The following is a 48,219-nucleotide window of genomic DNA, read 5'->3' on the forward strand; positions in this document are numbered from 1 at the left end:
TCCCGGCAAACGGGACAAAACGAGTCCGAAACCACCCCCCGCATGATGTCGCAACTGATCGGCTTCATCTCTACAGCTGAAATCAGGCGGCTTCTCTCCAGGCTTCTGTTCGCGACACAACACCACGCAGGGGACGTCTGGGCATGGTTTCGGTGGCGGCAGTCACATCAAGCGGTTGCGGCCATTTCGCATCGGGCGAAAGATATAATATGCAACTGTAGTACTAAGCCGAGATGATTGCGCCGGGCCAGGTTCGTCGGGCCCGGCGCATGTTGCTGAGCGTCAGCCCGCCCGATGCGTGTCGCGCAGGGCCTTGCGGTTCAGCTTGCCGACCGCGGTTTTGGGGATCGCATCCACCACGATCACCCGGCGCGGCTTCTTATAGCCGGCGAGGCGTTCGCCCGCGAAGCTGCGGAGTTCCTCGGTGAAGGCCTCGGGCTCGGCCGCGGCGCGGGCGCGGTGGTCGGGGCGGAGCGCCACCACCGCGGTCACCGCCTCGACCCATTGCGGATCGCTGAGGCCGATCACCGCGCATTCGGCGACGGCCGGATGGGCGGCCAGCACGTCTTCCACCTCGCGCGGATAGACGTTGTAGCCGCCGGTGACGATCATGTCCGAGGTGCGGTCCAGAAGGTGCAGATAACCGCGGTCGCAGATCCGGCCGATATCGCGGGTGCGCATCCAGCCCTCGGGCAGCAGGGTTTCGGCGTTGAGCGCCGGCGCGTCCAGATAGCCCTTCATCCGCTGGGGCGCGCGGACCGCGATCTCACCGGGTTCACCCGCCGGCACGTCCTGGCCGGCGGCATCGACGATGCGGAGTTCGACATCCAGCGCCGGCCGGCCGGCGGCGCCCAGCAGCTCCGGCACATGGTCTTCGGGGCGCAGCACCGAGATGGTCAGCGGGCATTCGGTCTGGCCGTAATACTGCCAGAAGCGGTGCTGCCCCCACATCGCCATCGCCCGCTCGATCACCGGCCGCGGCATGGGCGAGGCGCCGTAGATGATCGTCTTCAGCCGGCTGTCCGCCACGGCGGCCGCCCCCGGCCGGTCGAGCAGCATGCCCAGCATGGTCGGCACCATGTTGATCGCGGTGATGCCGTCCTCGACGATCCGGGCCAGATAGGCGTCGGGTTCGAAGCCGCGCATGATCACCGTGCGGCCGCCGCGCAGCCAGAAGGGCAGAACGAACACGCCGCTCGCATGGATCAGCGAGGCGGCATGGAGCATGGCGTCGTCGGGCCCGGCCGGCAGCAGGTTCAGCAGCACGTTGCGGCAGATCGCGGCATAGGAGGCCTGGGTGTGCTGGGCGGCCTTGAGCGTGCCGGTGGTGCCCGAGGTGAAGAGGGTCAGCACCACGTCGTCGGCTTCAACCCGGATCGCGGGCGGGGTGGTGGGCTGGTCGGCCGCGGCCGCCACGATGTCGCTGCCACCGCCCTCGGTCGTGCCAAGGCCGAGCAGGGTGAGATCAGGCAGTTCGGCGGCAAGCTCTGCTGCCCGTCCCGCGAGTTCCGGCCCGTAGACCAGGGCGCCGACCGGGGTTTCGCGCAGCATATGGGCGTGTTCGCGCAGCGACAGCCTGGAATTCAGCGGCACGCGGTCGATGCCGGCGCGCACGCAGGCGAAATCGACCGGCACGCTCATCAGCCCGTTGTCGAGCAGCAGGGCCACGCGGGTGCGGTGCCCGAGCCCTGCGGCATGGAAGGCATTGGCGAGCCGGGCGGAGAGCTGGTCGACCTCGGTGAAGGTCAGGCTCCGGCCTTCGAACTCGATGGCGGTGCGCGGGCCGTGCCAGCGCGCACCCTGGTCGATCAGGTCGCGGTAGAGAGGTCCACAGGTGGTGGCCGACATCGGACGTCTGGTCTCCCTGTCACGGGGCCGCGGGCTTGGGCGCGGCCGGCATGGTTGCATGGTTCTGCCCCGGTGAGGTCCGGGGTTCTTCCGTCAGTCCTCGAAACTGCCATGGCGCCCGGCCCCGGCGGCGAAACGGCCGGCCCCGGCGATGGCTTCCTCGAACACGATCGGATAGCCGCCGGCGCCTTCGCGCGCCAACGCCTCGGCCATCGGCAGATCCCATTGGCCGATCGCCGATCGCCGGTCGGCGCGCATGCAGGCCTGCGGGAAGGCGGCAATCTGGCGGGCGAGCGCCTCTGCCGCTGCGCGGGCCTCTCCCTTCGGCACCACACGGTTGGCGAGGCCGATCGCCAGCGCCTCTGCCGCATCGACCGGGCGGCCGGTCAGGATCATGTCCATGGCCCGGCCATGGCCCACGATCCGCGGCAGGCGTACCGTGCCGCCATCGATCAGAGGCACGCCCCAGCGGCGGCAGAACACGCCGAACACGGCATCTTCTTCGGCAACCCGCAGGTCGCACATCAGGGCCAGTTCCAGCCCGCCGGCCACGGCATGGCCTGCAACCGCGGCGATGACCGGCTTGTCGATCACCATCCGGCTGGGCCCCATCGGCCCGGGCCCGGTGCCGGTCGGCTCCACCTCGTTGCGCAGATCCGGGTCGCCCAGGGCGCGCAGATCGGCCCCGGCGCAGAAGGTACCACCCGCCCCCCAGAGCACGATCACCCGCACATCGGGATCAGCATCGGCGGCGGCGAAGGCGGCGCGCAGCGCCTGGGCCGTGGGCCGGTCCACCGCATTGCGCCGTTCGGGGCGATCCAGGATGATGGTTGAAATCCCGGCGGCGGTTTCGACCCTGACGGGCTGGCGTTCGGACGTGGTATCATCTGGGTTCATCGGGCGCCTCCGTCGCATCAAACCGTTTGCTTCAGTCTATGGTATTTAATGACGATCGACGAAACATCGCAAGCCGACGCTTCAGTTTCCACCGAAACGGTCACGAATCCAACCCCGCCCAACGCGCGGGAGATGGTTCTGGATCTTCTGACGACACATGACGCCCATGAACTGCCGCTGAAGGCGCTGGTCCGGGCCGGCAATCTGTTCGGCTATACCGATCAGACGGTGCGGGTGGCGCTCAGCCGGCTGAAGGCGGACGGGGTGATCGCCTCGCCGGCGCGGGGCGTTCATGCACTGGCCGCGGCCGGCGCGCTGGTGCGCGAGGTGGAAGGCTGGCGGCGGCGGGAAGGGCGTCTGGTCGCCTGGTCCGGTGCCTGGATCGGCGTCGCCGATGCGGCGATCGACCGGACGGACCGGCCGCAGCTTCGCCGCCACGACCGCGCGCTCAGGCTGCGCGGCTTCCGGCAGCTGACCCAGGGGGTGTGGATCCGGCCCGACAATCTGGCCGGCGGCACGACGGCGCTGCGGGATGATCTGGCGCAGCTGGGTCTGGCGCCCCTCGCGACCGTGTTTCGCCTGGATGATCTGGCCCCGGAGGATGAACGTCGCGCCCGCGCCCTCTGGGATGCCGCCTCCATGGACCGGACGGAGGCCGATCTCGACCGGCTGCTGGTGCTCGGCAATGCGGCGCAGGATGCGGTGGAGCGCGGGGAAGCGGCGCCCGAGCCGGTGGCGGCGGACTCGCTCGCCATCGGCCGCACGGTGATCCGCAATCTGGTGCGCGATCCGCTGCTGCCCGACGAACTGCGCCCGGGCGAGACGCGGCGCCGGCTGACCGAGGGCATGATCGCCTATCAGCTCCGCGCCAAGGCGCTCTGGATCCGGCTGCTCGACCAGTGGGCGGCGGGCGGCTGAACATGACCGGGGGAGAATGGGCAACGGGGGAGAATGGCCATGCCATCCTCCCCCGCACCTCGTTCCGATCGCGTCAGATGTCAGCTGCCGCGAACCTCGGCCAGCATGGCCTTCGCACCGGCCATCAGCACGCCGATATCGACCCCGGCGGCCACGAAGCGATAGCCCCAGTCGACATAGCGCCGGGCATCGGCGGCGTTGGTCGCCAGGATGCCGGGGGCCTTGCCGGTGGCGGCGATACGGGCGGCGGCGTCCTTCAGTGCGGCCTGCACCTCGGGATGGCCGGGCCGGCCCAGATGACCCATCGAGGCCGCGAGGTCCGAGGGGCCGATGAACACGCCGTCGACCCCGTCGACCGCCGCGATTTCTTCCAGCCGGCCCAGCGCCTCGCCGGTTTCCACCTGAACGAGGACGCAGATCTCCCGGTTGGCGACCGCGAAGTAATCCTCGGTCTGGCCATAGCGGCTGGCGCGGGTGGCACCGGCGACGCCGCGCACGCCATGGGGCGGGTAGCGCGAGGCCAGCACGGCGGCAGCGGCTTCTTCCGCCGACTGGACGAAGGGCACCAGCAGGGTCTGGGCGCCGATGTCGAGCAGGCGCTTGATCAGCACCTTGTCGTTCCAGGCCGGGCGCACCACCGCCGAGGCGGTGCCGGTGGCGGCCGCCTGAAGCAGCGGCTGCACGCCGGCCACATCCACCGGCGAATGCTCGCCGTCGAAAAGCAGCCAGTCGAAGCCGGCCAGCGACAGGGCTTCCGAGGCGACGGGGCTTGCCAGCGACAGCCAGAAGCCGTTCAGAACCTCACCGGCGGTAAGCCGGCGCTTGAAGTCGTTGCGGGGGGCCTTCATCGCGCACCTCAGACGAACTGCACGGCGACGGCGCCGAGCGGGCCGAAATCGGCATGCAGCGTGTCGCCCTTCTTCGCCCAGACCGGCCGGGTGAAGCTGCCCGAGAGCAGCATATGGCCGGGTTCCAGCGTCACGTCGAAGGGGGCGAGCTTGTTGGCGAGCCAGGCCACCGCCATGGCCGGATGGCCGAGCACACCGGCGGCGAGGCCGGTCTCCTCGATCTCGGAATTGCGGTAGAAGATGGCGCCCACCCAGCGCAGATCGACATCGGTCGGCCGCACCGGCCGGCCGCCCAGCACCAGGCCGGCGGCAGCACCGTTATCGGCGACGGTGTCGAAGATCCGGCGCGGCTCGGTCACCCGGGCATCGATGATCTCGATTGAGGGCACGACCCATTCGGTGGCGCGCAGCACGTCGACCAGGCCGACATTCGGGCCCTTCAGCGGTTCCTTCAGGATGAAGGTCAGCTCGGGCTCGACGCGGGGGACGCAGAAATCCTCGAACCGCACCTTGGCGCCGTCGGCGAGCACCAGATCGTCGAACATATAGCCGTAATCCGGCTCGTCGATCTTCGATGCCGCCTGCATGGCCTTGGAGGTGAGGCCGATCTTGTGGCCGATGATCTTCGCCCCGGCCTTCACCTTGGCGGCAGCCACGGCCGAGGAAATCGCATAGCTGTCGGCGATCTCGATCTCGGGGAACATCTCGGACGGGCGCTGGCCCTGCACCTTGGTGCGGTGGCTTTCAAGCAGGCTTTCGACGCAGCGTGCGCGCTGTTCTTCGGTCAGCATGGGAAACCCGATCCCTCTCTCAGAGCTTGATGCAGACGTTGCGGAGTTCGGTATAGAACTCCATCGAATGGATGCCGCCCTCGCGGCCGATGCCCGACGCCTTGGAGCCGCCGAAGGGCGTGCGCAGATCGCGCAGGAACCAGCAGTTCACCCAGGCGATGCCGACCTCGATCGCCTTGGCGGTGCGATGGGCGCGGCCGAGACTGGTGGTCCAGATCGAGGTGGCGAGGCCGTAGGGGGTGTCGTTGGCGAGCGCCAGCGCCTCCTCCTCGGTGTCGAAGGGCGTGACATGGGTGCAGGGGCCGAAGATCTCGTCGCGGACCACGGCCGCATCCTCGGGCAGGCCGGTCCAGACGGTGGGCTCCACCCAGTAGCCGCCGGCATAGCCCGCCACATCCGGCGTGCCGCCGCCGGCGATCAGCGTGGCGCCGGCCGCACGCGCCTTGTCGTAATAGGACAGCACCTTGGCGCGATGCTCGGCGCTGATCACCGGGCCCATGGTGGTGGCGGGGTCGAAGGGGTCGCCGAAGCGGTAGCTGCGCGCCTTGGCCGCCAGCCCCTCGACGAAGCGGTCGAAGATGCCGCGCTGGACATAGAGCCGTTCGGTCCCGAGACACACCTGGCCGGTATTGGCGAAGCAGGCGCGGCCCAGGCCTTCCAGCGTCGCCTCCAGATCGGCATCGTCGAACACGATGCCGGCATTCTTGCCGCCGAGTTCCAGCGACACCGGACGGATGCCGCCGGCGGCCGCGCGCATGATCGCCTCGCCGGTCCGGGTCTCGCCGGTGAAGGTGATGCCGTCGACATCCGGATGGGTGGTCAGGAATTCACCCGCCGCCCCCGGCCCCATGCCGTGGACGACGTTGTAGACGCCGCGCGGGATGCCGACCGCATTCATCACCTCGCCCAGCAGGGTGGCGGTGGCGGGGGTTTCTTCCGAGGGCTTCACGACCACGGTGTTGCCGCAGGCGAGTGCCGGGGCAACTTTCCAGGTCATCAGCAGCAGCGGCAGGTTCCAGGGGCAGACCACCGCGATCACGCCGCGCGGCAGGCGGAGCGCATAGTTGAGCGCGCCGGCCCCGTCCGGGGTCGCCATCTCGAAGGTTTCGGTCGAGGCGGTCAGGATCTGATCTGCGAAGACGTTGAAATTGGCCGCCCCGCGCGGAATGTCGATATGCGAGGCGATCGAGCGCGGCTTGCCGGTGTCGCGGATCTCGGCCGCCAGGAACTCGTCGAAGCGGGCGTTGATGCCGTCGGCCAGCTTGCGCAGCAGGGCGACCCGTTCGGGGATCGACATCCGGCCCCAGGGGCCCTTCAGCGCCGCCTTTGCAGCACCGACCGCCGCATCCACTTCCGCCCGGCCGGCCGCGGAGACCTCGCCGATGACTTCACCCGTGGTCGGAAAATGATTGGCGAAAGCCTCGCCGCTGCCGGCGACGAATTCGCCGTCGATGAAGTTCAGGAAACGGGTCAAGTCGGTCATTCCTTTCGGTCGGCCGGCGGCGTGGCGATGTCGCGCTCGGGATCGCCGTCGGTCAGGTAGTCCCACATGCGTTCGAAGATCAGGCCGGCACGGGTGGCGCGGGCGGCGGCGGCCTCGGGGCCGATCACCGGGGCGGTATCGCCGAGACCGGTGGAAAGGGCGGCAAGCTCGATCCGGCAGACGTCTTCCAGATACCAGGCAAGGCCCACGGCCTCTTCCAGGCTGGCGCCGGCGACGACCGCGCCATTGCCGCGCATCAGCACGCCGGCGCTCTCGCCCATCGCCTCGATCACGCCCGCCGCCTTCTCGTCGTCGCGGACCAGCTGGATGTCGTCCCAGAGCCCGACGCCCGGGGCGAAATAGGTGCCGAAGCCATGGCGCATGCGCGGCACCCGGCCCAGCGCCGCCAGCGCCATCATGCTGGGCGACATGAAGCGCACCACGCCCTGCGCCTCGGGGCGCTTTGCATAAATCCGCTGGTGCAGCCGCACCTCGCCCAGCACGCCCGCCGGCAGGGGGCCATCGACCGGCACCACGGTGCAGGCCTCGCCCGGGCGCACCAGCCCCATCGGCCGCGACGGGCAGACCAGGAAGCGGTCGGCATCGATCCGCGCCGAGCAGTGGCCATAGGCATGCACCAGCCCGGCCCGTCCGAGTGCGCGGGCAGCGACCCGGACGGTTGCAGCAAGACGGTCGGTCATGATCTCAGTCCTTGAAGGCGGCGATGTTCGGTGCCGAACCCCACTGGCAGAAGCCCTTGGGAGCGAAATGGAACTGGCGGTCCCGCCACAGCGGCTCGTCGTGGATCTCGCAGACCCCGGTCGAGTATTCGAAGGTCATGCCGTCGGGGCCGGCGAAATACAGGAACTGCGCCGAAGACGTCGGGTGCCGGCCGGGGCCGAAGGTCACCGTCACCTGGTTGCGGCGCAGATGCGCCAGCGAGCGCTGGATGTCGTCGGTGCTCGCCACCTGGTGGTTGACGTGCTGGATGCCCGGCTGGTGGAAGGGGAACAGCGCCACCGAGTGATGGATGGTGCCGAAGCGCATCAGCGGCGCATCGCCGATCCGGTCCGACACCCGCGCCTTGCAGACATCGGTCCAGAACAGCTCGTCGCGCGCCGGGTCGGTGGAGCAGAGCCCGACATGGGAAAAGCCGGTGATGCCGGCATCGCGGCTGCCGTGATAGCGCTGCGCCGTGGTTTCCGGCCGGACCACGAATTCGATGTGGTTGCCGCTCGGGTCGTCGAAGCGGATGAATTCGCGGACATGGCGGGCATCGCATTCGGCCGGGGTGCCGTAATGGACGGCATGGCCCAGATTCTCCAGCACCGCACCCGCGTTCTGGAGGTCGGCGGAGGTCGCGATCTCGAAGGCCGTCGCCTCCTGCTCGCGGCCGCCCTCGACATAGCACAGCGTGTGGGCGCGGGCGTCGGACTTGAAGTAGATCGCGCCCTTGCGGCGCTCGGCCACCTCAAGCCCCAGGATGTTGACCGCGAACCATTCGGCACCGGCCAGATCGCGGGTGCCGAGACGGCAATAGACGACGTCCTTGAGACCGATCACCTCTCATCCCTCCCCAGAAATTCGGGCGTCGTGCAGGGTGACCCCCAGGCGCAATGCGACAGGGCGGCATCGGCGAACTGGCGGGGCCCACGGCCGGTTACCGCCTCACCCCGCTCCATGCCATGGGCGTAGGAATGCAGCAGGCCGCCGGGGCCGCGGGCGGTGACGAACATGGCGCCCGAGGTCGGCTGGCGGCCGGGGCCGTGGACCACCGGTACCTGGCGGGCCTGGAACAGATACCAGCCCTGCATCACCGCATTGATCCCGTCCACCTCCCACACCGCGCCCAGCAGGCCGTCGCGATCCGAGGGGTAGAGGGCGATGCGGTGATGGGCATCGTCGATGCGCAGGAAGACGGCATCACCCGCCCAGTCCGAGACCTCGGCGCCGATGCCGCGGGTCCAGAAATCCTCGTTCGCCGCCATGTCGGTGCAGGCAAGCTGGACCGATTGCAGACCGGTGATGCCGGCATCGCGCGTCCCGTGATAGCGCCAGCCCGAGGTGAGCGGTCGCCAGACGATCTCGACCGCCACGCCATTGGGGGCGATGACCGACAGCCCGGCCTTGATCTGCCGGGCGGCGCAGGCCGCCGCATCCAGGCGCTGCCGGGGCAGGCCGGGACAGGCGGCTTCAAGCCGCGCCTCGGCCTCGTCCAGCTCGCGGGCATGGGCGACGGTGAGCGCCACCGCGGCGGGGCCGGCCTCGGCCGTGTAGCAGATCGCATAATTGCGCGCATCCGAACGGAAGCGGCGATTGGCATCGTCGTGATCGCCCGGCTGCAGGCCGAAAATGCCGGTGGCGAAGGCCTCGGCGCCGTCCAGATCCTCGACGGGCACCCGCAGATAGCGCAGATCCCGGTAGATATCGGTCATCTCGATCGTCCTCCTGGCCGGCCGTCCCCGGGGGGCGGGGGACGGCGGCCGTGGCAGTGGGAAAGAAGGCGGATCAGAGGCCCGCGGCTTCCTTCTCCAGTTCCTTCAGCAGCGGGGTCTTCTCGCGCCAGGACTGGTACCAGAGGTCGACGGCGCTGCCGAAGAAGGCGCGATCGGCGTTCACCACCGGCACGCTGGTGGTCTTCAGCTTGTCGAGATAGGTGGCGTCGATCTCGGCATAGGCGCCGACGATGCCGTCCAGCTCCTCGGCCATGATCTTTTCGATCACCGCCTGATCTTCCTTGGGCACGGTCTGCCACTTGCGGCCCGAACCCACCGCGATCATCGGGAACATCATGTGGTTCGACGCCACGATGGTGCCGGCATGCTCGTAATACTTCGAGTTCCAGGTGCCCTCGAAATCGATCTGCATGCCGTCGACCTGGCCGTTGGCGAAGGCGTCATAGAGCGCCGGCAGCGGCATGGGGGTGGGGGCCGCACCCAGCCGGGTCCAGAAATCCAGCTCCTGGGCGAAGGGCACGGTGCGCACCTTCTTGCCCGACAGATCCTCGACCGAGGCCACGGGGCCGCGCATCACGATCTGCCGCATGCCGGCCATACCCCAGCCGAAGCCCTTGAGCGCGAATTTGGACACGCCGCCCAGCAGCTTCTGCGCCACGCCGCCCTTCAGGATCTGCCGCGCGCCGGCGGCATCCTTGACGATATAGGGGGCGAGGAAGACGCCGTAATCGGCATCGCGGTTGGCGAATTCACCCAGCGTCAGGAAGGCGAAGTCGAGCGCGCCGGTCTGCAGCTGCTGTAGCATCTGCGCCTCGTTGCCAAGCTGGCCCGAGGGGAAGACCAGAATCTCGACCCGGCCGTTGGTGGCTTCTTTGATGCGCTCTGCGACCGTCACCGCGCTCTTCGACCACTGATGCGGCGGCGGGGTGATCAGGCCCAGCCGATACTGTTCTGCCTGGGCCTCGGCGCCGATCAGGCCGACCATCAATGCGGCGGCGGCGGTCAGGATGCGTGCTGCTTTCATCCCTGGTTTCCTCTCGGGGTCTCGTTATGGGGGGTGGCTTCCTTCTTGGAGAGGAAGACCATGAGGTTGGTCAGGCCGGCATCGCGGCTGGCGGCGATCTCGGCCACCGGCCGCGGATCCGCCTCGGCCATGCCGGAGACGAGGCGGGCGCGGGTGGCGGCGTCCAGGCGCGGTGCGCCCAGCGTCGCCCACCAGCGTTCGAATTCGGGGCCGAGGGCGTCGACGAAACGCCCGATGCCGCCCTCGGCACCCGCCAGATGGAAGACGGTGGAGGGGCCGACGATGCACCAGCGCGGCGCCAGACCCTGGATCACCGCCTGTTCGATATCGGCGAGGCTGGCGATGCCCTCGCTCGCCAGATGCACCGCCTCGCGCCAGAGCGCGGCCTGCAGGCGGTTGACCAGATGGCCGGGCACCGGCCGGGTCAGCGTCAGCACCGTCTTGCCCATCGCCCGGAAGAGGTCGGCGGCGCGCGCCACCATTTCGGGCGCGGTCAGCGTGCCGCCCGACAGCTCCACCACCGGCATCAGATAGGGCGGGTTGCAGGGATGGGCGATCAGCAGGCGCTCCGGCCGGGCCAGCCCGTCGGCCATGTCGTCGGGCGACAGGCCCGACGAGGACGAGGCGATGATGCTGTCCGGGGCCAGATGCGGTTCCAGCGCCGCCAGCGCCCGGCGCTTCAGATCGAGCTTTTCGGGCAGGTTCTCCTGCACCAGCACCGGCGGCGGGCCGGCCTCGGCCGCGGTCGCGACATGGGCCGGCGCGGTCGCCCGCGGGCTGAGCGTGCCCAGGCCCTGCAGCACCGGCAATGCCTGCGCCTGGACGGTGGCGATGCGATCGGCCACCGCCGGATCGGGGTCGATCACGGTCACGTCATGGCCGGCGCCGGCGAAGGCGGCGGCCCAGCCGCAACCGATCAGTCCGCCACCCAGAATCCAGATGCGTGCCATCAGAGCAGATCCTTAAGGCCGGTGGAGAGAACGGGGAAGACGACCAGCAGCAACAGGACCGACAGCACCGCGAAGAAGAACGGCATCAGCAGCACCGCCAGACGTTCGGCCTTCACCTTGCCCATCAGCGAGGCGACGAACAGCCCTGTGCCGACCGGTGGTGTCAGCAGACCCAGTGTCAGGTTCAGGCAGAGCACGACGCCGAAATGGAAGGGATCGATGCCGTAGACGCCTGTGGCGACCGGCAGGAAGACCGGCACGATCAGGATGATGGCGGGGATCGGGTCGCTGATCATGCCCAGCACCAGCAGCAGCACGTTCAGCATCAGCAGGAAGACGATCGGCGAAGCGGTCATCGCCTGCATGGTCTCCGCCACCAGGGCCGGCAGGTTTTCGAAGGTGATGACCCAGCTGAACACCTGGGCGGCGGCGATCAGGAACAGCACGGTCGCCGAGCCGCGCGCGGCATTCAGGAAGGCGGGGAGGATGTCGGCCAGCGTCATCTCGCGATAGACGAACAGGCCGATCAGCACCGCGGCGAGGCTGGCGATCGCGGCCGATTCGGTGGGGGTGGCAAGGCCGCCCAGGATCGAGCCGACGATGATCACCGGAATGGCGGCCGCCGGCAGGGCATCGAGCACGGCGCGGAAGCGGGCGCGGATCGGCATCGCCTCGGTCTTGGGAAAGCCGTGGCGGCGGCCCAGCCACATGATCACGCCGATGAAGGCGAGGAAGATCAGCAGGCCCGGCACGATGCCCGAGATGAACAGGTCGCCGATCGGGATCTGTGCGATCACGCCGAAGATGATGAACAGCATCGAGGGCGGGATGATCGGCGCCAGCAGGCCGCCGGCGGCGGTGATCGCCACCGACACGTCGCGCGGATAGCCGGCCTTTTCCATCTCGGGCACCGCCAGCCGCGACATGATGGTGATCTGCGCCACCGTCGAGCCCAGGATCGCCGCCATCATCATATTGGCGACCAGGTTGACATAGGCGAGCCCGCCGCGGATCGAGCCCAGCATGGCCAGCGCCAGCGCCATCAGCCGTCGGCCGATGCCGCCGGCATTCATGAACTCACCCAGCAGGATGAACAGCGGCAGGGCGAGCAGGCCGTAATTCTCCAGCCCCCCGAACATCTGCTGGCCATAGGACTGGAGCAGGATCAGGTTGCCGGTGGCGAAGATGTAGATCAGGCCGAGGGCGGCGAGCGCGAAGGCGATCGGCATGCCGACCGCCAGCATGGCGAGGAATGAGACGCCCGCGATCATGCCGCCATTTCCTCCCCGCCGGTCAGGCGGCCGGCGAGCGAGGCCAGCACATGGATGGTGGCGGTGACGCAGAAGACCGGCATCACCAGCCAGAACCAGACCTTGTGCATGCCCAGCGTCACGGTCGGCTCCTGATAGATGAAGTTGAAGGTCGAGGCGGTGAAATCCTCGATCGAGGCGGCCTGCAGCACGCCCACCGGATCGAACCAGCGCCAGATCTGCACCGAAAGCACGGCCAGGAAGACCAGCAGCGCCACATCCACCAGGATCGCGAGCCGGCGCCGCGCGGCGGGCCTGAGCGCATCCGGCAGCAGGGTGATCGCAATGTGCTGGCGCCGCGCGAGACCGAGCGAGGCGCCGATGAAGGCCGCCCAGGCCATCAGGAACACGGCCAGTTCGTCGGTCCAGATCAGCGGATTGCCCAGGCTGCGCGAGACGACGTTGCCGAGCAGCAGGCAGAAGATGCCGAACACCGTCAGCCCCGCCGCCCAGGCTTCGACCCCGGCGATGCGGTTGCTGAGTGTCTGCAGGCAGGCGACCGGACCAGGGACGCCGCGGGTGCCGGTGTGCAGCGGGGACTGCGACGCGCCGGCCTCTTCGAGGATTTTTGTCATCGATATTCCTCCCTGCGGGCATAAAATATCGATATTTTGAGCGTGTCAATTTGGAAATTGATATTTTCGGGCAGCCGAACTAGCCTGCCTCTGATTTCAATCTCGCCGGGAAACCGACACCGCATGGACAAGCGATCGCCCGTCCGCCCGGATAGCCCCGCCCGACCGGATATTGAAGACAAGACCCAGGCCGAACGCGCCTACCGCCTGATGCGCGAGGACATCGTCACCGGGGCGCTGCCGCCCGATCTGAAGCTCAAGATCGAGATGCTGCGCGACCGCTATCAGATCGGGGCGGGGCCGCTGCGCGAGGCGCTGGCCCGGCTGTCGGGGGAATATCTGGTGCAGATGCAGGGCCAGCGCGGCTTCGTGGTGGCGCCGATGTCGGCGACCGATGCCCGCGAGATCGGCCATCTGCGCAAGATCTTCGAAGCCGATGCCCTGGCCCAGTCCATCCCGGCCGGCGATGTCGCCTGGGAAGAGCGGGTCATCACCACCTATCACCGCCTGGAGCGGCTGGAACTGGCCGACCGCCAGGGCGTCGAGCAGATGTCGGAATGGGAACGGCTGAACCACGATTTCCACGAGGCGCTGGTCTCGGCCTGCGCCTCGACCTGGCTTCTGCGCATGCGGGCGATGATGTTCCGCCATCATGAACGCTATCGCCGCCTGTCGCGCGCCAAGACCGTGATGACCCGCGACATCCATCTGGAACATCGCGCCCTGCTGGATGCCGCACTCGACCGCAATGTCGACCGCGCGGCCGAGGTGATCCGCCGCCATATCGAACACACCACCGGCGCCGTGGTGGCGGCGCTGGCCCGGGATCCGGCCGTGGACGCGCCTGCGCAGGCGACCGGCACCGACTGACATCGACCGCCCGTCGGGCGCAGAAAGGGCCGGGATGTCGCCATCCCGGCCCTTTCGGTGTGTCTGCTGCCGACGGTGCCCCGTCAGAAGGTCGTGTTGTGGGCGGTGAACTTGGTGATCAGATAGGGCTCCATCGCCTCGATGCCGCCTTCCGAGCCGTAGCCGGAATCCTTGATGCCGCCGAAGGGCACCTCGGGCAGGGCCAGCATGCCCTGGTTGATCGAGATCATGCCGCTTTCGATATCGGCCGAAAGTGCGGCCGCGGTCTTCGACGACGAGGTGTAGGCATAGGCCGCCAGGCCATAGGGCAGGCGGTTGGCTTCGGCAATCAGCGCGTCATAGCCGCTGAAGGTCGAAACCGGCACCACCGGGCCGAAGGGCTCTTCATTCATGATCCGGGCCGCGAGCGGCACGCCGGTCATCACCGTCGGCTGGAAGAAATAGCCCTTGTTGCCGATGCGCTCGCCACCGGTGCGGATGGTGGCGCCATTGGCGACGGCGTCGGCGACCAGGGCTTCCATCGCGTCCACGCGGCGCGAATTGGCCAGCGGCCCCATGCGGGTCTCGGGATCGAGGCCGTCACCGACCTTGATCGAGGCCACCGCCTCGGTGAATTCGCCGACGAAGCGGTCGGCGACGCTCTCTTCCACCAGGAAGCGGGTCGGCGAGACGCAGACCTGGCCGGCATTGCGGAACTTCTGTGCCGCCAGCGCCTTGGCCGCCTTCGAGACGTCGACATCGCCGAACACGATCGCCGGCGCATGGCCGCCGAGCTCCATGGTCGCGCGCTTCATGTGCTGGCCGGCCATCGCCGCCAGATGCTTGCCGACCGCGGTGGAGCCGGTGAACGAGATCTTGGCGATCACCGGATGCGGGATCAGATAGGACGAGACCTCGGCCGGAATGCCGTAGACCAGGTTGATCACGCCGGCCGGCACGCCGGCATCGGCATAGGCGCGGATCAGCTCGGCGCAGCTTGCCGGGGTCTCTTCCGGGCCCTTCACGATGATGGTGCAGCCGGTCGCGATCGCGGCCGAGACCTTGCGGACCACCTGGTTGATCGGGAAGTTCCAGGGCGTGAAGGCGGCGACGACGCCCACCGGCTCGCGCGTCACGGTCTGGAGATGACCCACGGCGCGGGACGGGATCACCCGGCCATAGGTGCGGCGACCTTCCTCGGCGAACCAGTCGATGAGGTCGGCGGCGGCCAGCGTCTCGACCTTGGCTTCGGCCAGTGGCTTGCCCTGTTCCATGGTCATGATGCGGGCGATGGTGTCGGCCCGCTCGCGCAGCAGATCGGCCGCCTTGCGCATCACCTTGGACCGGTCATAGGGCGAGACCTTGCGCCAGGTCTTGAACGCCCGGGCGGCAGCCTCGAGTGCGCGGTCCAGATCGCCGGTCGACGCATGGGCGACGCGGCCGATCTCCTCGGCGGTGGCCGGGTTCAGGACGGCCTCGTCCTTGCCCGTCGAGCCCGGAGCCCAGGTGCCGTCGATGAAGAGGCTGGTATTCGGATACATCTCTCGCTCCTCGGGAGGGGACATGTGGCCCCGTGGGGCCGGGCGGGGGTGAGGGTGAAGGTGAAGGGGTGGGGATGAGTGCGGATCGGTCAGCGGCCGCCGGCGACCACCACGCGGTTGCGGCCCGCGCGCTTGGCCTGATACATGGCGCTGTCGGCGGCCTCGACCAGATGGTTGTAATCGGGATGGCCGTCGAACACCGCGACACCGACCGAGGCGCCGAGCCGGATGCGGGTATCGCCCGACAGCACGATTTCGGTTTTGCCGATGGCTTCGCGCAGCCGTTCGGCCAGCGCACGCGCGGCCGCTTCGCCGGCCTCGACCGCGACGACCAGAAACTCTTCGCCGCCATAGCGGAAGACCAGATCGCTGCTGCGGCAGGTGCCGAGGATGGTTTCCGCCGCCTGGCGCAGCGCCGCATCGCCCGCACTGTGGCCGTGGCTGTCGTTGATCGCCTTGAAATGGTCCAGATCGACCATGATCACCGCGAAGGGATGGTCGCGGCGCATCGCCAGCGTGATCTCGCGCTTCAGAATCGCGGGAAGGAAGCGGCGGTTGAGCGTCCGGGTCAGTGCATCGCGGCCGGCCTCGGCGCCGATCAGGGCCTGGAAGGCATCGTTCAGGATGAAGCGGATCTCGTTCACGGCATTCTGGATCGGGCCCAGTGTCGGGCCGAAACCGTTGCCGGCCGCACGTGCCGCATCGGTCTCGGGCAGGATGCCCTCGTCCAGCTGCTGCATCAGCTCGTTCACCCGGTCCAGCACCGGCGTGCCGTCGAACATGATGCCGCCGCGATGATGGAACCAGAGGCCGAAATCGGACCGGCCGATCCGGGGCAGGGGCTCGGTCGAACCGCTGCCGCCGGCCAGCGCCAGCAGCACCGCCTGGTTCCATTCCAGCAGCGAGGCGCGCTGGCTTTCGCGTTCCAGCGACAGGTCCTGGCTCAGGAAGAACAGCCGATAGGCTTCCTCGTCGCGGCTTTGATGGGCCAGGCCCGAAACGAAGACCGTGCCCATCAGCTCGATGGCGATGTCGATCACGGTTTCGACATGCAGCAGCAGCCGGACCAGATCGTCGCGGCTGACCCGGCTGCCGGCGATCCGCCCGGCGATGCCGGCCTTGATCAGCCGCGCGCCGCGGCTGACCAGATGCAGGGGCACCCGGACCCGGGCATGAACCTCGCCCACGCGGGTCTGCACGGTGGCCATGCTGTCGAAATCGGGTGCGGGGCCGGCCGGAAACAGGCTGCGGATCCAGCCGGCCAGCGAGCCGCGCAGCCGGGTCTGGACGATCTCGTTCGACAGCAGCGGCGCCGCCTCGGCATCGGCCATCAGCACGTCGTAGAAATCCCGCGCCAGCTCGTCGGAGGAGGCACTGACCAGCCCGGCCAGCCAGTCCCGCATCTCGGGCGCCAGCGCGGCCTGAAGCCGGTGCCAGTCACGCCGGGCGGCCATGAGTGACGGATTGGGGTCGGCGGCGATGTCGTGACGGGCGGCCGTCTTGCCGGCGGTGGTGGGCATCTGTGGGCGGGGGCCTGACTTTCCTGCGGTTCGGCCCCCGCCGGCCGGCGGAGACGCCCGCGCATGATGCGGCGGGAAACCGGCCGCCGCAAGTGTCGCGCGCGTCCTCAAGGGCGGCGGTCGAGGATCCGGTCGATCAGCCCCCAGTCCAGCGCCTCTTCCGCGGTCATGAACCGGTCGCGGTCGAGCGTGCGTTCAACCTCTTCAGGGGTGCGACGGCAGTGTTCGGCATAGAGCCGGATCATGCGCTGCTTCACCCGCAGCGTTTCCTCGGCATGGATCAGGATGTCCGAGGCCTGGCCCTGGAACCCGCCTGAGGGCTGGTGGACCAGAATGCTGGCATTGGGCAGGGCCGCCCGCTCTCCGGCAGTGCCGGCCATCAGCAGGAACGAGCCCATGGAGCGGGCGGTGCCCATGCACAGCGTGTGCACCGGCGAGCGGATATAGCGCATGGTGTCGTACATCGCGAAGCCGCTGGTGACCACGCCGCCGGGCGAGTTAATGTAAAGATTGATCGGCCGGCCGGGGTCTTCCGCCTCCAGGAACAGCAGCTGGGCGCAGACAACGGCCGCGACATCGTCGTCGACCTGGCCGTTCAGGAAGATGATCCGTTCCTTCAACAGCCGGGAATAGATGTCGAAGGCCCGTTCGCCCCTGGTCGACTGTTCCACGACCATGGGGACGAGCTGCATCGTGCCGCGCATCGGCGACCTCCGCTCTGATTGGATTTTGTGAAAAGCTGTGCCGCGTCTAGGCGGCGCGCATCATCGCGCCGCTGCGGTCATTGGCGGCGGCCATGCGGCGATGGACGACCCGAAGCCGGGTGCCACCGGTGGTGTTGGGTGCGATGGTGAAGGTCACCAGGCTTTCGGTGAAGGGCGGTGCCTGTTCCCGCATGCGATAGCTGAGTTCGCGCCCGGGCGTGACCGAGGCCGGTTCGGCCGCCGCCAGATCCGCGGCCGGCAGCCAGTGCGCCCGAAGTTCCGGAATGCTGATCGCCCGCCAGACCTTCTGCGGCGGGGCGTCGAGATCGTAATCCTGCACGATGCGATCGGCGCCGGGCGTGGAGGCGGGGGTGGTCATTGGTCCATCTCCTTCAGCAGCGCCTTCAGGGCATCGATCCGCGCCGGCCAGTATGCGCGATACTTCGCCAGCCAGTCCGCCACCACGGCCAGACCGTCGGGATCGACCTCGTAATCGACGAACCGGCCCTGGCGTTCTTCCCGCACCAGCCCGGCGGCACGCAGCACGGCCAGATGCTGCGATATCGCCGGCTGGCTGATCGCCATGCCGTCCCTGAGCGCGCTGGCATTCATCCGCCCCGCGGCCAACTTCTCGAAGATGGCGCGGCGGGTAGGATCGGCGAGGGCTTTGAACACATCGGTCTCGGTCATGCCAATAGATAAGCAGATACTTATATGACGTGCAAGCCCTCTCTGCGCGCGCCGTCACCTGCCCATGGTCAGCACCAGCCGGCCGGTCACCTCGCCGCGGCGCAGCCGGGCCAGGGCCTCGTCGATCCGGGCGAAGGGCAGGGGGGTGACCTCTGCCCGAACATGGCCGCGGAGCGCGAAATCCACCGCTTCCTGCAGGTCGCGGCGCGTGCCGACATTGGATCCGCGGATGGAGCGTTCCCAGTTGGAGATCCGGGCGATCGACACCCGGATGGCATCGCGTTCGCCCCCCGGCAGGCCGATGAACACCGTGGTGCCGCCGGGGCGGGTCATGGCGATGGCCTGTTCGAAGGCCGCGGGTGCGGTGGCGGTGACGATTGCGGCATGGGCGCCGCCGCCGGTCGCCGCCTGCACGCCGGCCACGGGGTCACCGGCCGCGGCATCGACCACGGCTTCGGCGCCGAGCGTCAGGGCATGGTCCAGCCGGGCGGGCGAAACGTCGACCGCGACCGGACGCAGCCCCATCGCCCGGGCATACTGGATCGCGACATGGCCGAGCCCCCCCGCGCCCACGATCGCCACATGCTCCCCCGCCCGCGCTTCCGACCGCTTGAGGCCGCGCCAGGTGGTGACGCCGGCGCAGAGGATCGGCGCGATCGCCACCAGATCGGCATCGGCGGGCAGGCGGGCGACGAAGGCGGCCTCGGCCAGCATATACTCGGCATAGCCGCCATCGCGGCTGAAGCCGGTGGCGCCGCCGGCCTCGCAGATCGTCTCCATCCCGGCCAGGCACCAGGCGCAGCGTCCGCAGGCATGGGCCATCCAGGGCACGCCCACCGCGTCGCCGATGGCGATGCCCGACACGCCGGCACCCAGCGCCGCGACATGGCCGGTGACTTCGTGGCCGGGGATCAGCGGCAGTTTCGGCGGCGTGCCCCAGTCGCCATCGACGATGTGCAGGTCGGAGTGGCAGACACCGCAGGCTGCCACGCGGATCAGCACCTCGCCCGGGCCGGGTTCCGGGCGCGCGACCTCCATTATCCGCAAGCCCTCACCCGGCCGTTCGACCACTGCCGCCTGCATGCGCGCCATGTCTGCCATCTCCTGGTTGTCGTCCGTCAGTGCCGGCCGGACAGGGTTCCGGCCGCCTGCCAGCAGAGCGCAGGGGCGTGCGGGCTGTAAAACAGGAAACGCGCCGGGTCCGGTATCGGCAAAGCCGATGGCAGTTGCATCCGTCCGCGGTTGGCCCTGCCGGTGCGTTCGGCTTTTCCGATAGCGCAATCCGGGATTTTGAATTGGTCATGCCGCCCCCGCCGGCCGCAGGCTGATCGGGGGACGGGTCTGGGGAGATCCGTCCGCCTGCGCGGGAGGCATTCGCAGATCCATGATCACCATCACGGCCATCATCACCGTCACGCCCGGCGCCGAAGCGCTTGCCGAGGCCGAGCTGCTCAAGGTTGCGGCGCATGTCCGGGCCAACGAGCCCGAGACGGTCGACTTCTTCATCAGCCGGTCGCGGGACAATCCCTGCCGGTTCACGACCTATGAACGCTTCACCGACGTCGCGGCCATGGATCGTCATAACGGCTCGGAGGCGGTGGCGGTGTTCTTCGCCGCGGTCTCGCCGCATTTCGACGGGCCGGTGATCCTGGAAACCTGCACCGAACTTTCGGCGAAGTGAGGCGGCACCCATGCCCTTTGATCTGAAGACCGCCGGATACTGGACGGCGCTCGCCGGCCGGCTCAAACCCGATACCGGCCTGTTCATCGATGGCGATTTCGTCGAGGCCCGGGGCGGCGGCCGCTTCGCCACCATCAACCCGGCGACCGACGCGGTTCTGGCCGAGGTCGCCCGCGGCGGTGCCGCCGATATCGACCGGGCGGTCGCCTCGGCCCGGCGGGCCTTCCGCACGGCGCCCTGGGCGCGCATCCCGCCCCGTGCCCGCATGGAGGTGCTCTACCGCTTCGCCGATCTGATCGAGGCACATGCCGAGGCATTTGCGGTGCTGGATGCCCAGGATATGGGCAAACCGATTGCCGAGATGCTGACCATCGATGTCCCGGGCAGCCTCGCCTGCTTCCGCTTCATGGCCGAAGCCGCGGACAAGATCACCGGGTCTACCACCGCAACGGGAGAACAGGCTCTCCACTACATCCTCAGGCAGCCGCTTGGGGTGGTGGGCTGCATCGTGCCCTGGAATTATCCGCTGATGATGGCGGCATGGAAGATCGCGCCTGCCCTCGCCGCAGGCAATGCGGTGGTGCTGAAGCCTGCGGAACAGTCACCGCTGAGCGCCCTGCTGCTCGGCCGGCTGTTCGTCGAGGCCGGCGGCCCGCCTGGTATCCTGAACGTGGTGCCGGGCTTCGGCGAAGAGGCCGGTCAGGCGCTGGCCCGCCATATGGATGTCGACAAGATCGCCTTCACCGGCTCGGGCGAGGTCGGCGGGCTGATGATGGAATATGCCGGCCAGTCGAACCTGAAACATGTCTCCACCGAATGCGGCGGCAAGTCGCCCCATGTGATCATGGCCGATGCGCCCGATCTCGAGGCGGCGGTGAACACGGCCGTGGCGGGCATCTACGGCAATCAGGGCGAGGTGTGCAGCGCCGGCTCGCGGATTCTGGTCGAACGGGCGATCCTGCCCGACGTCCTCGACGCCTTCGCCGCCCGCACCCGCGAGACCGTCCGGGTCGGTGATCCGCTCGACCCCGCAACCACGCTGGGGCCGCTGGTCACCCGCAGCCATCAGCGCCGGGTGCTGGACTATATCGACACCGGCCGGGCGGAAGGCGCGCGCCTGGCCTTCGGCGGCGTGGTGCCGCCGGGATGCGAGGGCGGCGCCTATGTCGCCCCCACCCTGTTCGCTGATGTAGACAATGGCATGCGGATTGCATCGGAAGAGATCTTCGGTCCGGTGGGCGCGGTGATCCCGTTCGACGGGCTGGACGAAGCGTTGCGCATCGCCAACGACACGGTCTATGGCCTCGCGGCGGGGCTGTGGACCCGGGATCTCACCAAGGCCCACCGGTTCGCGGCGGGGGTGGAGTGCGGCATGGTCTGGATCAACGGCTATATGAACGGCGACATGACCCAGCCCTGGGGCGGGTGGAAACAGACCGGCAATGGTCGCGACAAATGTTTCGAGGCCGTTGTCGCCCATACCCAGACCAAGAGCGTCTGGGTGACGCTCGGCTGACCTCTGCCACCCCGGGAAGCCACCCCGGGAAACCGGGCCGGAAAGGCCACCATCGCGCCATGGACCTGTCCTTCCGTCACATCCGATATTTCGTCGCCGCCGCGGAAGCGGGCTCGGTGACGGGGGCGGCCGCGCTGGTCGGCGTGTCGCAATCGGCGGTGACCGAGGCCATCAAGTCGATCGAACATCAGCTGGGGGTGCCGCTGCTGCAGCGGCACCCCCGCGGCGTGTCGCTGACCCATGAAGGGCACCAGTTCCTGCGCCATGCCCATGCGATGATCGAGGCGCTGACCGCCGCCGGGCGCACGCTGTCGGCCGCCGGCCGCAAGCTGACCGGCCGGCTGGGGCTGGGCGTCTCGCCCATGGTGGCGGGCTATTTCCTGGCCGATCTGCTGGCGCGTTTCCGGCGCACTTTTCCGGGGGTCGAGGTGGCACCCTCGGAGGATCGCCGGCCGTTCATCGAACAGCTGCTGATCAATGGCGAGCTGGATGTCGCCATCCTGATCGTCTCGGAAATCGAGGAGAAGGCCGCGCTGGCACACGAGGTGCTGGCACGGTCGCAGAACCGGCTCTGGCTGCCGCCCAATCACCGCTTCCTGAAGCGCGACCGGGTGACGCTGTTCGACATCTGCGAGGAACCGTTGATCGTGCTGAGCGCGGATGATTACGGCGATGCGCTGGCGCGGATCTTCCGCAGGGCCGGGCTGAGCCCCCGCGTGCTGTTCGAAACCGGATCGGTGGAGGCGGTGCGCAGCATGGTCGCGACCGGTGCCGGCATCGCCATCGCGCCGGACCTCGCCTACCGGCCCTGGTCGCTGGAAGGCGACCGGCTGGAGGTGCGGGCGATCGCCGATCCGCTGCCGGTGCTGGATGTGGGCGTGGTCTGGCGGCGGGGGCTGGAGCGGATGCCGGCGGTGGAGCATTTCCTGCAATCCTGCCGCCAGGGCCAGCGGCCGGGCCATCGCGCCGGGGAGATGACGGCATGAGACCGGCCGGGCAGATCGAGAACACCGCCCTGCTGATCGCCGGCCGGCTGGTGGCGGGCGAGGGGCCCGAGCGCATGGTGATCGACCCGTCGACCGGTGCCGGGATCGCGACGCTGCGCGATGCCGCCCTGGTCCAGGTCGACGAGGCGGTGGCGGCGGCAGAGCGGGCGGCACCCGGCTGGGCGGCGCTGACCCCCGGCGAGCGGGCGCGCGCCCTGCTGGCGCTGGCCGATGCCATAGATCGCCACACGCCTCTGCTTGCCGGGATCGAGGCGCGCAATTGCGGCAAGCCGCTGGCGGCGTCGCGCGATGGTGAACTGCCGCGGGCGGCGGATGTCTTCCGCTTCTTCGCCGGTGCCGCCCGCACCCGCACCGATATGGCCGCCGATGCCTATCTGCCCGGCCGGACCAGTATTCTGCTGCGCGAGCCGCTGGGGGTGGTTGCGGCGATCATCCCCTGGAATTATCCGTTGATGATCGCAGCCTGGAAGCTGGCCCCGGCGCTGGCGGCGGGCAATACGGTCGTCCTGAAACCGGGGGAGGAGGCGCCGCTCTCGGTGCTGGCGCTGGCGGCGCTGGCGGCCGACCTGCTGCCGCCCGGCGTGCTCAATGTCGTGGCAGGCTCGGGCGAGGTGGTGGGCCAGGCCCTGGTCCGCCATCCGGGCGTGGCGCTGGTCACCGTCACCGGCGATCTGGTCACGGGCCGCAAGGTGCTGGACGGGGCGGCGTTCGGGGTGAAGCGCAGCCTGCTGGAACTGGGCGGCAACGCCCCGGTGATCGTGGCCGAAGACGCCGATGTCGACCGCCTGGTGGCCTGCATCCGCCGTGCCGGCTTTTACAATGCCGGCCAGGACTGCACCGCCGCGGCCCGGCTGTTCGTGGCACCCGGCATCCATGACCGGCTGGTGGCCCGGCTGGCCGAGGCGGTGGCGGCGATCCGCATCGGATCACCCTTCGACCCGGCGACCGAGATGGGGCCGCTGATTTCCGCGCGCCAGCGCGACCGGGTGGCGAGCTATGTGGAACGCGCCCGTGCCGCCGGCACGGCCGAAATCGTCGCCGGCGGCCGGGTGGTGCCGGGCAATGGCTGCTTTTACGAACCGACCCTGATCGTCAACACCAGCCCCCAGGACGAGATCGTCACCCGCGAGGTGTTCGGCCCGGTGATCACCGTCACGCGCTGCGCCGATGTGGACGAGGCGCTGCGCTTCGCCAACCGTTCGGAACACGGCCTGGCGGCGTCGCTCTGGACCCGCGATATCGGCCGCGCCATGCGGCTGGGTCGCGGGCTGGCCTATGGCTGTGTGTGGATCAACGACCACATGGTGTTCCCGGCCGAAATGCCCCATGGCGGCCGACGCCGGTCGGGCTTCGGCTACGACATGTCGATCCATGCGCTCGACCAGTATTCGGTGGCCAAGCATATTCTGCTGAACGAGGGTGGGGCGGAATGATGCGGTCAGGCGCGGGTCAGATCGTCGAGCATGCGGCAGAGCCGGTTGACATCCGCCGTGCCCATCGCCGCCTCGATGCGCTGCTGCTGGCGGGCGATGGCGGGCGCGATGCGCTGCCACAGCTCTTCGCCGCGCGGGGCCATGAAGATCAGCACCCGCCGCCGGTCATCCGGGTCGGGGGCGCGGAAGACCAGGGATTGAGAGACCAGCCGGTCGATCATCTTGGTCATGGTCGGCGGATCGACCAGCACCGCATCGGCCAGTTCCGACATCGGCCGGCCCTGGTCGTCGGCGAGCAGGGCCAGCACGCGCGCCGTCGAGACCGGGATCTTTTCGGGCCGCAACGCCTCTTCCAGGTCGCGCTCCAGATGGCGGGCGACACGGGCGGCGATGTAGGCCACGTTATGTTCGATGGACGTCGGCACGAAGAATCTGCACCCTCTTTCCGGCGCGTGTCGGGTGGGACCACGGGGGAACGCGCGCGATCATTTATCCGACGTCGACATGTCTGTGCAAGTGACTGCGGCGCTTTGCGCGTCGCAGACGAGAGTGACAGGGGATAGGGGAGCGGTCCGGCGACCGAAAAATCCAAGAAAAGTCGCCACCGTTTCAGGGCCTGACTGGCAATCGAGGGAGTTCCGCCGATGAACATCGGACTGCTGATTCAGCTCCAAGGTCCCGCCGGCATCTGGGGACCGTCCTGCGAAACCAGTGCCCGGCTGGCGGTGCACGAGATCAATGCCGCCGGCGGCATCGGCGGGCACGAAATCGCGCTGGAAGTGCTGGATGCCGGCCTGCCGCCGGATCAGGTGGCGGCAAGGGTGTCGAAGGCGGTGGCCGAACGGCGCATCGATGCGGTGGTGGCGATGCATCCCAGCGACCTGCGGGCGCGGATCGCCGCCTCCATCGCCGGCCGCGTGCCCTATGTCTACACCCCGCAATACGAGGGCGGCGAGCGCCATCCCGGGGTCTATACCATCGGCGAGACCAGCCGCGAGCTGCTGCCGCCGGCCATGAGCTGGGTGGCGGAGCATGAACGGGTGCAGCGCTGGTTCATTCTGGGCAACGACTATGTCTGGCCCCGGCGCTCGGCGGCGCTGGTCAAGGCGCTCGCGGCACGAACCGGTGCCCGGCTGGTGGGGGAGCGCTATGTTCCCTGGCTCTATTCCGAACGGTCGGATTTTTCGGAAGAGCTGGCCGCGATCCACGCCAGCGGCGCCGATGGCGTGCTGGTGATGCTGCTGGGCGAGGATGCGATCATGTTCCACCGCGCCTTCGGCGAGGCGGGCATGGCCGGACGGGCGGCGCGGCTGTGCCTGGCCTTCGACGAGAACCTGCTCTATGCGGTGGGCGAGGAAAACACCGAGCGGCTCTACAGCGTCTCGGCCTATTTCGCCAATCTCGACACCCGCGCCAACAACCGCTTCCTGGACCGCTATCTGGCGCTGTTCGGGGCGCGCTCGCCCGTGCCCAACATGCTGGGGCAGTCGTGCTACGAGGGCGTGCACTTCCTGAAAAGCCTGGTCGATGCGGTTCCCCGCGGCTACGGCCCCTTCAAGCGGCGCGACCGCTTCCATCTGGCGCATCTGTCGGCGCGCAGCGAGGACAGCCTTGAAATGCCGAGTCATGTCCATATCGCCACCGTGCAAGGTATTGACTTCAAACATGTCGCATCGTTCTGAGACCACCTTCCGCAGCGCCGGCCGCTAGCCCCCCGGGGGCTCCCCGCCGGCCGGCGCCGCCGGTCCTGGTCTGATCATCCCTCATTTTTGCAGCGCGTCATATAGTTGACTTTTCAATAAGGGCGTTTTCAAATGCCTGTCAGGGAGTCGTCGAGGAACCCGGGGAGCGCGTTCCGAAAGACGGCCATTGGCAGGGAGCAGCCGACACATGTCCAACGACCGGACGACCTTCACCCGCCGGAGCTTTCTCCGCAGCACCGCACTCGCCACCGGCGGCCTGATCGCGGCGCCGATGATCATGCGCCACGCCGCCCTGGGTTCGGACGATCCGATCCTGATCGGCAGCCTGCACGACCAGTCGGGCCCGGTCGGCACCTCAGGCGTGCCGATGGTGCGGGCGCTGGAACTGGGCATCGAAGAAGTGAACGCGGCCGGCGGCGTGCTCGGCCGGCCGCTCAAGCTGGTGCATTACGACACCCAGTCGAACATCCAGCTCTACACCCAGTACGCCCAGCAGATCGCGCTCAAGGACAAGGTCGCGGTGATCCATGGCGGCATCACCTCGGCCTCGCGTGAGGCGATCCGGCCGATCTTCGATCGCTACAAGACGCTCTATTTCTACAACACGCTCTACGAGGGCGGCGTCTGCGACCGCAACATCTTCTGCACCGGCACCACCCCGGCCCAGACGGTGGAAAAGCTGGTGCCCTATTCGCTGGAGCGCTGGGGCAAGAAGGTCTACATCCTGGCCGCCGACTATAATTACGGTCAGATCACCGCCAAGTGGATGGAGAAGTACACCCGCGACAATGGCGGCGAGGTGCTGGCCATCGACTTCTTCCCGCTCGACGTGACCAATTTCGGCTCGACGATCAGCAAGATTCAGCAGGCCAAGCCGGATGTGGTGTTCTCGGCCCTGGTCGGCGGCAACCACACCGCCTTTTATCGCCAGTGGGCGGCAGCCGGGCTGAAAGGCTCGATCCCGATCTCGTCGACCACCTTCGGCCTGGTCAACGAGCTGGCGGCGCTGGAGCCTGCGGAAAGCAACGGCATCGTCTCGGGCTATGGCTATTACGAAGAGCTGAAGACCGATGCCAGCGTGAAATTCGTCTCGGCGCTGAAGGAGAAGTTCCCGGGCATTCCCTATATCTCGGAACTGGCGGCCGGCACCTATGAAGGCTTCCATCTCTGGGTCAAGGCGGCACAGCAGGCGAAGTCGATCGACCGCATGAAGGTGATCGAGGCGCTGGAGACCGGGCTCAGCTTCGACGGCCCCACCGGCAAGGTCACGCTGGACAAGGCGACCCATCATTCGGTGCGCAACGCCTTCCTGGCCGAGGCGAAGGACAAGCTCTGGGACGTGGTGGCGAGCTATCCCGATCAGAAGCCTTCGGACACTGCCGCGGTCTGCGATCTGGTCAAGAATCCGAACGACAACAAGCAGTATGTGATCTCGCTCTGACCCGGGGGACAGGCTCATGGATCTCGCAGCCGTCCTGACCCTGGATGTGCTGAACGGCGTGGCCTCGCTGATCCTGCTCTGCACCGGCCTCGCCGTCATCTTCGGGATGATGAAGATCATCAACCTCGCCCATGGCGAATTCCTGATGCTGGGCGCCTATGCCACCGTGGTGGCGGTGGAGGCCGGCATCAATATCTGGATCGCCATGCTCGTGGTCTCGCCGGTCTTCGTGGGGCTGGTCGGGCTGGTCGTGGAACGCACCTTCATCCGCCTGCTCTATGGCCGGCTGGTGGATTCGATGCTCGCCACCTGGGGCCTGAGCCTGTTCCTCGTCGGCCTGATCACCACCATCTTCGGCAACACGATCAAAAGCGTGCCGTCGCCTTTGGGCGGCTTCACCATCGGCGCCTATCGCAGCAGCCTCTACACCGTCTTTCTGGTGGCGGTGGCGATCATCCTGCTCGGCGGGCTCTGGCTGCTGATGCGCCGCACCCGCTTCGGCCTGATCGCGCGTGCCACCATGCAGAACCCGGACATGGCCGCGGCCATGGGGGTCAGCCCGCCCCGGGTCTATATGGCGACCTTCGGCCTCGGCGCCGCGATCACCGGCCTGGCCGGCGGGCTGCTGGCGCCGGTGGCGGGCGTGCTGCCGACCATGGGCGCCGCCTATATCGCCAAGGCCTTCATCACCGTGGTGGCGGGCGGCACCTCGATCATCGCCGGCAGCGCCACCGCCTCGGGCCTGTTCGGTTTCATCAACCAGACCGCTTCGTATCTGACCACCCCGGTGATCGGCGAAGTCTTCCTGTTCGTCGCCGCCATCATCCTGATCCGCCTGCTGCCCCAGGGCATTTCCGGGCGCTTCTTCAGGGGGAGCCTCTGATCCATGGGCCTCGACATCCGGACCCTGTCCAAAACCGGCCAGACCATCGGCGTGGTCATCGCCGCCCTGCTGATCGTGTTCATGCCGGCGATGGTCGAGCTGTTCGATCTGATGCAGTACACGATCTTCGTGGTGATGGGCGTGCTGGCGCTCAGCCTCGGCTTCATCTGGGGCTTCGGCGGCATCCTCTCCTTCGGCCAGACCGCCTTTTTCGGCCTGGGCGCCTATACCTTCGCGGTGACCGCGATCAATACCGACGGCAGCTGGGCCGCGGTCGGTCTGGCGGTGCTGGTGCCGGCGGTGTTCGCCGCCATCCTCGGCTACTTCATGTTCTACGGCCGGATCAGCGACGTCTATCTGGGTGTCATCACGCTGACGGTGACGCTGATCCTGTTCAACGTGGTCAACAGCACCGCCGGCGACGCCTATACCATCGGCAATGCGGCGCTCGGCGGTTTCAACGGCATTCCGGCGGTTCCCGGGCTGTCGATGCCCGGCGATCCCGACTTCTTCTTCGGGCCGGAAGAGAACTGGTATCTCTCGGCCGGCTGCCTGCTGCTGGTCTATCTGGCGCTGAAGGGGCTGCTGCGCACCCATTTCGGCCGGGTGGTGGTGGCCGTGCGCGAGAACGAGACCCGGGCGGCGCTGCTCGGCTACGACCCGCGGATCTACAAGCTGATGGTCTTCGTGGTCGGCGGTGCGGTGGCGGGGCTGGCCGGCGGGCTGTTCACCAATTGGGGGGCCTTCGTCAGCCCCACCGTGTTCAGCCTGTCGACGGCGGCCCAGATCATCATCTGGGTGACCATCGGCGGTCTCGGCACCCTGGTCGGCCCGGTGCTCGGCTGTTTCATCATGCAGTATCTGGTGATGCAGATCGGCACCCAGCAGACCTTCAATGCCGATCTGGTGATGGGGGCCATCCTGCTCGGCTTCGTGATGGCGATCCCGATGGGGCTGGTGCCGCTTATGCGCCTGGGGCTGGTCGGGCTGATGATGCGGCTGCTGCCTGGCAAGGCCCGTGCATCCGATGCCACCGTCACCGAAACCACGGCTGTCGAGGGGGCGAAGTGACATGACCATCCAGGAAACCACCCCCTCCGACGGCATCCTGCTCCAGACCCGCGACCTCACCATGCGCTTCGGCGGCGTGGTCGCGGTGTCGGAGGTGGATTTCACCCTGCGCGAGCTGGAGCTGCGCTGCCTGATTGGCCCCAACGGCGCCGGCAAGAGCACTTTCTTCAAGATGCTGACCGGCCAGTTGAAGCCCTCGACGGGGGCGATCGCCTTCCGCGGGGCGCCGATCGCGGGCGACGAACCCCATGCGATCGCCCGGCGCGGCATCGGCATCAAGACCCAGGTGCCCAATGTCTTCGACGGGCTTTCGGTGCGCGAACATGTCTGGCTCGCCGCCCGCCGCCAGCATCTGGACCGCAAGGCCCGCGACGTGGCCGACGAGGTGCTGGCGCGGATCCGCATGACCGAACTGGCCGATGCCCAGGTCGGCCGGCTCTCCCATGGTCAGCGGCAATGGGTGGAGATCGGCATGGTGATCGCGGGCGATCCCGAACTGATCCTGCTCGACGAGCCCGCCGCCGGCATGACCCATGACGAGGTGCTGCGCACCGCCGAGATCATCCGCGACATCAACCGGACCAAGGCGTTGATCGTGGTCGAACACGACATGCAGTTCATCCGGATGATCGCCAAGACCGTCACCGTCTTCAATCAGGGCAAGGTGCTGGTCGAGGCGGGGGTCGATCAGGTGCTGGCGGATCAGCGGGTGCGCGACGTCTATCTCGGCAAGAAGGTGCACTGACATGACCGCATTGCTGGAGGTTCAGGGCCTGAAATCCGGCTATGGCCGGATCCCGATCCTGATGGGCGTCGATTTCACCCTGGGCGCCGGGGAATTCCTCGGCATCCTCGGCCATAACGGCATGGGCAAGACCACGCTGATCCGCACGCTGATGGGCTATCTGCCGGCGACCGGTGGGCGGATCGTGCTCGACGGCCGCGACGTCACCGCCGCGAAGCCGGCGGCCAAGGCTGCGGCCGGTATCGGCTATGTGCCGCAGGGCCGCCAGATCTTCCCGGATCTGTCGGTCTACGAAAACCTGCGCATGGGTCAGGCCGGCAAGAGGCGGGAATCCCGCGAGGTCATCGACCGGGTGTTGACCATGTTCCCGCGGCTGACCCGGCTGCTCGACCGGCGCGGCGGCGCGCTTTCGGGCGGCGAACAGCAGCTGCTGGCGCTGGCCCGCTGCCTGTGCACCGAACCGCGCATGATCCTGCTCGACGAACCGACCGAGGGCATCCAGCCCAACATCCTGGACGAGATCGTCGAGACCCTGCACGAGCTGCGCCGCCAGACCGGGATCGCCATGATCCTGGTCGAACAGAATCTCGAATTCCTGACCGCCCTCTCGGACCGGCTGCTGATCATCCAGAAAGGGGTGATCACCGACGAGGTCTCGCCGGAGCTGATGGCGGATCCGGAACGCATCGCCGATTTCGTCGGCATGCACGCCTGACCGACAGGAGACCTCGGACCACCACTCCCCACACCCACGGCCCCCGCCCGATTTTTCCCAAGAGACGACCGGGCCAGAACCCGGGGAGCATGCAGACCGCCGGCGCGAGAACAGGGACTCGGCGCCGGGCCGCTCCCCCTTTGTCTTTCGCTTCACGTTCAAGGACAACGGAGACCAAGATGTCCGTCACCCGCCCGAATACCGACCAGCTGATCGATCTCGCCGCCGATCTCGGCATGACGCTCTCCGCCGACGAGGCGGCCGAGTATCTCACCCTGATGGCCGGCAATTTCGCCGCCTATGACGCGCTCGACGCGATGCCCGACAACATCCCGGTCGTGAAATACCCCCGCACCCCCGGCTATCGCCCGGAAGGTGCTGAGAACAAATACGGCGCCTGGTATGTGAAGTCCGAGGTGAAGGGCGCCGCCACCGGCAAGCTCGCCGGCAAGACCGTGGTGCTGAAGGACAATGTGGCGCTGGCCGGCGTGCCGATGATGAACGGCGCCTCGACGCTGGAAGGCTATATCCCGGCGCTGGATGCGACCATCGTCACCCGCATGCTGGACGAGGGCGCCACCATCGTCGGCAAGGCGACCTGCGAGTATTTCTGCCTGTCGGGCGGCAGCCACACCTCGTCGCCGGCCCCGGTGCACAACCCCTATAAGATGGGTCATATCGCGGGTGGCTCGTCGTCGGGCAGTGCGGCGCTGGTCGCCTGCGGCGAGGTCGACATGGCGATCGGCGGCGATCAGGGCGGCTCGATCCGCATGCCGTCGGCCCTGTGCGGCCTCTATGGCATGAAGCCGACCCATGGTCTGGTGCCCTATACCGGCGTGATGCCGATCGAGGCGACCATCGACCACACCGGCCCGATGACCTCGTCGGTGGCGGACAACGCCCTGATGCTGGAGGTGATCGCCGGTGCGGACGGGCTGGATCCGCGCCAGTATGCGCCGGTGACCGCGCCCTATACCGAGGCGCTGGGCAAGGGCGTCCAGGGCATGAAGATCGCCATCCTGAAGGAGGGTTTCGAGGTCGCGAACGGCGATCCGGCGGTCTACGAGAAGGTGCGCGCCGCGGCGAAGAAGCTGGAAGAGGCGGGCGCGGTGCTCACCGAAATCTCGATCCCCGAGCACCACACCGCCGCGGTGATCTGGGGGCCGATCGCGCTGGAAGGTCTGCAGTGGCAGATGATGGCCGGCAACGGCATGGGCATGAACTGGAAGGGGCTCTACAATGTCGGCCTGCTGGATGCCCATGCCGGCTGGCGCCAGCGTGCCGACGAGCTGTCGCCCTCGCTGAAGATCTCGATGTTCATCGGCGAGTACTTCATCCAGAAGTATAATGGCCGCTTCTACGCCAAGGCCCAGAACATCGCCCGCAAGGTGAAGGCCGCCTATGACGCCGCCTTCGCCGAGTACGACCTGCTGCTGATGCCGACCTGCCCGATCGTGGCGCCGGCCATCCCGGCCGCCGATGCCTCGCTGACCGAGATCATCACCACCGCCTTCTCGGTGCTGGGCAACACCCAGCAGTTCGACGTGACCGGCCATCCGGCGATGACGGTGCCCTGCGGCCTGATCGACGGCCTGCCGGTCGGCATGATGCTGGTCGGCAAGGACTATGCCGAAAGCACCATCTACGCCGCCGCGGCCGCTTTCGAGGCGGCGGGCGACTGGAAGACCTTCTGATCCTGACCATGCCTGCGCATCTGCACCAGAACCCGGAACGGGTTGATCTGAACGGGCAGGGTGGGCTGAACAGGTGGGGCAGGGGCCGGTCCTTCGGGACCGGCCCCTGCCTTTTGGGGGTGCGGACGGGTGGGGGCCCGATCGTCACCCGCAGGGCCATGTCGCCGCTCAGGCGCGGGAACGCGGCCCTGCCTTTTCAAAAGATCACCGGCCCTTCAGGACCTGCCGCGCGGTGCCGCCAGCGGCGGCAGGTGGATGGCCTGCGGCACGGTATATTCCAGCAGCCCTTCCATGCCGTTCTCGACGCCGAAACCGCTCTGCTTATGGCCGGCAAAGGGCGTGTCGGGGCGGATGTTGAGAGCGTGGTTGATCCAGACGGTGCCGGTCTCCAGCCGTTCGGCGATGGCAATCGCCGCCCCCTCGTCCGCCGACCAGACCGCGCCGGCCAGGCCATAGGGGCTGTCATTGGCGCGCATGATCACCTCATCGACATCCGAGAAGCGCATCATCGGCAGCACCGGGCCGAAAGCCTCTTCCTGCACCACGCGCGATGTCTCGGGCGGGTTGTCGACGATGGTCACCGGGATGAAATACCCCGATGCGGGCACGTCTGCGCCCTGAAGCAGGGTCAGCCCGTTCCGCCGGGCGTCGTCCAGCAGTTCCATCACCCGGTCGAACTGGCGCCGGTTCTGGATCGGCCCCAGAACCGTGCCCTGTTCGGTGCCGTCACCCATCCTGACCGATCGGGCGATCGCAACCAGCCGGTCGCGCAGCGCGTCGTAGATGTCTTCATGGACATAGAGCCGCTTGGTCGCGACACAGATCTGGGCGGTGTTGAAGAAGGCGCCGAAAAAGATCTTCTGGGCGACCGCATCGACATCGACATCGGGCATCACGATCGCCGCATCATTGCCGCCCAGTTCCAGGGTCACGCGCTTCAGATCGGCGGCGGCGCTGGCCAGCACCGCCTTGCCGGTGGCGGTGGATCCCGTGAACGAGATCTTGGCGAAACCCGGATGCGCAGTCATCCAGGGGCCCAGCCGGTCGCCGCCGCTGATCACGTTCAGCACGCCCGCCGGCAGAACGTCGCGCAGCAACTCGCCGATCCTGAGCGTGCAGAGCGGGGTGAAGGGCGACGGCTTCAGCACCATGGTGTTGCCGGCCACCAGCGCGGGACCCAGCTTCCACATCGCCAGGCTGACCGGAAAGTTCCAGGGGGCGATCGCGCAGATCACGCCCAGCGGCACGTGGCGGGTATAGATCCGCTGGCCGTCCGGCCTTTCGGTCAGATGCTCGGGCGGGTTCATGCCGGCCACCACATCCAGCCAGTCGGCGGCACCGGTGATTTCCTGCCGGGCGGCCTTCAGCGGCCGGCCCTGTTCGGCCGTGAACAGCCGCGCCAGTTCGTCGGCATGATCGCGCAGCACCCCGGCCACGCGCCGCACGGCCGCCTGCCGGTCGCCCAGGGGTGTGCGGCGCCAGCCTTCCCAGGCGCGCCGGGCCGTCTCCACCGCGTCGTCCAGCTGTTCAGGGCTGCAGTCAGGCGCGGTTGCAAACACCTCGCCGGTCGCTGGGTTGATCACCTCGATCACCTGGGGCGAGGTCACGCCGCGACCGTTGATGGTCATGGTCGGGTTCGGCTGATGGTCCGACATCTCTGGGCCGTCCTTCCTGTCCGGTCTGTGTGGGGCTCTGGTCTCCTCGATGACGTCTGTAGTATACGAACGTATACAAGGCAAGACGCGATGCTTAGCGACCGCATTTTGCGGAATTTGATCGAATGTCGGGCAATTTGCGGGCCAAGAATCTGTCTTGATCGATGATGACCATATGATAGTGTACATACGTACACAAAAATCGGGAGGACGCATGTATACGCAAGGGCGGCCCTACAGGCGCAGGGACGGCATTCCCCATGGCTTCGATGCCATCGTCATCGGCTCGGGCATGGGCGGGCTCGGGGTCGCCTCTGTCCTGGCGCAGCAGGGGATGCGCATGCTGGTGCTGGAGCAGAACGCCGTGATCGGCGGCCTGACCCAGAGCTATGACCGGGCCGGGTATCGCTGGACGGTGGGCATGCACTATATCGGCGACGTCGCATCGCCACGGACGCTGACCTGGAAGATGTTCGACTACGCGGCCCGGGGCGGGATCCGCTGGGCGCATCTGCCCCCGATCTACAACCGGATGAACATTGCCGGGCGCGAATACCGGATTCCGGCGGGTGTCGAGGCCTATCGCGCGGCGCTCCACGGCTGGTTCCCGCAGGAAACGGCGGCGATCGACCGCTATCTGGAGCTTCTGGCCGCGGCCTCGAAATCCTCGGGCCCCTTCTTCGCGCTCAAGGCCTTTCCGGCCGACCGGCCGATGCCGGCGCTGGAGGCGATGACCGCACCCTTCCGCGATTTCGCCCGCCGCACCACCCGCGAGGTGATCGCCGATCTGACCGCCGATCCGGAACTGACCGCGGTGCTCACGGCCAATTGGGGCGATTACGGGATAGAGCCGGCGCGGAGTTCCTTCGCCATGCATGCCATGCTGGCCAAGCACTATATGAACGGCGCCAGCTATCCCCATGGCGGCGGCCGGGCCTTTGCGGATGCGATCGTGCCGGTGATCGAGGCGGCGGGCGGGCTGGTCCTGCATGGTGCCGAGGTGGCGCGGATCCTGGTCGAGGACGGCCGGGCGACCGGTGTGGTGATGGCATCGGGCGAAGAGGTGCGCGCCGGGGTCGTGATCAGCGGCGCCGGCCTGCGCAACACCTTCGGCCGGCTGATGGCGCCCGAGGCGCGTGCGGCGGCCGGGCTGGACCGGATGCGCGAGAGCGTGACCTATACCAATACCGTGGTCGGGCTGCATATCGGGCTGGAGGGGGATGCGGCGACGCTGGGCCTGGAGCCTGCGAATATCTGGGCGCATCCGGGGACCGATTTCGACGCCAACCTGGCGGCGCACCGTGCCGATTTCGACGCGCCGTTTCCGTTTCACTTCATCACTTTCGCCTCGGCGAAGGATCCGACCTGGAACGAGACTTTCCCGAACCGGTCGACGATCGAGATGCACGCCCTGACCGACTACCGGCATTTCGCCCGCTGGCAGGGTACGCGGTGGATGAAGCGCGGCGCCGATTACGAGGCGATGAAGGCCAGGGTGCAGGAACGCCTGCTGGCCGATCTCTATCGTCTGGTGCCGGCGACCCGCGGTGCCGTGCGCTATGTCGAGGTCTCGACCCCGCTGACCTACGAAACCTTCGTGCGGCAGCAATATGGTGACTTCCTCGGCGTGGAAAGTTCGCCGCAGCGCTACGAACAGGACTGGCTGCGGGCGCAGACCCCCGTACCGGGCCTGTATCTGACTGGACAGGACGTGACCAGCGACGGCATCATCGGCGCGTTGTTCGGTGGTGTGCTCTGTGCCTCTGCCGTCACTGGCAGGGACATGGTCGATGAGATCAAGAAGGCGCCGGTTTTCGCTCAGGACGTCTCATGACTGAGGGCGGGGCTCCGTCGGACACGCGCAGCCGGATCCTCGCCATTGCCGTCGATGCCCTGCTCGACCTGGGGGCGGCGTCGCTGTCGCTGCGGGAGATCGCCAAACGGGCCGGCCTTTCGCCCATGGCGATCTACCGCCACTTCGCCGACAAGGAAGCCCTGATGCGTGCCCTGATCGAAGAGGGCTTCCGGATCTATGAAGGCTATCTCGCGATCGAACGGCACGAGGCGGACCCGGTGCGCCATCTGGAGGCGCTGGCGGCCCGTGTCTTCGACTTCGCGATCGAGAAAAGTGCCTGTTTCGAGCTGATGTTCCTGTCCTCCGGCACGCTGAGCGGGCTGAAGGACCGGCGCCCGATCGAGGGGATCCATCTGCCCACCTACGACATGGCCCGCGACGCCGTCCGGGAATGCGTCGAGGCCGGCCGGCTTCAGGCCGGCAATCTGCGGCATATGACGACCGACCTGCTGGCCTACTGCATCGGGTTCGGCGCGTTCTACATGTCGGGTGCGATCACCTCTGATCCGGTGGTCGCGCGCCGGCAGTTCGCAGACGGGTTCAGGCGGATGGTCACCTTGATGTCAAGACCAGACCAGACCCATGGAGGAGATGCCCCGTGACCGCCTATGTCGTGATGATCCGCGAGAAGATGCGCGACGAAGACGCCTTCAAGGACTATGCCGCCGGCGCCCGTGCCGCGCGCGGCGACCACCCCATCACCCCGCTTGCCTTCTATGGCCCCCATCAGGTGCTGGAAGGTGCGGCGGCGGAAGGCGTGGTGATCCTGTCCTTCCCCGACATGGATGCCGCCCGCGCCTGGTATGACAGCCCGGCCTATGCCGAGGCCCGCGCCCACCGTTATCGTGCAGCCGACTATCGCGTGCTGCTGGTCGACGGCGTCTGACCGGCGACGACCCGGGGGCCGGAGGGGAGACCCGCCGGCTCCTTCCGTCTGCACGCCGGATCATGTCGTGGGGCTCAGGTCTGGGGCGCGCTGCGCTTGCAGAAGTGCTCCAGCAGTTCGGCGAAATTCCTGGGGGTCTGGTCGTCCATCAGATCGTCGAAGGTGCGCCGAAGCTCTTCCTCCTGCCGGTCGAGCATCGGGCGCAGCGTCTTCAGAAGGGCGGCGCCTTTCTGGGTCAGCAGCACGCGGACCCGGCGGCGATCGGCCGGATCGGCGGCCCGATAGACCAGGCTGTCCGAGATCATCCGATCAATCACCTTGGTCAGGGTCGAGGCATCGATCAAAATCGTTCGGGCGATTTCCGACATGCTGAGCCCGTCGGCCGCCTCGTCGGAGGCCAGCGTCTGAAGGACCCGGAGCTGGTCGACCGGCAGCTTCAGCGGCCGCAGATTCTCTTCCAGCTCGCGTTCGAGCTGGCGGTTCAGATTGGCGACCAGAAAGCCGATGGTCGTGTGGAGAGACTCGCCGGACATCACTGTTTCCTTGTCGTTTCCCGGGCGGGGCCGGAAGACGGTGTATTCATATCAGACTCCTCAGAACCGGGCGACGACATCGAAGGACAACCCGTCTGCCGCTGCGATATAGATCGGCAGGCGCTGCGAGAGCGTGCCGGTGGCGGTGTCGAACCGGGCGGATCGATATTCCACCCCATGCGGCGGCAGGCTGAGCAGGCGGCGCGGGTCGGCGGACCGGCACCGGCCGATGAGGCCGAGCGCGAAGCTGACGCCTTCATAGCAGGATTGCCCATAGGCGTTGGGGATCGGCGCCAGGCTTCCGAAGGACGACCAGTAGCGTTCCATGAACGCGGTATTGGGCGCGGTCCGGGCCGCGGCGAAATAGCAGGCCCCGGCGAACAGCCCTTCCATGGCTGCGGGTGAGAGGCTGGTGAGGATGGTTTCGTCGGTGGCGATGGCGCATCTCGGGATCCTGCCGGCAAGACCGGCCTCGCCATAGATCCGGTAGAAGGGGATGCCCTGATCCCCGACCAGAAAGCAGAGAACGACGTCGGGATCCGCCTTGCGGATGTCTTCGACGGCGCGCCGGTCCCAGTCTTCCGGCGCATCCAGCGGCCGGGACAGCATGCCGACCACGGTGCCGCCCGCCGCCGCGATCATCCGCCCGGTCATCGGCATGGTCCGCTGCGGCCAGCGATAATCGCTGCCGATCATCAGAAACCGGCGGGCCTGAAAGCGCTGTTCGATCCAGGCGAGCATGGGCGGGATCAGGCGGTCATCGGTGGCGCTGAGCGCGATGGTCGGCTCGGGCGCGTCCATTTCATAGTTCGGCGTATAGATGAAGGGCACACGCCCGGCGATCGCGAACGAGATCCGCCGCCGGGCATTGGATGCCACCATGGCGACGATCACCGAGACATTGTCGATCTCAACCAGATCCCGGGCGATGCGCGCCGCCACGGCCGGATCCCAGCCGGCATCCCGCACCACCAGGTTGACCTCCCGGCCATGGACGCCTCCGGCGGCGTTTGTCTCGGCGGCGCTCAGGATGGCGCCGTTCAGACAGGACGGCGCCCAGATACCGGTCGGGCCGCTTTGCGAGATCAGCAATCCGATATTCACTTTGGACATGGTCACCGGCCCCCGCTGATTTGTTTTCAGCATAGAAACCACCTGAATCATCTTCAAGGCTCCCGGTCAGTGATTGGTCTGTCGGCTCGCCTGTACGGGGTGCTGCGGGCGGGGCGGGATTCCTCTGCGGCGCACCCGACATGTTCAGGGGTGATCCACCGACATACAGATATATTTCCTTTGCAATAGTGTCATCTGACAATTATGAATAAGACAGCATCCGGCGCGGCAGCCGGGGCCATGATCCCGGGAAGGCGCGCGGGGGAAGAGCGCGTTCTGAGTGGATGACATGCGCGCGGGTGCTCTCCATAAAAAACAGGAGGCGGACGATGCACATCGAACCGGGCATCGTGGATGGCGCAAAGGCCATCCTGGGATATGCGACGGCGGCCGGGGCAGGGCTGGCGACGCTCAAATTCGGTTATGACGAGGCCCGTCGCCGGGGCGGCGCGTCACTCGCCGCCCGCAGCGGCATCGCGGCGGCCGTCGTGCTTGGCCTTTTCCAGCTGCTGCCGCATCCGGCGGTCGGCGTATCGGAGGTTCATCTGATCCTCGGCTCCACGCTGTTTCTGATGTTCGGCCTCGCCCCTGCGGCCATCGGCCTGGCATCGGGGCTGCTGGTGCAGGGGCTGCTCTTCGCGCCCTTCGATCTGCCGCAATACGGCATGAACGTCACGACGCTTCTGGTGCCGCTCTTTGCGCTGTCCTGGGCCGCGCGGCGTCTGATCGCCCCGGGCACGCCCTATGTCGACCTCTCCTATCGTCAGGTGCTGGCGCTTTCGGCCACCTACCAGGCCGGCATCGTCTCGTGGGTGGCGTTCTGGGTGTTTTACGGCCAGGGCGTCGAGCTTTCGGTTCTGCAGTCGGTCTCGGCGTTCGGGGCGGCCTATCTGGCGGTCATTCTGGCCGAACCTCTGATCGATTTGGGCGTTCTGGCGCTCGCGAAGTCGCTCCGCAACGGCATGCTGCTGGAGCGTCGTCTCCACGCACCGGCCTGATGGTCCCGGGGCCGGTCCTGCAGCAGGGAGATAAGCCATGAACGGTATTCACGACCTCGGCGGCATCGACGGGATGGGGCCGGTCGGCCCCACCGCCTGGGAGCCGCCCTATCATGCCGAATGGGAAAAGGCGGCCTGGGCGCTGTTCCCCTTCGCGGCCCGGGCCGGGATGTTCGGCCTGGACGAATTCCGCAAGCATCTGGAGGGGATGCACCCGCTCCATTACCTCACCGCCTTCTATTACGAGCATTGGGTGGATGCGGTCGAACGGATCGGCTGCGAAAAGGGTCATTGGACCCGCGAGGAGCTGGACAAGCGGACGGCCTATTATCTTCAGTATCCGGATGCGCCATTGCCGCCGAATGACGACCCGGCCCTCGTCGACTTCGCCGATTGGGCCGTGAAGAACGGCTTCCCGGCCGCCCGGCCGATCGAGGCGGCGCCGAAATTCCGGATCGGAGACAAAGTCGTCGTCGATGCCTCGGTGCCCCGCCATCACCATCGCCGGCCCCGCTATGCCATGGGGCGTGTCGGCGAGATCGTGATGCATCACGGCGCCCATGTCTTTCCCGACACCACCGCCGCCGGCGGCGGAGAGACCGCCGAACATCTCTACACCGTCCGTTTCGCCCAGTCAGAACTCTACGGGGCGGAACATGCCGATCCCAACGCATGTCAGCATGTCGACATGTGGGAGCCCTACATCACCCTGGCGCGGTCCTGAAGGGAGGACGATGCATGACCCGAGTCAATCTGGTCTACACACCCCGCACCGAGGAAGAGATCGCGGCCCGCGTGAAGGCGATCGAGGCCATCCTGATCGAAGGCGGGCTGATGTCGGAAGCGGGTGTCGACCGCTTCGCCGCCGTCTATGAAAACGAGGTCGGCCCGCGGCTCGGCGCCTCTGTGGTGGCCAGGGCCTGGACCGACCCCGAGTTCAAGGCCCGGCTTCTGGCGGATGCCAGCGCCGCCTGCCACGAATTGGGGATCGGCGGCCTGCAGGGCGAGCACATGATCGTCGTCGAGAACACCGATACGATCCATAACGTCGTCGTCTGCTCGCTCTGCTCCTGCTATCCCTGGCCCGTGCTCGGCCTGCCGCCGAACTGGTTCAAGTCGATGCCCTATCGCGCCCGCATCATCCGCGAGCCGCGCCTCTGCCTGAAAGAGGATTTCCGGCTCGACATCCCGCAGGAAACCGAGATCCGGGTGTGGGATTCGAATTCCGAAATCCGCTACTGGGTGCTGCCGCAGCGCCCCGCGGGCACCGACGGGATGGGGGCTGACGAGCTTGCGGCCCTGGTCACCCGGGATTCGATGATCGGCACCGGCTTCCCCCGGGCGGCCTGAACGACCGGCAAGGGACATCGCAGATGATGCCTGTATCGACAAGTTGCAGCACCGATCTGGCCGTTCTGCTTGAGCGGCGCGAGGGCCAGGTGCCCTTCGACAAGCCCTGGGAATTGCGGGCCTTCGCCATCGCCGTTGCCGCCTGCGAGGCGGGCGAATTCGCCTGGGGCGAATTTCAGGAAGCGCTGACCGATGCCATCCGCAATTGGGAGGCGGCCAATCCGGGGTTCGGGCCCGACCAGTGGAACTACTACGAGCACTTCGTCACGGCGCTGGAAGTGGTCCTCGCGCAGCATCGGCGGCTTGCCGCCGATGGGCTGGATGACCGGGCGCGACACATCCTCGCGACACCACCGCACAAGCACCATGTCGCCCGCTACGATCCGATCACGATCGATCGGGCCGGTCACTGAGCCGAACGGCCAGAGGTGAGATGAAGCGCCGGCGGGCGGATGCCGTTTCGCCCCCGGCGCTTCACCTTGCATCGGCGGCATTCTATTCTCGGGAGAGTGCCTCTCGCAGAGAGGTGCCGCTGCCGCGAGGAGATGCCCTTTATGACCGCCCCTGTCGAGGCTCCCCCCCATCTCGATCCGGCGCCGATGCGCCCGCTCGGCCCCGCCGATATTCCGCCGCTCGCCCGGCTCTGGCATCAGGGCTGGCGCGACGGACATCTGGCATCGGCGTCGGCGGGGCTTGCCCGGGCGCGGCGGCTGGAGAGTTTCCTGGCCCGCCTTGAAGCAGCGCCCGCGGGCGAGATCCAGGTCACCGGGCCGGAGGGAAAACCCTCGGGCTTCTTCTGGCTGAAGGGCCCCTGCCTCGACCAGTTCTATGTCGACCCCGCCCTGCGTGGCCAGGGGCTGGCGATGCCGCTGATGGCCGCCGCCGAAGCCCGGCTGGCCGCCGCCGGTGTCGAGACCGCCTGGCTGCTCTGCGTGGTGGGCAACGACCGCGCCGCGCGCTTCTATGAAAAGGCGGGCTGGCATCGCGCCGCCACCACGCCCATGCAGCTTCAGACAGCCGACGGCGCGTTCGAGATCGTGGTCTGGCGTTACGAGAAGCGGCTGTTGCCTTAAACCGCCGGCGGGTCGAGCCGCGCGAAAGCCTCCTGCCGCCGATAGGGGAAATGCGGATAGGGGGCGTCCCGGGTGCCGGCGGCATCCAGCCGGGCGATCTGGTCCGGGGTCAGCTGCCAGCCTGTGGCGCCCAGATTGTCGCGCAGCTGCGCCTCGTTGCGCGCGCCGATGATCACCGAGGTGACCGTCGGGCGGCCGAGCAGCCAGTTGATCGCGATCTGCGGCACCGTCCGCCCGGTCTCGGCGGCAATCTCGTCCAGAACGTCGGTGACGCGGTAGAGCAGGGCCTCGTCGACCGGGGGCGCGAAGGCGGCGGTGTCGTGCAGCCGGCTGCCGGCAGGGACCGGCCGGTTGCGGCCGATGCGGCCGGTCAGCCGCCCCCAGCCCAGCGGGCTCCAGACCAGGGCGCCGACCTTCTGGTCCAGCCCCAGCTTCATCAGCTCCCATTCATAGTCGCGGCCGATCAGGGAATAATAGACCTGATGGGCGACGAAACGGCTGCGGCCGGTGCGGTCGGCGGCCGCCAGCGCCTTCATCAAGGCCCAGCCGGGATAGTTCGACACCCCGGCATGGCGCAGCTTGCCCGCGCGGATCAGATCATCCAGCGTTGCCACCACCTCGTCCACCGGGGTGGCGGCGTCATGGGCGTGGAGCTGCAGGATGTCGATCCGGTCGGTCCCAAGCCGGCGGAGTGCCGCGTCCACGCCGCGGATCAGCCGGTCGCGACCGACGCCTGCGTCATTGGCACCGGGGCCCATGGGCAGGCCCATCTTGGTCGACAGGATCACCCGGTCGCGCCGGCCGCGGATCGCCTGGCCCAGAACCTCTTCCGAGGCGCCGTCGGAATAGACGTCGGCGCTGTCGAACAGGGTGACGCCGGCCTCCAGGCAGATGTCGATCAGCCGCCGGGCCTCTGCGACATCGGTATTGCCCCAGGCGCCGAACAGCGGCCCCGTGCCGCCGAAAGTGCCGGTGCCGAGCCCCAGAACCGGCAGCTTAAGGCCCGAGGCGCCGAGCTGACGATGTTCCATCGATCCGTCCTTCCATCAGGGTGACTGTTTCACCCCGCCAGATGGGCCTGGAACCCAAAGCCCGGTACCGCCTGCCCGGGCACATCATCTGGTCCCCGTATTCCAGAATCATGAGGATCGGTCATGACCGGGACGCCTTGACCGCGGATGGATGCTATGCCATCTTCAATTCAAACGAACGTATGAATGATATCGGTCCCGGTCCGGCAGAGAGAAAGAACAACAAGATGCAGTTCGATCACCCGCCCCATGTCGAGGCGCTGCGCCAGCGGCTGACGGATTTCATGGACCATTACATCCTGCCGGCCCATGGGGCGGTGACCCGCACTTTCCTTGAGGGCGGCCACCCGACCGAGGTGATCGAACGGTTGAAGGCGCGGGCCTGGGAGGCGGGGCTGTGGAACCTGTTCCTGCCCTCGCTTGCCGACGACCAGCCGGGGGTCCGGCTGTCCAATGCCGATTATGCGCCGCTGGCCGAAATCATGGGCCGGGTGCCCTGGGCGTCGGAGGTGTTCAACTGCGCGGCGCCGGACAGCGGCAATATGGAGCTGCTGCAGCTGTTCGGCACGGCGGATCAGAAGGCGCGCTGGCTGGATCCGCTGCTGCTGGGCGAGATCCGGTCGGTCTTCTGCATGTCGGAACCGGATGCGCCGTCATCCGACCCCACCTCGCTTGCCACCACCATCCGTCGGGACGGCGACGAATACGTGGTGGAGGGGCGGAAATGGTTCATCACCGGCACCCGCCATCCGCATCTGACCTTCGCCATCGTCTTCGGCGTCTCTGACCCGGACGGTCTGGCGGAGCGCCACCGGCGGCATTCTTTCGTGATCGTGCCGATCGATGCCCCCGGCGTGAAGATCGTGCGCGACATCACGCTGATGGGCGCGCATGCCGCCGACGGCCATGGCGAGATCGTGTTCCGCAATGTCCGGGTGCCGGCGGAAAACCTGATCGGCACCGAGGGCGAGGCTTTCGCCATCGCCCAGGCGCGGCTGGGCCCCGGGCGGGTGCATCATGCCATGCGCTCCATCGGCCAGTGCGAACTGGCGCTGGAGCTGATGACCGAGCGGGCGCTGGAACGCCGGATCGGCGGCACGCCGCTCGCCGATCGCGCCAATATCCGCGAGTGGATCGCCGAAAGCCGGATCGAGATCGACCAGTGCCGGCTGCTGGTGATGCAGGCGGCCTGGCTGATGGACACGAAAGGCAATGCGGCGGCGCGCACGGCGGTCTCTGCGATCAAGCTTGCAAGCGCGCGGTTGCAGACCCGGGTGCTGGACCGGGCGATGCAGGTCTTCGGGGCTGCCGGCCTGTCGCCCGATACGCCGCTTGCCGGGCTCTGGAGCTGGGGCCGGGCGCTCAGGGTGCTGGACGGGCCCGACGAGGTGCATCTGCAGACGGTGGCGAAGGCGGAGCTGAAGGCGGCGCGGGCGGCGATCGGGCGGAACACCCGCCACTTCACCGGACCCGCCGGACTTTAAGCGGGGCTCACATCAGCCAGCCGCGGGCGGGCGGGCCGTCTTCGGCCATCAGTGGCGGACGGCCGGCGGGCGGCCCCTCGCGGTCGATCCGGGCGCGCAGCAGCAGCCGGCGGAGCAGGCGGCGCAGCACCGGCCGGTCGTCGTCGCCGCCAAGCTCCACCCGTTCCGCGCACCAGCAGAGCGCCAGCCGCTTCAGCCGGGCGTCATCCATCCAGGGATCCCCCGGACGGGCGGCGACGATGGTGGGGAAGGGCAGCTGGCCGCGGGGCAGGGGGCCGTGGTCTTCAAGCCCGGGGCGCTGTTCGACATCGGCGGGGGCCAGCAGCAGCAGGCCGCCCACGGCCCGGGCGACCGGCCGGTCCGCCAGATGCAGGGCAAGGGTCGCCCCCAGATTATGGCCGCAGACCACCACACCCGGTGCGGCAGCCACCATCCGGCAGACCCTGGAGAGCATGTCGTCATGGGTGCCGGCAAGGCGCAGCACCCGGGCATCGCCGGCATCCGCCGCCAGGCGGCGCAGCAGGCGGCCCGACCTGCTGGCATGGGGACCGGCATCCAGGATCAGTGTCCGGAGACCGCTGAGGCGGGCGACGTCCGTCATTGCATGGTCCTCCCCGCTCGGGCCGGCATGGCCTGCCATGCTGCCCCCATTCTGGGGGCTGTCCCGAAGGGGCCATCCCGACGGATGGCGGGGCCGGCAGATCAGGGCAGGATAACGTCGTCCAGCGCGCCTCTCAAGAAGCCGGTAAAGCTGCCGGTCAGGCGGCGGATCGGCTCCCCCGTCGCCGGAATCCGGACAACGGCGAGCGCGTCCGCCCGGTCGAAGGCATAGCAGGCGCCGCTGCCGTCGGTGGCGAAGATCGCATGGCGCCCGCCATCCTCCCGGCCATAGACCTCGTCGAAATCGAGCGGGCAGCAGAACATCACCAGCCCCTCCGCCGGCAGTGGCCCGGCGCCGGCCTCGCTCAGGAAGCGCAGATAATCGGCGGGCAGTTCATCCCGGCAGAGCGCGAGCAGTTCCTCGGCCCCAAGGCGCAGCAGGCCGTCCAGACGTCCGTCATCGCGCCAGCGGGTGATGCAGTCCTCGATGGCCGGCAGCACCGGCTGAAGGGTGCCGAGCGGTACGAAGCCGGTGGTGGGCGTGGTTGTGTCGACTTCCTGCATCCTGGACATCCATGATCTGGGACAGCCTCGCGAGAGGGAGAGGGCCGCGAGAGGGAGGGGGCTGCGACAGATGGATGCTAGTCTGCCTGCATGTCATCGACCGATGTTCTTCCGGTGTCATAGATGCGACGAAGGGCGTATCCAATGATACGCCCTTTGTGTTCCCGAATGACGGGTGGTCACCGGCGGGTCGACTTGGGGGAGATGCGAAACCGGTCAGTAACCGGCCTTCTCTTCCACGTCGTAACCTTTTTTCGCGATCAGCATGGTGCGGTCGAATTCGCAGACCACCTTGCCGTGCTGGTTCATGCCCCGCGTGCGCACGGTAACGATGCCGGCATTGGGGCGCGACTTGCTCTCGCGCTTGTCCAGCACCTCCGATTCCGCCTCCAGCGTGTCGCCGGCGAAGACCGGATGGGTCAGCTTGATCTCTTTCCAGCCCAGATTGGCGATCGCCTTCTGGCTGACATCGGTGACGCTCATGCCCACCAGCAGGGCGACGGTGAAGGGCGAGCACACGATGCACTGGCCGAATTCGGAGTGTTTGGCGAACTCCTCGTCGAAATGCATCGGGTGGGTGTTCATGGTCAGCAGGGTGAACCAGATGTTGTCGTTCTGGGTGATGGTCCGCTTCGGGCGGTGCTCGTAGATGTCACCGACGCTGAAATCCTCGAAATAGCGGCCGAAGCTTTCGCGATAGCGGTTTTCGCCGACGGCCACGTGGGTCTGCACCATGGGGGAGGTCTCCCGTTCTTGTCTCTGGGGGTCAGGCTGGTCTGGTAGGAAAGGCGGATCAGGCAGCGAGCAGGCCGGCGGCCCGGGCGCGCGACAGCACCCGGCGCTGGGCGGCGACCACCGGCTTCTCGATCAGTTTGCCGTCGAGCACGGCGACGCCGCCGGCCGAGGCCTCGAAGCTCTCGATCACCCGGCGGGCCCAGGCGATCTCGGTCGCATCGGGTGTGAAGGCGGCATTGACCAGGGCGACATTGGCGGGATGCAGGGTGGCCTTGCCTGTGAAGCCCAGATCCCGGGCGCGGGCTGCGTCTTCGGCCACGGCATCGGGGTTGCGGAAATCCAGCGCCGGCACGTCGATCAGATCGATGCCGGCGCCGCGCGCGGCCTGGACCAGCCGGGCGCGGGCATAGGCCATCGGCTCCGGCGCCACCCGGGTGCCGAGTTCGGCCGCAAGATCGGCCCCGCCGAACATCATCAGGTCCAGCCGCGGCGTGGCGCCGGCGATGGCATGGGCCGCTTCGATCCCGCGCACGCTTTCGACCAGGGCGGCCAGCTTCAGCATGCTGCCGGCCTCGGTCAGCACCGCATCGGCCAGGCGCAGCTCTTCCGCGCTTTCCACCTTGGGCAGCATCACCATGCCGGCGGCGATGCCGGCATCGGCCAGGGCCGACAGGTCGCGCAGCCCGGCGATGGTCTTCAGCCCGTTGATGCGCAGGATGCGTTCGGGCCCGCCGGCGCCGTCGCCCGCGGCGGCGCGCAGGAAGTCGAAGCCGGCCGGGCGGGCGGCCTGCTTCAGGTCGGGGGCCACGGCGTCTTCCAGATCGACACAGACCAGGTCGGCGCCCGAGGCCAGGGCCTTGGCGAAGATCTCCGGGCGCGTCGCGGGGGCGAACAACAGGCTGCGGCGTGCGGATTGGGACAAGGACGGTCTCCGGCGGCTGGGGTGATCGGCTGGATGGTCGTCGCAGATCAGTTATTTGTCCAGACAAATTTTCCGTGTAGCATAGCCGGGACGACGCGCCGCGCAAGGGGCGTCATGGGCGGGCCCCGATCGGGCGGCCGCCGGGCAGAGAGGAGCGGAGATGTTCGAGCAGGAAGGGCGCCGCCTGAAATTCGGCGTGATGGTGCCGTCGACCAACACGGTGGTGCAGACCGAATTCGCCCGCATGCGGCCCGGCGGGGTGAGCAATCATGTCTCGCGCATCCACATCTCCGACCGGCCGCTGACCACCGAGGCCGATTTCGCCGCCTTGATGGAACGGGTGCAGGCCGAGCTCATGGCGGCGGTCGACCGGGTGATGACCTGCCGCCCCCATGCCCTGATCATGGGCATGTCGGCCGAAACCTTCTGGGACGGCCCCGAGGCCTCGGCACGGCTGGCGGCGGACCTGGCCGCCCGCGCGGGCGGCATCGAGGTAACGCTCGCCTCCGACGCCTTCGGCCCGGCGATCCGCGCCCATGGCGACATCCGCCGGCTGGCGGTGCTGACCCCCTATCAGAAGGCGGGGGAGGACAAGGTCGTCCGCTTCTTCGAAGGGTTGGGCTTCGAGGTCGTGGCCGTGGGCGGCGTGCAGGCGCCGGGGCCGGTCGAAATGGCCGATCTGTCACCCCGGGTCATCCGTGACGCGCTGATCCGCCTGAACGATCCGGCCGTGGAGGCGATCGTCCAGCTGGGCACCAACCTGCCGATGGCGCGTCTGGCGGCCGTGGCCGAATTCTGGCTCGACAAGCCGGTGATCGCGGTCAACACCGCGCTCTACTGGCACGCCCTGCGCCGCGCCGGGATCACGGACCGGGTGGAGGGCTTCGGGACGCTGCTGGCGGCGCATTGAGCGGGGCAGGGACGCCGACCGACTGCCGGCGTCCCTGCCGCCTGTTCTGGTAAAGCCGCCATCACAGGGAGGCCGGCCCGATCACGATTATAATATCAATCTGCAATAATCAGAACCCATGAGCCCAGCGCCTCAGCCCGATGGACATGATCTTCCATGGCTGGCTGATGAGCTTGTTCCAGGCATGGCAGCACATGGCGATGATCTGGTCGTAGGA

Annotated in this window: 50 protein-coding genes; 23 read left to right on the top strand and 27 right to left on the bottom strand. The window is 67.8% G+C overall.

Annotated features, from left to right (window positions below):
* Positions 1 to 282: 282 nt before the first annotated feature.
* Positions 283 to 1,848 (bottom strand): class I adenylate-forming enzyme family protein, encoded by a 1,566-nt coding sequence (locus tag WI697_RS25550; RefSeq protein ID WP_345960437.1) that lies wholly within the window; start codon positions 1,846 to 1,848, stop codon positions 283 to 285.
* Positions 1,849 to 1,941: 93 nt separating this feature from the next.
* Positions 1,942 to 2,745, bottom strand: a complete 804-nt coding sequence (locus tag WI697_RS25555) for a crotonase/enoyl-CoA hydratase family protein (RefSeq protein WP_345960438.1) — start codon at positions 2,743 to 2,745, stop codon at positions 1,942 to 1,944.
* Positions 2,746 to 2,877: 132 nt separating this feature from the next.
* Between WI697_RS25555 and WI697_RS25560 the strand changes: the two genes are divergently transcribed.
* Positions 2,878 to 3,663 (top strand): transcriptional regulator, encoded by a 786-nt coding sequence (locus tag WI697_RS25560; protein WP_345960439.1) that lies wholly within the window; start codon positions 2,878 to 2,880, stop codon positions 3,661 to 3,663.
* 80 nt (positions 3,664 to 3,743) lie between these two features.
* On the opposite strand, the gene WI697_RS25565 is transcribed toward WI697_RS25560, so the two are convergent.
* The 10 genes from WI697_RS25565 to WI697_RS25610 all read right to left on the bottom strand — a co-directional run bounded on the left by WI697_RS25565 (position 3,744) and on the right by WI697_RS25610 (position 13,100).
* Positions 3,744 to 4,511 (bottom strand): HpcH/HpaI aldolase family protein, encoded by a 768-nt coding sequence (locus tag WI697_RS25565; RefSeq protein WP_345960440.1) that lies wholly within the window; start codon positions 4,509 to 4,511, stop codon positions 3,744 to 3,746.
* A gap of 8 nt (positions 4,512 to 4,519) precedes the next feature.
* On the bottom strand, positions 4,520 to 5,302 hold the full coding sequence (locus tag WI697_RS25570) for a fumarylacetoacetate hydrolase family protein (protein WP_062764409.1): 783 nt from the start codon (positions 5,300 to 5,302) through the stop codon (positions 4,520 to 4,522).
* Positions 5,303 to 5,321: 19 nt separating this feature from the next.
* The gene (locus WI697_RS25575; RefSeq protein ID WP_345960463.1) at positions 5,322 to 6,776 is read right to left on the bottom strand and encodes a 2-hydroxymuconic semialdehyde dehydrogenase; all 1,455 of its coding nucleotides are present in this window, start codon (positions 6,774 to 6,776) and stop codon (positions 5,322 to 5,324) included.
* Positions 6,777 to 6,781: 5 nt separating this feature from the next.
* Entirely contained in the window at positions 6,782 to 7,486 is a 705-nt protein-coding gene (locus WI697_RS25580) for a class II aldolase/adducin family protein (protein ID WP_345960441.1), read from the bottom strand.
* A gap of 4 nt (positions 7,487 to 7,490) precedes the next feature.
* Positions 7,491 to 8,348: a VOC family protein gene (locus tag WI697_RS25585; protein WP_014753189.1), complete on the bottom strand. Its 858-nt coding sequence runs from the start codon at positions 8,346 to 8,348 to the stop codon at positions 7,491 to 7,493.
* On the bottom strand, positions 8,345 to 9,220 hold the full coding sequence (locus WI697_RS25590; protein WP_345960442.1) for a VOC family protein: 876 nt from the start codon (positions 9,218 to 9,220) through the stop codon (positions 8,345 to 8,347). The genes WI697_RS25585 and WI697_RS25590 overlap by 4 nt, the downstream gene beginning before the upstream one ends.
* 73 nt (positions 9,221 to 9,293) lie before the next feature.
* Positions 9,294 to 10,265 carry a TRAP transporter substrate-binding protein gene (locus WI697_RS25595; RefSeq protein ID WP_345960443.1) on the bottom strand — a complete coding sequence of 324 codons (972 nt, stop codon included), beginning with the start codon at positions 10,263 to 10,265 and terminating at the stop codon, positions 9,294 to 9,296.
* Positions 10,262 to 11,215 carry a 3-hydroxyacyl-CoA dehydrogenase family protein gene (locus WI697_RS25600; RefSeq protein ID WP_345960444.1) on the bottom strand — a complete coding sequence of 318 codons (954 nt, stop codon included), beginning with the start codon at positions 11,213 to 11,215 and terminating at the stop codon, positions 10,262 to 10,264. The genes WI697_RS25595 and WI697_RS25600 overlap by 4 nt, the downstream gene beginning before the upstream one ends.
* A complete protein-coding gene (locus tag WI697_RS25605) occupies positions 11,215 to 12,486 on the bottom strand; it encodes a TRAP transporter large permease (protein ID WP_062764419.1) in 1,272 nt (423 codons plus the stop codon). The genes WI697_RS25600 and WI697_RS25605 overlap by 1 nt, the downstream gene beginning before the upstream one ends.
* Positions 12,483 to 13,100, bottom strand: a complete 618-nt coding sequence (locus tag WI697_RS25610; RefSeq protein ID WP_296713713.1) for a TRAP transporter small permease — start codon at positions 13,098 to 13,100, stop codon at positions 12,483 to 12,485. The genes WI697_RS25605 and WI697_RS25610 overlap by 4 nt, the downstream gene beginning before the upstream one ends.
* Before the next feature lie 123 nt (positions 13,101 to 13,223).
* Here WI697_RS25610 and WI697_RS25615 point away from each other — a divergent pair, with 123 nt between their 5' ends.
* Entirely contained in the window at positions 13,224 to 13,970 is a 747-nt protein-coding gene (locus tag WI697_RS25615; RefSeq protein WP_062764421.1) for a GntR family transcriptional regulator, read from the top strand.
* A gap of 83 nt (positions 13,971 to 14,053) precedes the next feature.
* Here WI697_RS25615 and WI697_RS25620 read toward each other — a convergent pair whose 3' ends face one another.
* The 6 genes from WI697_RS25620 to WI697_RS25645 form a co-directional block, all read right to left on the bottom strand.
* The gene (locus WI697_RS25620) at positions 14,054 to 15,490 is read right to left on the bottom strand and encodes an NAD-dependent succinate-semialdehyde dehydrogenase (protein ID WP_014753181.1); all 1,437 of its coding nucleotides are present in this window, start codon (positions 15,488 to 15,490) and stop codon (positions 14,054 to 14,056) included.
* 89 nt (positions 15,491 to 15,579) lie between these two features.
* On the bottom strand, positions 15,580 to 17,010 hold the full coding sequence (locus WI697_RS25625; protein WP_345960445.1) for a diguanylate cyclase: 1,431 nt from the start codon (positions 17,008 to 17,010) through the stop codon (positions 15,580 to 15,582).
* A gap of 107 nt (positions 17,011 to 17,117) precedes the next feature.
* On the bottom strand, positions 17,118 to 17,714 hold the full coding sequence (locus WI697_RS25630; protein WP_062764427.1) for an ATP-dependent Clp protease proteolytic subunit: 597 nt from the start codon (positions 17,712 to 17,714) through the stop codon (positions 17,118 to 17,120).
* Between the two features lie 46 nt (positions 17,715 to 17,760).
* A complete protein-coding gene (locus WI697_RS25635; RefSeq protein ID WP_062764429.1) occupies positions 17,761 to 18,093 on the bottom strand; it encodes an SRPBCC family protein in 333 nt (110 codons plus the stop codon).
* Entirely contained in the window at positions 18,090 to 18,404 is a 315-nt protein-coding gene (locus WI697_RS25640; protein ID WP_386000012.1) for an ArsR/SmtB family transcription factor, read from the bottom strand. The genes WI697_RS25635 and WI697_RS25640 overlap by 4 nt, the downstream gene beginning before the upstream one ends.
* Before the next feature lie 54 nt (positions 18,405 to 18,458).
* Positions 18,459 to 19,496, bottom strand: coding sequence for an alcohol dehydrogenase catalytic domain-containing protein (locus tag WI697_RS25645; protein ID WP_345960446.1), 1,038 nt, complete (start codon positions 19,494 to 19,496; stop codon positions 18,459 to 18,461).
* A gap of 292 nt (positions 19,497 to 19,788) precedes the next feature.
* On the opposite strand from WI697_RS25645, the gene WI697_RS25650 reads away from it, so the two are divergent.
* The 4 genes from WI697_RS25650 to WI697_RS25665 are packed head-to-tail and all read left to right on the top strand — an operon-like array spanning position 19,789 to position 24,041.
* Positions 19,789 to 20,085: a putative quinol monooxygenase gene (locus WI697_RS25650; protein ID WP_014753175.1), complete on the top strand. Its 297-nt coding sequence runs from the start codon at positions 19,789 to 19,791 to the stop codon at positions 20,083 to 20,085.
* 10 nt (positions 20,086 to 20,095) lie between these two features.
* Complete coding sequence (locus tag WI697_RS25655; protein WP_345960447.1) at positions 20,096 to 21,601, top strand: aldehyde dehydrogenase; 1,506 nt, start codon at positions 20,096 to 20,098, stop codon at positions 21,599 to 21,601.
* Between the two features lie 59 nt (positions 21,602 to 21,660).
* Positions 21,661 to 22,587 (top strand): LysR family transcriptional regulator, encoded by a 927-nt coding sequence (locus WI697_RS25660; protein WP_345960448.1) that lies wholly within the window; start codon positions 21,661 to 21,663, stop codon positions 22,585 to 22,587.
* On the top strand, positions 22,584 to 24,041 hold the full coding sequence (locus WI697_RS25665; protein WP_345960449.1) for an aminobutyraldehyde dehydrogenase: 1,458 nt from the start codon (positions 22,584 to 22,586) through the stop codon (positions 24,039 to 24,041). Before WI697_RS25660 ends, WI697_RS25665 begins: the two co-directional genes overlap by 4 nt.
* Before the next feature lie 5 nt (positions 24,042 to 24,046).
* On the opposite strand, the gene WI697_RS25670 is transcribed toward WI697_RS25665, so the two are convergent.
* The gene (locus WI697_RS25670) at positions 24,047 to 24,466 is read right to left on the bottom strand and encodes a MarR family winged helix-turn-helix transcriptional regulator (protein WP_296713740.1); all 420 of its coding nucleotides are present in this window, start codon (positions 24,464 to 24,466) and stop codon (positions 24,047 to 24,049) included.
* Between the two features lie 219 nt (positions 24,467 to 24,685).
* Between WI697_RS25670 and WI697_RS25675 the strand changes: the two genes are divergently transcribed.
* The 7 genes from WI697_RS25675 to WI697_RS25705 all read left to right on the top strand — a co-directional run bounded on the left by WI697_RS25675 (position 24,686) and on the right by WI697_RS25705 (position 32,293).
* On the top strand, positions 24,686 to 25,723 hold the full coding sequence (locus tag WI697_RS25675; RefSeq protein ID WP_345960450.1) for a substrate-binding domain-containing protein: 1,038 nt from the start codon (positions 24,686 to 24,688) through the stop codon (positions 25,721 to 25,723).
* 208 nt (positions 25,724 to 25,931) lie between these two features.
* The gene (locus WI697_RS25680) at positions 25,932 to 27,185 is read left to right on the top strand and encodes an urea ABC transporter substrate-binding protein (RefSeq protein ID WP_062764439.1); all 1,254 of its coding nucleotides are present in this window, start codon (positions 25,932 to 25,934) and stop codon (positions 27,183 to 27,185) included.
* A gap of 16 nt (positions 27,186 to 27,201) precedes the next feature.
* Entirely contained in the window at positions 27,202 to 28,068 is an 867-nt protein-coding gene (locus tag WI697_RS25685; RefSeq protein WP_345960451.1) for an ABC transporter permease subunit, read from the top strand.
* A gap of 3 nt (positions 28,069 to 28,071) precedes the next feature.
* Positions 28,072 to 29,139, top strand: coding sequence for an ABC transporter permease subunit (locus WI697_RS25690; RefSeq protein ID WP_345960452.1), 1,068 nt, complete (start codon positions 28,072 to 28,074; stop codon positions 29,137 to 29,139).
* Between the two features lies 1 nt (position 29,140).
* Positions 29,141 to 29,884 carry an ATP-binding cassette domain-containing protein gene (locus tag WI697_RS25695; protein ID WP_014753166.1) on the top strand — a complete coding sequence of 248 codons (744 nt, stop codon included), beginning with the start codon at positions 29,141 to 29,143 and terminating at the stop codon, positions 29,882 to 29,884.
* 1 nt (position 29,885) lies between these two features.
* Positions 29,886 to 30,599, top strand: coding sequence for an ABC transporter ATP-binding protein (locus tag WI697_RS25700; protein WP_296713744.1), 714 nt, complete (start codon positions 29,886 to 29,888; stop codon positions 30,597 to 30,599).
* Between the two features lie 179 nt (positions 30,600 to 30,778).
* A complete protein-coding gene (locus tag WI697_RS25705; protein WP_062764449.1) occupies positions 30,779 to 32,293 on the top strand; it encodes an amidase in 1,515 nt (504 codons plus the stop codon).
* Positions 32,294 to 32,508: 215 nt separating this feature from the next.
* Here the strand turns inward: WI697_RS25705 and WI697_RS25710 are convergent, their stop codons facing one another.
* Positions 32,509 to 33,948 carry an aldehyde dehydrogenase family protein gene (locus WI697_RS25710; RefSeq protein ID WP_345960453.1) on the bottom strand — a complete coding sequence of 480 codons (1,440 nt, stop codon included), beginning with the start codon at positions 33,946 to 33,948 and terminating at the stop codon, positions 32,509 to 32,511.
* Between the two features lie 214 nt (positions 33,949 to 34,162).
* On the opposite strand from WI697_RS25710, the gene WI697_RS25715 reads away from it, so the two are divergent.
* From WI697_RS25715 to WI697_RS25725, 3 genes are read left to right on the top strand one after another with little or no spacing between them, the layout of a single operon-like run.
* Positions 34,163 to 35,782 carry a phytoene desaturase family protein gene (locus WI697_RS25715; protein WP_345960454.1) on the top strand — a complete coding sequence of 540 codons (1,620 nt, stop codon included), beginning with the start codon at positions 34,163 to 34,165 and terminating at the stop codon, positions 35,780 to 35,782.
* Entirely contained in the window at positions 35,779 to 36,405 is a 627-nt protein-coding gene (locus tag WI697_RS25720; protein ID WP_062764455.1) for a TetR/AcrR family transcriptional regulator, read from the top strand. Before WI697_RS25715 ends, WI697_RS25720 begins: the two co-directional genes overlap by 4 nt.
* Positions 36,402 to 36,689 (top strand): DUF1330 domain-containing protein, encoded by a 288-nt coding sequence (locus WI697_RS25725; RefSeq protein ID WP_062764457.1) that lies wholly within the window; start codon positions 36,402 to 36,404, stop codon positions 36,687 to 36,689. Before WI697_RS25720 ends, WI697_RS25725 begins: the two co-directional genes overlap by 4 nt.
* Before the next feature lie 74 nt (positions 36,690 to 36,763).
* Here the strand turns inward: WI697_RS25725 and WI697_RS25730 are convergent, their stop codons facing one another.
* Both WI697_RS25730 and WI697_RS25735 read right to left on the bottom strand, forming a co-directional pair.
* Positions 36,764 to 37,222, bottom strand: coding sequence for a MarR family winged helix-turn-helix transcriptional regulator (locus tag WI697_RS25730; RefSeq protein ID WP_345960455.1), 459 nt, complete (start codon positions 37,220 to 37,222; stop codon positions 36,764 to 36,766).
* Between the two features lie 60 nt (positions 37,223 to 37,282).
* Positions 37,283 to 38,335: a substrate-binding domain-containing protein gene (locus WI697_RS25735; protein WP_345960456.1), complete on the bottom strand. Its 1,053-nt coding sequence runs from the start codon at positions 38,333 to 38,335 to the stop codon at positions 37,283 to 37,285.
* A 329-nt stretch (positions 38,336 to 38,664) separates the two neighbouring features.
* On the opposite strand from WI697_RS25735, the gene WI697_RS25740 reads away from it, so the two are divergent.
* From WI697_RS25740 to WI697_RS25760, 5 genes are all read left to right on the top strand, one after another.
* Entirely contained in the window at positions 38,665 to 39,333 is a 669-nt protein-coding gene (locus WI697_RS25740) for an energy-coupling factor ABC transporter permease (RefSeq protein WP_062764463.1), read from the top strand.
* A 37-nt stretch (positions 39,334 to 39,370) separates the two neighbouring features.
* Positions 39,371 to 40,057 carry a nitrile hydratase subunit beta gene (gene nthB / locus WI697_RS25745; protein WP_062764465.1) on the top strand — a complete coding sequence of 229 codons (687 nt, stop codon included), beginning with the start codon at positions 39,371 to 39,373 and terminating at the stop codon, positions 40,055 to 40,057.
* A 14-nt stretch (positions 40,058 to 40,071) separates the two neighbouring features.
* Complete coding sequence (gene nthA / locus WI697_RS25750) at positions 40,072 to 40,683, top strand: nitrile hydratase subunit alpha (protein WP_345960457.1); 612 nt, start codon at positions 40,072 to 40,074, stop codon at positions 40,681 to 40,683.
* Positions 40,684 to 40,706: 23 nt separating this feature from the next.
* Positions 40,707 to 41,096: a nitrile hydratase accessory protein gene (locus tag WI697_RS25755; RefSeq protein WP_062764469.1), complete on the top strand. Its 390-nt coding sequence runs from the start codon at positions 40,707 to 40,709 to the stop codon at positions 41,094 to 41,096.
* 141 nt (positions 41,097 to 41,237) lie between these two features.
* On the top strand, positions 41,238 to 41,756 hold the full coding sequence (locus WI697_RS25760) for a GNAT family N-acetyltransferase (RefSeq protein ID WP_345960458.1): 519 nt from the start codon (positions 41,238 to 41,240) through the stop codon (positions 41,754 to 41,756).
* On the opposite strand, the gene WI697_RS25765 is transcribed toward WI697_RS25760, so the two are convergent.
* Positions 41,753 to 42,787, bottom strand: a complete 1,035-nt coding sequence (locus WI697_RS25765; RefSeq protein ID WP_345960459.1) for an aldo/keto reductase — start codon at positions 42,785 to 42,787, stop codon at positions 41,753 to 41,755. The two genes, WI697_RS25760 and WI697_RS25765, sit on opposite strands and share 4 nt — an antisense overlap.
* Before the next feature lie 227 nt (positions 42,788 to 43,014).
* Between WI697_RS25765 and WI697_RS25770 the strand changes: the two genes are divergently transcribed.
* On the top strand, positions 43,015 to 44,271 hold the full coding sequence (locus WI697_RS25770) for an acyl-CoA dehydrogenase family protein (protein WP_345960460.1): 1,257 nt from the start codon (positions 43,015 to 43,017) through the stop codon (positions 44,269 to 44,271).
* A 7-nt stretch (positions 44,272 to 44,278) separates the two neighbouring features.
* On the opposite strand, the gene WI697_RS25775 is transcribed toward WI697_RS25770, so the two are convergent.
* The 4 genes from WI697_RS25775 to WI697_RS25790 form a co-directional block, all read right to left on the bottom strand.
* Positions 44,279 to 44,872, bottom strand: a complete 594-nt coding sequence (locus WI697_RS25775) for an alpha/beta hydrolase (protein WP_062764475.1) — start codon at positions 44,870 to 44,872, stop codon at positions 44,279 to 44,281.
* 101 nt (positions 44,873 to 44,973) lie between these two features.
* A complete protein-coding gene (locus tag WI697_RS25780; RefSeq protein WP_062764477.1) occupies positions 44,974 to 45,435 on the bottom strand; it encodes a hypothetical protein in 462 nt (153 codons plus the stop codon).
* Between the two features lie 216 nt (positions 45,436 to 45,651).
* On the bottom strand, positions 45,652 to 46,170 hold the full coding sequence (locus tag WI697_RS25785) for a MaoC family dehydratase (RefSeq protein WP_014753148.1): 519 nt from the start codon (positions 46,168 to 46,170) through the stop codon (positions 45,652 to 45,654).
* A 58-nt stretch (positions 46,171 to 46,228) separates the two neighbouring features.
* Positions 46,229 to 47,092 carry an HpcH/HpaI aldolase/citrate lyase family protein gene (locus WI697_RS25790; protein ID WP_345960461.1) on the bottom strand — a complete coding sequence of 288 codons (864 nt, stop codon included), beginning with the start codon at positions 47,090 to 47,092 and terminating at the stop codon, positions 46,229 to 46,231.
* Positions 47,093 to 47,252: 160 nt separating this feature from the next.
* Here WI697_RS25790 and WI697_RS25795 point away from each other — a divergent pair, with 160 nt between their 5' ends.
* A complete protein-coding gene (locus WI697_RS25795; protein ID WP_345960462.1) occupies positions 47,253 to 48,002 on the top strand; it encodes a maleate cis-trans isomerase family protein in 750 nt (249 codons plus the stop codon).
* The last annotated feature ends 217 nt before the right edge of the window (positions 48,003 to 48,219 follow it).

The sequence above is a fragment of the Tistrella mobilis genome (assembly GCF_039634785.1).
GTDB lineage: Bacteria > Pseudomonadota > Alphaproteobacteria > Tistrellales > Tistrellaceae > Tistrella > Tistrella mobilis.

What these genes read in the sequence shown, in the direction of transcription:
- WI697_RS25550 (WP_345960437.1), bottom strand. Translation starts at nt 1,848, where the DNA reads ATGTCGGCCACCACCTGTGGACCTCTCTACCGCGACCTGATCGACCAG.
- WI697_RS25555 (WP_345960438.1), bottom strand. Translation starts at nt 2,745, where the DNA reads ATGAACCCAGATGATACCACGTCCGAACGCCAGCCCGTCAGGGTCGAA.
- WI697_RS25560 (WP_345960439.1), top strand. Translation starts at nt 2,878, where the DNA reads ATGGTTCTGGATCTTCTGACGACACATGACGCCCATGAACTGCCGCTG.
- WI697_RS25565 (WP_345960440.1), bottom strand. Translation starts at nt 4,511, where the DNA reads ATGAAGGCCCCCCGCAACGACTTCAAGCGCCGGCTTACCGCCGGTGAG.
- WI697_RS25570 (WP_062764409.1), bottom strand. Translation starts at nt 5,302, where the DNA reads ATGCTGACCGAAGAACAGCGCGCACGCTGCGTCGAAAGCCTGCTTGAA.
- WI697_RS25580 (WP_345960441.1), bottom strand. Translation starts at nt 7,486, where the DNA reads ATGACCGACCGTCTTGCTGCAACCGTCCGGGTCGCTGCCCGCGCACTC.
- WI697_RS25590 (WP_345960442.1), bottom strand. Translation starts at nt 9,220, where the DNA reads ATGACCGATATCTACCGGGATCTGCGCTATCTGCGGGTGCCCGTCGAG.
- WI697_RS25595 (WP_345960443.1), bottom strand. Translation starts at nt 10,265, where the DNA reads ATGAAAGCAGCACGCATCCTGACCGCCGCCGCCGCATTGATGGTCGGC.
- WI697_RS25600 (WP_345960444.1), bottom strand. Translation starts at nt 11,215, where the DNA reads ATGGCACGCATCTGGATTCTGGGTGGCGGACTGATCGGTTGCGGCTGG.
- WI697_RS25605 (WP_062764419.1), bottom strand. Translation starts at nt 12,486, where the DNA reads ATGATCGCGGGCGTCTCATTCCTCGCCATGCTGGCGGTCGGCATGCCG.
- WI697_RS25610 (WP_296713713.1), bottom strand. Translation starts at nt 13,100, where the DNA reads ATGACAAAAATCCTCGAAGAGGCCGGCGCGTCGCAGTCCCCGCTGCAC.
- WI697_RS25615 (WP_062764421.1), top strand. Translation starts at nt 13,224, where the DNA reads ATGGACAAGCGATCGCCCGTCCGCCCGGATAGCCCCGCCCGACCGGAT.
- WI697_RS25620 (WP_014753181.1), bottom strand. Translation starts at nt 15,490, where the DNA reads ATGTATCCGAATACCAGCCTCTTCATCGACGGCACCTGGGCTCCGGGC.
- WI697_RS25625 (WP_345960445.1), bottom strand. Translation starts at nt 17,010, where the DNA reads ATGCCCACCACCGCCGGCAAGACGGCCGCCCGTCACGACATCGCCGCC.
- WI697_RS25630 (WP_062764427.1), bottom strand. Translation starts at nt 17,714, where the DNA reads ATGCGCGGCACGATGCAGCTCGTCCCCATGGTCGTGGAACAGTCGACC.
- WI697_RS25635 (WP_062764429.1), bottom strand. Translation starts at nt 18,093, where the DNA reads ATGACCACCCCCGCCTCCACGCCCGGCGCCGATCGCATCGTGCAGGAT.
- WI697_RS25640 (WP_386000012.1), bottom strand. Translation starts at nt 18,404, where the DNA reads ATGACCGAGACCGATGTGTTCAAAGCCCTCGCCGATCCTACCCGCCGC.
- WI697_RS25645 (WP_345960446.1), bottom strand. Translation starts at nt 19,496, where the DNA reads ATGGCGCGCATGCAGGCGGCAGTGGTCGAACGGCCGGGTGAGGGCTTG.
- WI697_RS25650 (WP_014753175.1), top strand. Translation starts at nt 19,789, where the DNA reads ATGATCACCATCACGGCCATCATCACCGTCACGCCCGGCGCCGAAGCG.
- WI697_RS25655 (WP_345960447.1), top strand. Translation starts at nt 20,096, where the DNA reads ATGCCCTTTGATCTGAAGACCGCCGGATACTGGACGGCGCTCGCCGGC.
- WI697_RS25660 (WP_345960448.1), top strand. Translation starts at nt 21,661, where the DNA reads ATGGACCTGTCCTTCCGTCACATCCGATATTTCGTCGCCGCCGCGGAA.
- WI697_RS25665 (WP_345960449.1), top strand. Translation starts at nt 22,584, where the DNA reads ATGAGACCGGCCGGGCAGATCGAGAACACCGCCCTGCTGATCGCCGGC.
- WI697_RS25675 (WP_345960450.1), top strand. Translation starts at nt 24,686, where the DNA reads ATGAACATCGGACTGCTGATTCAGCTCCAAGGTCCCGCCGGCATCTGG.
- WI697_RS25680 (WP_062764439.1), top strand. Translation starts at nt 25,932, where the DNA reads ATGTCCAACGACCGGACGACCTTCACCCGCCGGAGCTTTCTCCGCAGC.
- WI697_RS25685 (WP_345960451.1), top strand. Translation starts at nt 27,202, where the DNA reads ATGGATCTCGCAGCCGTCCTGACCCTGGATGTGCTGAACGGCGTGGCC.
- WI697_RS25690 (WP_345960452.1), top strand. Translation starts at nt 28,072, where the DNA reads ATGGGCCTCGACATCCGGACCCTGTCCAAAACCGGCCAGACCATCGGC.
- WI697_RS25695 (WP_014753166.1), top strand. Translation starts at nt 29,141, where the DNA reads ATGACCATCCAGGAAACCACCCCCTCCGACGGCATCCTGCTCCAGACC.
- WI697_RS25700 (WP_296713744.1), top strand. Translation starts at nt 29,886, where the DNA reads ATGACCGCATTGCTGGAGGTTCAGGGCCTGAAATCCGGCTATGGCCGG.
- WI697_RS25705 (WP_062764449.1), top strand. Translation starts at nt 30,779, where the DNA reads ATGTCCGTCACCCGCCCGAATACCGACCAGCTGATCGATCTCGCCGCC.
- WI697_RS25710 (WP_345960453.1), bottom strand. Translation starts at nt 33,948, where the DNA reads ATGTCGGACCATCAGCCGAACCCGACCATGACCATCAACGGTCGCGGC.
- WI697_RS25715 (WP_345960454.1), top strand. Translation starts at nt 34,163, where the DNA reads ATGTATACGCAAGGGCGGCCCTACAGGCGCAGGGACGGCATTCCCCAT.
- WI697_RS25720 (WP_062764455.1), top strand. Translation starts at nt 35,779, where the DNA reads ATGACTGAGGGCGGGGCTCCGTCGGACACGCGCAGCCGGATCCTCGCC.
- WI697_RS25730 (WP_345960455.1), bottom strand. Translation starts at nt 37,222, where the DNA reads ATGTCCGGCGAGTCTCTCCACACGACCATCGGCTTTCTGGTCGCCAAT.
- WI697_RS25735 (WP_345960456.1), bottom strand. Translation starts at nt 38,335, where the DNA reads ATGTCCAAAGTGAATATCGGATTGCTGATCTCGCAAAGCGGCCCGACC.
- WI697_RS25740 (WP_062764463.1), top strand. Translation starts at nt 38,665, where the DNA reads ATGCACATCGAACCGGGCATCGTGGATGGCGCAAAGGCCATCCTGGGA.
- nthB (WP_062764465.1), top strand. Translation starts at nt 39,371, where the DNA reads ATGAACGGTATTCACGACCTCGGCGGCATCGACGGGATGGGGCCGGTC.
- nthA (WP_345960457.1), top strand. Translation starts at nt 40,072, where the DNA reads ATGACCCGAGTCAATCTGGTCTACACACCCCGCACCGAGGAAGAGATC.
- WI697_RS25755 (WP_062764469.1), top strand. Translation starts at nt 40,707, where the DNA reads ATGATGCCTGTATCGACAAGTTGCAGCACCGATCTGGCCGTTCTGCTT.
- WI697_RS25760 (WP_345960458.1), top strand. Translation starts at nt 41,238, where the DNA reads ATGACCGCCCCTGTCGAGGCTCCCCCCCATCTCGATCCGGCGCCGATG.
- WI697_RS25765 (WP_345960459.1), bottom strand. Translation starts at nt 42,787, where the DNA reads ATGGAACATCGTCAGCTCGGCGCCTCGGGCCTTAAGCTGCCGGTTCTG.
- WI697_RS25770 (WP_345960460.1), top strand. Translation starts at nt 43,015, where the DNA reads ATGCAGTTCGATCACCCGCCCCATGTCGAGGCGCTGCGCCAGCGGCTG.
- WI697_RS25775 (WP_062764475.1), bottom strand. Translation starts at nt 44,872, where the DNA reads ATGACGGACGTCGCCCGCCTCAGCGGTCTCCGGACACTGATCCTGGAT.
- WI697_RS25780 (WP_062764477.1), bottom strand. Translation starts at nt 45,435, where the DNA reads ATGCAGGAAGTCGACACAACCACGCCCACCACCGGCTTCGTACCGCTC.
- WI697_RS25785 (WP_014753148.1), bottom strand. Translation starts at nt 46,170, where the DNA reads ATGGTGCAGACCCACGTGGCCGTCGGCGAAAACCGCTATCGCGAAAGC.
- WI697_RS25795 (WP_345960462.1), top strand. Translation starts at nt 47,253, where the DNA reads ATGTTCGAGCAGGAAGGGCGCCGCCTGAAATTCGGCGTGATGGTGCCG.